At 64.5% G+C, this 56119-nt stretch carries 56 protein-coding genes and 1 pseudogene (1 of these 57 cut by a window edge); 37 read left to right on the forward strand and 20 right to left on the reverse strand.

What is annotated here, in order from left to right; genetic code table 11:
* Nucleotides 1-184 precede the first annotated feature (184 nt).
* The 6 genes from ACCO56_RS28575 to ACCO56_RS28600 form a co-directional block, all read right to left on the reverse strand.
* Entirely contained in the window at nt 185-1648 is a 1464-nt protein-coding gene (locus tag ACCO56_RS28575; RefSeq protein ID WP_433644330.1) for an MATE family efflux transporter, read from the reverse strand.
* A 119-nt stretch (nt 1649-1767) separates the two neighbouring features.
* Complete coding sequence (locus ACCO56_RS28580) at nt 1768-2493, reverse strand: ABC transporter ATP-binding protein (protein ID WP_433644331.1); 726 nt, start codon at nt 2491-2493, stop codon at nt 1768-1770.
* On the reverse strand, nt 2486-3244 hold the full coding sequence (locus ACCO56_RS28585) for an ABC transporter ATP-binding protein (RefSeq protein WP_433644332.1): 759 nt from the start codon (nt 3242-3244) through the stop codon (nt 2486-2488). The genes ACCO56_RS28580 and ACCO56_RS28585 overlap by 8 nt, the downstream gene beginning before the upstream one ends.
* Entirely contained in the window at nt 3244-4230 is a 987-nt protein-coding gene (locus ACCO56_RS28590) for a branched-chain amino acid ABC transporter permease (protein WP_433644333.1), read from the reverse strand. The genes ACCO56_RS28585 and ACCO56_RS28590 overlap by 1 nt, the downstream gene beginning before the upstream one ends.
* A 2-nt stretch (nt 4231-4232) precedes the next feature.
* The gene (locus ACCO56_RS28595) at nt 4233-5096 is read right to left on the reverse strand and encodes a branched-chain amino acid ABC transporter permease (protein WP_433644334.1); all 864 of its coding nucleotides are present in this window, start codon (nt 5094-5096) and stop codon (nt 4233-4235) included.
* A 28-nt stretch (nt 5097-5124) separates the two neighbouring features.
* Nucleotides 5125-6303 (reverse strand): ABC transporter substrate-binding protein, encoded by a 1179-nt coding sequence (locus tag ACCO56_RS28600; RefSeq protein ID WP_433644335.1) that lies wholly within the window; start codon nt 6301-6303, stop codon nt 5125-5127.
* A gap of 436 nt (nt 6304-6739) precedes the next feature.
* Between ACCO56_RS28600 and ACCO56_RS28605 the strand changes: the two genes are divergently transcribed.
* The 7 genes from ACCO56_RS28605 (at nt 6740) to ACCO56_RS28635 (ending at nt 13648) form a co-directional block, all read left to right on the forward strand.
* Nucleotides 6740-7492, forward strand: coding sequence for a GntR family transcriptional regulator (locus ACCO56_RS28605; RefSeq protein WP_433644336.1), 753 nt, complete (start codon nt 6740-6742; stop codon nt 7490-7492).
* Nucleotides 7493-7609: 117 nt separating this feature from the next.
* Nucleotides 7610-9016 (forward strand): vanillate/3-O-methylgallate O-demethylase, encoded by a 1407-nt coding sequence (ligM, locus tag ACCO56_RS28610; RefSeq protein WP_433644337.1) that lies wholly within the window; start codon nt 7610-7612, stop codon nt 9014-9016.
* A gap of 289 nt (nt 9017-9305) precedes the next feature.
* Nucleotides 9306-10259 carry a catechol 2,3-dioxygenase gene (locus ACCO56_RS28615; protein WP_433644338.1) on the forward strand — a complete coding sequence of 318 codons (954 nt, stop codon included), beginning with the start codon at nt 9306-9308 and terminating at the stop codon, nt 10257-10259.
* Nucleotides 10260-10272: 13 nt separating this feature from the next.
* Nucleotides 10273-11004, forward strand: coding sequence for a PIG-L deacetylase family protein (locus tag ACCO56_RS28620; RefSeq protein ID WP_433644339.1), 732 nt, complete (start codon nt 10273-10275; stop codon nt 11002-11004).
* Nucleotides 11004-11675, forward strand: coding sequence for a 4-carboxy-4-hydroxy-2-oxoadipate aldolase/oxaloacetate decarboxylase (locus tag ACCO56_RS28625; RefSeq protein ID WP_433644340.1), 672 nt, complete (start codon nt 11004-11006; stop codon nt 11673-11675). Before ACCO56_RS28620 ends, ACCO56_RS28625 begins: the two co-directional genes overlap by 1 nt.
* Nucleotides 11668-12723: a 4-oxalomesaconate tautomerase gene (locus ACCO56_RS28630; protein WP_433644341.1), complete on the forward strand. Its 1056-nt coding sequence runs from the start codon at nt 11668-11670 to the stop codon at nt 12721-12723. Before ACCO56_RS28625 ends, ACCO56_RS28630 begins: the two co-directional genes overlap by 8 nt.
* A 52-nt stretch (nt 12724-12775) precedes the next feature.
* Nucleotides 12776-13648, forward strand: a complete 873-nt coding sequence (locus ACCO56_RS28635) for a DUF1932 domain-containing protein (RefSeq protein ID WP_433644342.1) — start codon at nt 12776-12778, stop codon at nt 13646-13648.
* Between the two features lie 42 nt (nt 13649-13690).
* Here ACCO56_RS28635 and tyrS read toward each other — a convergent pair whose 3' ends face one another.
* Nucleotides 13691-14965, reverse strand: coding sequence for a tyrosine--tRNA ligase (gene tyrS, locus ACCO56_RS28640; RefSeq protein ID WP_433644343.1), 1275 nt, complete (start codon nt 14963-14965; stop codon nt 13691-13693).
* 468 nt (nt 14966-15433) lie between these two features.
* Between tyrS and cysP the strand changes: the two genes are divergently transcribed.
* Genes cysP through ACCO56_RS28660 form a run of 4 tightly spaced genes read left to right on the forward strand, consistent with a single transcriptional unit; the run spans nt 15434 to nt 19245 of the window.
* Complete coding sequence (gene cysP / locus ACCO56_RS28645; protein WP_433644344.1) at nt 15434-16420, forward strand: thiosulfate ABC transporter substrate-binding protein CysP; 987 nt, start codon at nt 15434-15436, stop codon at nt 16418-16420.
* 22 nt (nt 16421-16442) lie between these two features.
* Nucleotides 16443-17318: a sulfate ABC transporter permease subunit CysT gene (gene cysT, locus ACCO56_RS28650; protein WP_433644345.1), complete on the forward strand. Its 876-nt coding sequence runs from the start codon at nt 16443-16445 to the stop codon at nt 17316-17318.
* A 2-nt stretch (nt 17319-17320) separates the two neighbouring features.
* Nucleotides 17321-18229 carry a sulfate ABC transporter permease subunit CysW gene (cysW, locus tag ACCO56_RS28655; RefSeq protein ID WP_433644346.1) on the forward strand — a complete coding sequence of 303 codons (909 nt, stop codon included), beginning with the start codon at nt 17321-17323 and terminating at the stop codon, nt 18227-18229.
* Entirely contained in the window at nt 18226-19245 is a 1020-nt protein-coding gene (locus ACCO56_RS28660; RefSeq protein WP_433644347.1) for a sulfate/molybdate ABC transporter ATP-binding protein, read from the forward strand. The genes cysW and ACCO56_RS28660 overlap by 4 nt, the downstream gene beginning before the upstream one ends.
* A gap of 88 nt (nt 19246-19333) precedes the next feature.
* On the opposite strand, the gene ACCO56_RS28665 is transcribed toward ACCO56_RS28660, so the two are convergent.
* The 8 genes from ACCO56_RS28665 to ACCO56_RS28700 form a co-directional block, all read right to left on the reverse strand.
* Nucleotides 19334-19654, reverse strand: coding sequence for a 2Fe-2S iron-sulfur cluster-binding protein (locus ACCO56_RS28665; protein ID WP_433644348.1), 321 nt, complete (start codon nt 19652-19654; stop codon nt 19334-19336).
* Entirely contained in the window at nt 19647-20306 is a 660-nt protein-coding gene (locus tag ACCO56_RS28670; protein WP_433644349.1) for a TetR family transcriptional regulator C-terminal domain-containing protein, read from the reverse strand. The genes ACCO56_RS28665 and ACCO56_RS28670 overlap by 8 nt, the downstream gene beginning before the upstream one ends.
* A 121-nt stretch (nt 20307-20427) precedes the next feature.
* Nucleotides 20428-21441, reverse strand: a complete 1014-nt coding sequence (locus tag ACCO56_RS28675) for an ABC transporter substrate-binding protein (protein WP_433644350.1) — start codon at nt 21439-21441, stop codon at nt 20428-20430.
* A 31-nt stretch (nt 21442-21472) separates the two neighbouring features.
* On the reverse strand, nt 21473-22843 hold the full coding sequence (locus tag ACCO56_RS28680; protein WP_433644351.1) for an FAD-binding oxidoreductase: 1371 nt from the start codon (nt 22841-22843) through the stop codon (nt 21473-21475).
* Nucleotides 22840-24039 (reverse strand): amidohydrolase family protein, encoded by a 1200-nt coding sequence (locus tag ACCO56_RS28685; RefSeq protein WP_433644473.1) that lies wholly within the window; start codon nt 24037-24039, stop codon nt 22840-22842. Before ACCO56_RS28685 ends, ACCO56_RS28680 begins: the two co-directional genes overlap by 4 nt.
* Complete coding sequence (locus ACCO56_RS28690; protein ID WP_433644352.1) at nt 24039-24902, reverse strand: ABC transporter permease; 864 nt, start codon at nt 24900-24902, stop codon at nt 24039-24041. Before ACCO56_RS28690 ends, ACCO56_RS28685 begins: the two co-directional genes overlap by 1 nt.
* On the reverse strand, nt 24883-25665 hold the full coding sequence (locus ACCO56_RS28695) for an ABC transporter ATP-binding protein (protein ID WP_433644353.1): 783 nt from the start codon (nt 25663-25665) through the stop codon (nt 24883-24885). Before ACCO56_RS28695 ends, ACCO56_RS28690 begins: the two co-directional genes overlap by 20 nt.
* 3 nt (nt 25666-25668) lie before the next feature.
* Nucleotides 25669-26466, reverse strand: coding sequence for a creatininase family protein (locus tag ACCO56_RS28700; protein ID WP_433644474.1), 798 nt, complete (start codon nt 26464-26466; stop codon nt 25669-25671).
* A 348-nt stretch (nt 26467-26814) separates the two neighbouring features.
* Between ACCO56_RS28700 and ACCO56_RS28705 the strand changes: the two genes are divergently transcribed.
* From ACCO56_RS28705 to ACCO56_RS28745, 9 genes and pseudogenes are all read left to right on the forward strand, one after another.
* Nucleotides 26815-28059 (forward strand): NAD(P)/FAD-dependent oxidoreductase, encoded by a 1245-nt coding sequence (locus tag ACCO56_RS28705; RefSeq protein WP_433644354.1) that lies wholly within the window; start codon nt 26815-26817, stop codon nt 28057-28059.
* Nucleotides 28060-28099: 40 nt separating this feature from the next.
* Entirely contained in the window at nt 28100-29086 is a 987-nt protein-coding gene (gene denD, locus ACCO56_RS28710; RefSeq protein ID WP_433644356.1) for a D-erythronate dehydrogenase, read from the forward strand.
* A gap of 1 nt (nt 29087) precedes the next feature.
* Nucleotides 29088-30347, forward strand: a complete 1260-nt coding sequence (gene otnK, locus ACCO56_RS28715) for a 3-oxo-tetronate kinase (RefSeq protein ID WP_433644357.1) — start codon at nt 29088-29090, stop codon at nt 30345-30347.
* Nucleotides 30344-30994, forward strand: coding sequence for an aldolase (locus ACCO56_RS28720; protein WP_433644358.1), 651 nt, complete (start codon nt 30344-30346; stop codon nt 30992-30994). Before otnK ends, ACCO56_RS28720 begins: the two co-directional genes overlap by 4 nt.
* Before the next feature lies 1 nt (nt 30995).
* Nucleotides 30996-31802: a hydroxypyruvate isomerase family protein gene (locus ACCO56_RS28725; protein ID WP_433644359.1), complete on the forward strand. Its 807-nt coding sequence runs from the start codon at nt 30996-30998 to the stop codon at nt 31800-31802.
* Complete coding sequence (locus ACCO56_RS28730; protein WP_433644360.1) at nt 31799-32203, forward strand: RidA family protein; 405 nt, start codon at nt 31799-31801, stop codon at nt 32201-32203. The genes ACCO56_RS28725 and ACCO56_RS28730 overlap by 4 nt, the downstream gene beginning before the upstream one ends.
* 316 nt (nt 32204-32519) lie before the next feature.
* Entirely contained in the window at nt 32520-33836 is a 1317-nt protein-coding gene (locus ACCO56_RS28735) for an MFS transporter (RefSeq protein ID WP_433644361.1), read from the forward strand.
* A 58-nt stretch (nt 33837-33894) separates the two neighbouring features.
* Nucleotides 33895-35246, forward strand: a pseudogene (locus ACCO56_RS28740) (MFS transporter).
* Between the two features lie 197 nt (nt 35247-35443).
* Nucleotides 35444-36142 (forward strand): DUF899 family protein, encoded by a 699-nt coding sequence (locus tag ACCO56_RS28745; RefSeq protein WP_433644362.1) that lies wholly within the window; start codon nt 35444-35446, stop codon nt 36140-36142.
* Nucleotides 36143-36366: 224 nt separating this feature from the next.
* Here the strand turns inward: ACCO56_RS28745 and ACCO56_RS28750 are convergent, their stop codons facing one another.
* Nucleotides 36367-36759 (reverse strand): GFA family protein, encoded by a 393-nt coding sequence (locus tag ACCO56_RS28750; RefSeq protein WP_433644363.1) that lies wholly within the window; start codon nt 36757-36759, stop codon nt 36367-36369.
* A 531-nt stretch (nt 36760-37290) separates the two neighbouring features.
* On the opposite strand from ACCO56_RS28750, the gene ACCO56_RS28755 reads away from it, so the two are divergent.
* Nucleotides 37291-38487: a hypothetical protein gene (locus ACCO56_RS28755; RefSeq protein ID WP_433644364.1), complete on the forward strand. Its 1197-nt coding sequence runs from the start codon at nt 37291-37293 to the stop codon at nt 38485-38487.
* A 44-nt stretch (nt 38488-38531) separates the two neighbouring features.
* Here ACCO56_RS28755 and ACCO56_RS28760 read toward each other — a convergent pair whose 3' ends face one another.
* On the reverse strand, nt 38532-38957 hold the full coding sequence (locus tag ACCO56_RS28760; RefSeq protein ID WP_433644365.1) for a hypothetical protein: 426 nt from the start codon (nt 38955-38957) through the stop codon (nt 38532-38534).
* Nucleotides 38958-39172: 215 nt separating this feature from the next.
* Here ACCO56_RS28760 and ACCO56_RS28765 point away from each other — a divergent pair, with 215 nt between their 5' ends.
* On the forward strand, nt 39173-39967 hold the full coding sequence (locus tag ACCO56_RS28765; RefSeq protein ID WP_433644366.1) for a DUF930 domain-containing protein: 795 nt from the start codon (nt 39173-39175) through the stop codon (nt 39965-39967).
* A 78-nt stretch (nt 39968-40045) separates the two neighbouring features.
* Here ACCO56_RS28765 and ACCO56_RS28770 read toward each other — a convergent pair whose 3' ends face one another.
* Together ACCO56_RS28770 and ACCO56_RS28775 are read right to left on the reverse strand one after the other, a co-directional pair.
* Complete coding sequence (locus ACCO56_RS28770; protein WP_433644367.1) at nt 40046-41869, reverse strand: sensor histidine kinase; 1824 nt, start codon at nt 41867-41869, stop codon at nt 40046-40048.
* On the reverse strand, nt 41866-42552 hold the full coding sequence (locus ACCO56_RS28775; RefSeq protein WP_433644368.1) for a response regulator: 687 nt from the start codon (nt 42550-42552) through the stop codon (nt 41866-41868). The genes ACCO56_RS28770 and ACCO56_RS28775 overlap by 4 nt, the downstream gene beginning before the upstream one ends.
* Before the next feature lie 361 nt (nt 42553-42913).
* Between ACCO56_RS28775 and ACCO56_RS28780 the strand changes: the two genes are divergently transcribed.
* The 15 genes from ACCO56_RS28780 to ACCO56_RS28850 all read left to right on the forward strand — a co-directional run bounded on the left by ACCO56_RS28780 (nt 42914) and on the right by ACCO56_RS28850 (nt 55485).
* Nucleotides 42914-44887: a phytoene desaturase family protein gene (locus ACCO56_RS28780; RefSeq protein ID WP_433644369.1), complete on the forward strand. Its 1974-nt coding sequence runs from the start codon at nt 42914-42916 to the stop codon at nt 44885-44887.
* Nucleotides 44877-45311: an abscisic acid-deficient protein Aba4 family protein gene (locus ACCO56_RS28785; RefSeq protein WP_433644371.1), complete on the forward strand. Its 435-nt coding sequence runs from the start codon at nt 44877-44879 to the stop codon at nt 45309-45311. The genes ACCO56_RS28780 and ACCO56_RS28785 overlap by 11 nt, the downstream gene beginning before the upstream one ends.
* Nucleotides 45308-46105: a hypothetical protein gene (locus ACCO56_RS28790; RefSeq protein ID WP_433644372.1), complete on the forward strand. Its 798-nt coding sequence runs from the start codon at nt 45308-45310 to the stop codon at nt 46103-46105. Before ACCO56_RS28785 ends, ACCO56_RS28790 begins: the two co-directional genes overlap by 4 nt.
* Nucleotides 46106-46282: 177 nt before the next feature.
* On the forward strand, nt 46283-46699 hold the full coding sequence (locus ACCO56_RS28795; protein ID WP_433644373.1) for a hypothetical protein: 417 nt from the start codon (nt 46283-46285) through the stop codon (nt 46697-46699).
* The gene (locus ACCO56_RS28800; protein WP_433644374.1) at nt 46699-47130 is read left to right on the forward strand and encodes a 3-hydroxyacyl-ACP dehydratase FabZ family protein; all 432 of its coding nucleotides are present in this window, start codon (nt 46699-46701) and stop codon (nt 47128-47130) included. The genes ACCO56_RS28795 and ACCO56_RS28800 overlap by 1 nt, the downstream gene beginning before the upstream one ends.
* A gap of 13 nt (nt 47131-47143) precedes the next feature.
* Nucleotides 47144-47434: an acyl carrier protein gene (locus ACCO56_RS28805; RefSeq protein ID WP_433644375.1), complete on the forward strand. Its 291-nt coding sequence runs from the start codon at nt 47144-47146 to the stop codon at nt 47432-47434.
* Nucleotides 47431-48519, forward strand: a complete 1089-nt coding sequence (locus ACCO56_RS28810; protein WP_433644376.1) for a 3-oxoacyl-ACP synthase III family protein — start codon at nt 47431-47433, stop codon at nt 48517-48519. The genes ACCO56_RS28805 and ACCO56_RS28810 overlap by 4 nt, the downstream gene beginning before the upstream one ends.
* Before the next feature lie 8 nt (nt 48520-48527).
* On the forward strand, nt 48528-49229 hold the full coding sequence (locus ACCO56_RS28815; protein WP_433644377.1) for a hypothetical protein: 702 nt from the start codon (nt 48528-48530) through the stop codon (nt 49227-49229).
* A 1-nt stretch (nt 49230) separates the two neighbouring features.
* A complete protein-coding gene (locus ACCO56_RS28820) occupies nt 49231-49983 on the forward strand; it encodes an SDR family NAD(P)-dependent oxidoreductase (protein ID WP_433644378.1) in 753 nt (250 codons plus the stop codon).
* Nucleotides 49980-52271, forward strand: coding sequence for a beta-ketoacyl-[acyl-carrier-protein] synthase family protein (locus tag ACCO56_RS28825; RefSeq protein WP_433644379.1), 2292 nt, complete (start codon nt 49980-49982; stop codon nt 52269-52271). The genes ACCO56_RS28820 and ACCO56_RS28825 overlap by 4 nt, the downstream gene beginning before the upstream one ends.
* A 20-nt stretch (nt 52272-52291) precedes the next feature.
* Nucleotides 52292-52813 (forward strand): hypothetical protein, encoded by a 522-nt coding sequence (locus tag ACCO56_RS28830; protein ID WP_433644380.1) that lies wholly within the window; start codon nt 52292-52294, stop codon nt 52811-52813.
* Nucleotides 52803-53285 (forward strand): thioesterase family protein, encoded by a 483-nt coding sequence (locus tag ACCO56_RS28835; protein WP_433644381.1) that lies wholly within the window; start codon nt 52803-52805, stop codon nt 53283-53285. Before ACCO56_RS28830 ends, ACCO56_RS28835 begins: the two co-directional genes overlap by 11 nt.
* A gap of 68 nt (nt 53286-53353) precedes the next feature.
* The gene (locus tag ACCO56_RS28840) at nt 53354-53824 is read left to right on the forward strand and encodes a hypothetical protein (RefSeq protein WP_433644382.1); all 471 of its coding nucleotides are present in this window, start codon (nt 53354-53356) and stop codon (nt 53822-53824) included.
* Nucleotides 53825-54046: 222 nt separating this feature from the next.
* Nucleotides 54047-54310: a hypothetical protein gene (locus tag ACCO56_RS28845; protein ID WP_433644383.1), complete on the forward strand. Its 264-nt coding sequence runs from the start codon at nt 54047-54049 to the stop codon at nt 54308-54310.
* A gap of 35 nt (nt 54311-54345) precedes the next feature.
* On the forward strand, nt 54346-55485 hold the full coding sequence (locus ACCO56_RS28850; RefSeq protein WP_433644384.1) for a M14 family metallopeptidase: 1140 nt from the start codon (nt 54346-54348) through the stop codon (nt 55483-55485).
* A gap of 167 nt (nt 55486-55652) precedes the next feature.
* Here the strand turns inward: ACCO56_RS28850 and ACCO56_RS28855 are convergent, their stop codons facing one another.
* On the reverse strand, nt 55653-56119 hold the 3' portion of the coding sequence (locus ACCO56_RS28855) for a VOC family protein (RefSeq protein WP_433644475.1). The gene runs 7 nt beyond the window's last position; the window shows 467 of its 474 coding nt (coding positions 8-474); its start codon lies off the right edge, out of view — the gene reads right to left on this strand; its stop codon occupies nt 55653-55655.

The following is a 56119-nucleotide window of genomic DNA, read 5'->3' on the forward strand; positions in this document are numbered from 1 at the left end:
CTGCGGGGAGAAGACCGCTGCCATCTCTGCTTTCGCCAATCGGCTGCTATTGGAGACTGGCGAAACCCGCTCAACTGCCCTCTCTCCCCGCTTGCGGACCGCTTGCGGGGAGAGATGTCCGGCAGGACAGTGAGGGGCCGACGCGAACGGTCAATTACTGACGCCGTCGGCATGAGCGCGCGAATCATTCCTTTCGTGCCACGAAGGCACGCTGGCGCGGCACGCCGAGGCCGGTATCCGGCGGCTCGCCGGCAGCCGGCCTGTTCTCGATCATGCGCAAGCTGCGCCAGCCGCCGAAGCGATAATAGGCCACGGACAACAGCAGCGACATGATGGAGCCCGCGGGGAAGCTCCACCACAGCGCCTCCATGCCGAAGGCGTCCTTGAAAGCGTAGGCAAAGCCAGTCCGCACAAAAAGGACGGAGATCACCAGAATGATCAAAGGCGGCATGACCGCACCGGTGGCCCGGACGGTTGCGAAGAGCACGATGGTGACGCCGAAGAGAATGAAGGACCATGACACGACATCGTTGATGTGAACGGCGATGTCGATCGCCGCACTGTCCTGGCTGAGGAACAGGCCGAGCACCGGCCTGTCGAAGAGGTAGAGCAGAGCCACCAGTACGCCGGTCAGAATCAGATTGAAGAGGATACCGGCGAGGGCGATCCTGTCGATGCGGTCCCATCGTCCGGCGCCGACATTCTGGGCTGCCATGGACGAGACCGCCGCGCCGATGGCGAGCGCCGGCATCTGGATGTAGGTCCAGAGCTGGGCGGCAATTCCGTAGGCGGCAGCGACCTGCGATCCGTAGGCGTTGACGAAGCCCATCAGGACCAGCGCCGCCGCCGAGATGACGATCATCTGAAGGCCCATCGGCACGCCCTTGACGACGACGAGGCGCAGAAGCTGCGGATCGGGCCGCAGCAGAGCGAGGTCGGCCCCCGCCAGCCGTAGCGGATGCCGGCGCGCATAAAGCAGAACCAGGATGGCGACCACGCTCACGATCTGGCCGATCAACGTCGCCATGGCGGAGCCGGCGATCCCGAAGGCCGGGACCGGCCCTGCTCCGAGGATGAGCAGCGGGTTCAAGGCGATGTCGAGAAGCACGGCGAGTGCCATGAAAAGGAAGGGCGTGCGCGAATCGCCGGCGCCGCGCAGCACGGTCATCACGAAGCTCAAGAGATTCATGGTGGGCACCGCCACGAAGATGATGCGCAGGTATGAGCGAGCGAGCGGCAGCGCGTCGGACGGTGTGCCGAGCAATTGCAGGATGGCGTCGGTCCAGATCCAGCCGCAGACCGCCAGGATGGCCGATATGATGAAGAAGAACGTCGCGCTCGTGCCGACGATGCGCCTTGCCTCCGCGAGATCACGAGCGCCGACCGACTGGCCGACCAGGATCGTCGCCGCCATGCCGATGCCGAAGACCGTTCCGAGCAGCAGGAACAGCACGAGATTGGCATTGGACGTCGCCGTGAGGGCCGCCTCGCCCAGGAAGCGCCCCACCCAGACTGCGTTGACCGAACCGTTGAGCGACTGAAGCACGTTGGAGCCGAGAACGGGAAGCGCAAAGACGAGCAGCGTCCTGGGAATCGGACCGCTGGTAAGGTCAGCGGCCTTCCTACGCGCGGGCTTTTCTTCGTCCATGGCAAAAAACGCGGCGCGCTCCCAATCGGTCGGTGATGGTAATGGTACCGAAGGCCCGACGGATATGCATCCCTGCGCACGGCCATAGGCCCTGCGGCTGGAAACCACCATGCCAGCCGTCAGGATGCCGCCATGTCCCCTAGCTTCAGGCCGAGATAACGATCGAGCATGTCGCGGTCGTGCAGAAGCGCGTCCGAGCTGGCGCGATGGGCTATCCTGCCGCGCTCCAGGATCACGGCCTCGCCCGTCAGCCGCAAGGCCACTTCCGCGTGCTGCTCGACCAGGATGAGCGCGATCCCTTCCTCGGCCGACATCAGGCGGATAGCCGCGGTGAGTTCCTCGACGATGATCGGGGCCAAGCCCTCCAGCGGCTCGTCGAGGAGCAGGACGGCGGGATTGGTCGTCAATGTGCGCGCAATCGTGAGCATCTGCTGCTCGCCGCCCGACAGGTGATTGCCCATATTTGCGCGTCGTTCCTTGAGCCGGGGAAACAGGCGGTAGATTGCCTGGAGATCCCAGCGGCCGGGCCGTGCGGCGACAGTGAGGTTTTCCTCCACGGTGAGCGACGGGAAGATATCGCGCTCCTGTGGCACCCAACCCAGCCCGAGGCGCGCGCGTCGGTGCGGCGCCTCGTGCGAGACATCCCGGCCATCGAAGCGGATCGTCCCGCGCCGAAGGCCGACAAAACCCATTGCCGTCAGGAGCAATGTCGTTTTACCCATGCCGTTGCGCCCGAGCAGAGCCAGGCTGCCGTTGGCGGGGAGCGTCAGCGACACGCCGTCGAGCACGACGGCGTCGCCGTAACCCGACCGCACGTCACGGAATTCCAGCAGCGGTTCAGACATGGGACTGGCCAAGATAGACCTCGCGCACGCGCGGATCGCTTCGGACGACCGCCGGCTCGGCCTCGAGCAGCACGCCGCCTGCGACAAGCACGATGATACGCGAAGCGAAGCTGAAGACGATATCCATGTCGTGCTCGATAAAAAGGACTGAAATGTCCTCGGGAAGTGCCGCGATGACGCTGAACAGTGCCGCGCTCTCCTCCTTGGGTACTCCGGCTGCGGGTTCGTCCAGCAGCAGCACCTTGGGCCGCGTCGCAAGCGCCAGCGCGATCTCCAGCAGCCTTTGTTGCCCGTAAGGCAAGGTGCGTGTCGACCGTGTGGCGACGTCGCCCAGACGCAATTGGCGCAGGATCGCGAAGGCCTCGTCAAGCACCGGCCCATGCGCGGCGAGGCTCCGCCAGAACTGTCCGGCCACGCGATCGCGCTCGCAGATCGCCAGGCCGACAGCCTCGATGGGGGTGAGATCGGGAAACAGCGTGTTGATCTGGAAGGTGCGCGTCAGCCCCTCCCGGACCCTTGTCGCGGGTGGTGCCGCCGTCACGTCCCTGCCGTCGAGCACGATCCGTCCCGAATCCGGCCGCAACCGCCCGGTGATCAGGTTGATCAGGGTCGTCTTCCCGGCTCCGTTGGGGCCGATCAGCGCATAACGCGCGCCGCGTGGCAATTCGAGCGAGACGTTGCGGGCCACGTGAAGCGAGCCGAAACTCTTCTGGAGCGCCTCCGTCCGCAGCACGATCTCCTGTCCTTCCATCAGTCGCGCCGTCCGACCAGGCGGGCAAGTCCGCCCAGGATGCCCTTCGGCATGAACAGGACGACGAGCATCAAAAGAATGCCGATCCAGAAATACCAGTATTGCGGATTCATGCCGGAAAGCTGATCGCGCGCTACAAGAAAAATGATTGCGCCGACAATGCCTCCGTAAAGCCGCCCGGTTCCGCCGAGGATGAGCATGACCACCACATCGGCTGACCGCTGGAAGCTCAGCGTGTCGAGGGAAACCGTCTCGGTGGTCTGTGTCAGCAGAGCACCGGCCACGCCGGCCATCGCCGCGGAGATCGTGTAGATCTTCTGCAGATGGCCGCGATAGTCGGAACCGATCGCCGGCATGCGCTTGACATTCTCGCGGATGCCGCGCAGCGACAGGCCGAAGGCCGAGTTGACGATCCGTCTCGCGACGACAACGCCGAGGAACAGGACCGCCAGCGCGTAACCATAGGCGGTGTAACCCCACAGGTCGAACTCGAAGATACCGAAGATCGGCCAGATATCGACGCCCTGAAGGCCGTCCGTGCCGCCCGTCAGCCAGCTCATGGCGTTAGCGAGTTCGTAGGTGAGGAAGCCCAGCCCCAGCGTAATCATCAGGAGCGCGAGGTGCTGGACGCGCACGATCATGAAGCTGGTGATATATCCGATCAGTCCGGCGAAGGCCCCGGCCAGAAGAAGGCCGGTCAACGGTTCGCCCCAGCCGGCCTTGCTGATCAGCCCGGCCCAATAGGCGCCGAGACCGAAGAACATGGCATGGCCAAGGGTGATGATGCCGGCATAACCGAGAACCAGGTCGACCGACAGGGCGAAGAGCGCGGCGATCGCAATCTGGCTGGCGAGCGTCAGGTAGGTCGGCAGGAAAAAGAAAGGCAAAAGGGCAGCGAGCCAGAAGGCGATCTCGAAGACGGACCAGCGGCTTTTCCTCGTCAGCCAGGCATGCGGATCAAGGGCGCTGTCGGTCGTGTCGGACATGGTCACCTCTTGCCGAAAAGGCCGAGAGGCCGCACGAAAAGGATGGCGACCAGCAGCAGGTAGATAAGGAAGGAACCGATCTCGGGTACGAAATATTTGCCGGCAACATCGCAGATGCCGAGCAGTGCGGCGCCGAAGAAAGAGCCGGCAATCGATCCGAGGCCGCCGACCGAGACGATGATCAGGACGTAGACGAGATAGTGGAAACCGAAGGACGGATCGAGGCCGACGATTTCGATCGCCAGCGCGCCACCCAGTCCTGCCAGGCCGCTGCCGAGCGCGAAGGTGATGGCGAAAATCCGCTCGACGTCGAGCCCGAGACCTTGCGCGGCGCGCTGGTTGTCGACCGAGGCGCGGATCTGCGCCCCGAAACGCGTGCGCTCCAGCCCGAAGAAGAGCAGTGCGGTGACGACGAGCGCGATCACGATCAGGAAGAGCCGGTACGCGCCGAAACGCATGCCGGCGAACTCCACCGAGCCTCTGAGATAGGAGGGAAGCTGGATCGGCTGCTGGGACGTGCCGAAGAAATAGGCCGCCCCTGCCGCGGCAACGAAAACGAGACCGATGGTGAACAGCACCTGGTTGAGCTCGCCGGCGCGATAGAGCCGGCGAAAGAGGGTGCGCTCGAAGACGATGCTGACGGCGGCCGCCCCGAGGAAGGCGGCCGGAAGCGCCAAGAGGAAAGGCAGGCCGAGATGACGCATGACCGTGACGGCGATGTAGCCGCCCAGCATGCCGAAGGCGCCATGCGCGAGATTGATGAAGTTCATCAGGCCAAGCGTGACCGACAAGCCCACCGCCAGGACGAACAGGAGCATCCCGAAGGCAAACCCGTCGAACACGACGATGGCGAGTTGAGCGGCCATGTAAGCTTACGCTATGCGGCCGGCGTCGTTATTTGGCCGCCCCGTGCAACGGGTCCTTCACGTCCTTTATTTCCTCGACGATCACGTTCTGCAGCTTGTCGCCGACCTTCTGCACCTCGCGGATATAGATGGTCTGCACGACATCGCGCGTCTCCGGATCGATCGACATCGGCCCACGCGGGCTCGTCCACGACATGCCCTTGGCGGCTTCGACCAGCGCTTCGCCCTCGGTATCGCCATTGGTCTTCTTCAGCGCTTCGTAGATGAGATGCATGCCGTCATAACCGCCGATCGAGAAGAGATCGGGGCTGCGGCCCTTGTTGGCGTCGCGATAGGCCTTCACATATTCGTTGTTCAGCGGATCGTCGCGCTCGAGCGTGTAGTGGAATCCGGTGATGATGCCGTTGGCCGTCTCGCCCATGCTCTCCAGCGCCTCGGGATGGGTGAGCTCGCCCTGACCGAGGACCTTCGTGTTCGGCGGCGTCAGGCCACGCTCAGAGAGCGCCTTGCCGATCGCCGCCGGTTGAGCCCCGCCGGGAACAAAGATGTAGACGGCTTCCGGATTGGCGTCCTTCACCCGCTGGACGAAGGCCGAGAAGTCCGGATTGGCGACCGGCGTCCGGTCCGAGCCGACGATCTTGCCGCCCGCCGCGGTGAAGGCGGTCTCGAAAGCCTTGGCAGCATCGTGGCCCGGCCCGTAGTCCGCGACCAGCGTATAGGCCTGCTTGATTCCGTGCTCGGCAGCCCATTTGCCGAGCGCATCATTGACTTGCGGCGTCGTCACCGAGGTGCGCACGATGTAGGGCGATTTCTCCGTGACCACCGATGTGGCGGCATTCATCACGACCATCAGCTTTTTGGCTTCGGTCGCCACATCGGCTGCACCCAGGGCCTCGGGCGTCAGGGCGAAGCCGGCCAGGATATCGACATTGTCCCGCACGACGAGTTCCTGGGCGAGCCGCTTGGCGACATCGGGGGCGGGACCTCCGGTATCCTTACGCACAATCTCGATCTTCTTACCGGCGACCTCGTCGCCATGCTGCTGCATATAAAGCTTGATGCCCGCGTCGAGCTGGGCCCCCGCATCGGCGAACGGCCCGGAATAAGGCAGGATGACGCCGATCTTCACGGTTTCCTGCGCGAACGCTCCAGTCGACCACGCCAGGCCGAGACCGAACGCCGCTATGGCTGCTTTCCTTACCAACATCCAACGATCCTCCCTTTGCCCTTTTCGGCTTGAGCCCTCTCTCCCAAGGCTCTCTTTGCAGATCGATTGTATACAGGTGTTGAAGCGGTCGCCAAGAGGCCCCCGAGGAGGATTCGGCGTAATGCTGTATACCGCAGCCCCCCGATCGGCCGGCACATTGCCGAGCGGAAGGTACAATCTGCTTGAGCGTAACCGGCACTTTCCGGCGCAGAGGATTTGCCGGCTACGCCTACTTTCAACGGCATAGCAATGACGGCGGCGCGCGTGACCGTCCCATGGCTGGCGGACCGAACAGGCAGAAGTCCCGGCACCTTTTGTCCCTCCCTTGACACCGCCCTAAAAGCTCTATCAGATTGTATACAGCCTGCACACAGGATAGCTTGCTCTCCGCAGGCCAAGGGGAGATCGATCCGGCGTGGAAAAGCTGGCCCAAATAATGGCGTTCACGACCGACACCGAGACGGACAAAAGCCAGTCGCAGACCGTCAGGGCGCTGCTCGCCATACGCGAACTCATCCTCGAGGGCCTGCTGGCGCCGGGCAAACGCATTTCGGAATTGTCGGTGGCCGAGCGCACGGGCATATCGCGCACGCCGATCCGCGCTGCGCTGCAGCGCCTCGAAACGGAAGGTCTTGTCGAGACGATCCCGTCGGGCGGCTTCGCGGTCAAATCCTTTTCACAGCAGGACGTTTTCGACGCGATCGAGATAAGAGGGGCGCTGGAAGGGCTTGCTGCCCGCCTCGCCGCCGAGCGCGGCTCGGCGGCGAGGCTCGGCCCCCTCCAGGCCTGCCTCGAGGAGCTCGACGTGGTGGTGGAGCAAGCGACCACCGAAGAGGGCTTCTCGGCCTATGTCGCGGCCAATGCCCGCTTCCACGCGCTGATCCTCGACCTCGCCGAAAGCCCGACACTGAAAAGGCAGATGGAAAAGGCAGTCGCCCTGCCTTTCGCCTCGCCCAGCGGCTTCGTCATGGCCCAGGCGGTCCTGCCGGAATCGCACAGGATCCTGCTGGTCGCCCAGGATCAGCATCGCTGCGTCGTGGAAGCGATCGCCAATCGCGAGGGCGCGCGCGCCCAGTCCATCATGCAGGAACACGCCCGGCTCGCCGGCCGCAACCTGCGCGTCGCCCTCCGTCACGAGAAGGCGCTCGAGCGCGTGCCGGGCGGCACGCTCATACGCACGGTCAAATGATTCTCTTCGCCATGCGCTCGGAGGATGCCTGTTTCGAAAGGTCCGCAGACCCGCGGAAATGATACGCGCCCGCACGGCGGGCCAACACATCGAGCCAACATCAGGGAGGAAACGGCGATGGCTGGTAAAAATCTCGAACAGCTCCTCAGGGAGAGCGACAACACGGTAGACATGCTGCGCAATTCGCAGATCGGCGCCTATGTCTATCCCGTCGTGCCCAACGAGTTCACCAACTGGCGCGACGAACAGCAAGCCTGGCGCGAGACATGCGTGCTCTTCGACCAGTCCCACCACATGGCCGAACTGATGATCGAGGGCCCCGACGCCTTCAAGATGCTCTCGCATCTGGCCATCAACAGCTTCGGTAATTTCACCGTCAACAAGGCCAAGCAGTTCGTCCCATGCAGCCATGACGGCCATGTCATCGGCGATGTGATCCTCTTCTATCTCGCCGAGAAGCAGTTCCTCATCGTGGGCCGCGTTCCCACCATCAACTGGGTGCAGTTTCATGGCGAGACCGGCGGCTACGACGTCAGGCTCGAACGCGACGACCGCTCCCCGTCCCGGCCGGGCGGCAAGCCGGTGATACGCAAGCGCTACCGCTATCAGATTCAGGGGCCGAACGCGCCGAAGCTGCTGGAGAAGCTGAATGGCGGGCCGCTGCCCGACGTCAAGTTCTTCAACATGGATGCCATCAACATCGGCGGACGCCGGGTTCGCGCGCTTCGCCACGGCATGTCGGGCGTGCCGGGCCTCGAGGTCTGGGGACCGTACGAAGAAGGCGAAGCGATCCGCGACATCATCCACGAGGCCGGAAAGGAATTCGGCCTGAGGCTTGTCGGCGCCCGCGCCTACGCGACCAATACGCTGGAATCCGGCTGGATCCCTTCGCCGCTGCCGGGCGTCTACACGGGCGAGAAGATGAAATCGTATCGGGAGTGGCTGCCGGCCGACGGTTACGAAGGCGGCGGTTCGATCGGCGGCAGCTTCAATTCCAAGAACATCGAAGACTATTACATGACGCCCTACGAGCTCGGCTACGGGCCGTTCGTGAAGTTCGACCACGACTTCATCGGCCGCGAGGCTCTGGAGAAGATCGCCGGCAAGCCGCACCGCAAGAAGGTAACCTTCGCCTGGAATGCCGACGACGTCGCCAGGGTGTTCCGCTCCTTCTTCGAGCCGGGCATCGAGAACTATAAATATATCGACGTGCCCAACGCCAACTACGCCTCGTCCAACTACGACATGGTCACGAGAAATGGACAGACCGTCGGCCTCTCCATGTTCACGGGCTACAGCTTCAACGAACGCTCCTATCTGTCGCTGGGCGTCGTCGATCCCGACATTCAGGTCGGCGACGTGCTGACCCTGGTGTGGGGCGAGGAGAATGGCGGCACGCGCAAGACCACGGTCGAGCGGCACAAACAGACCGAAATCCGCGTCAAGGTCTCGCCAGTACCTTATTCACGCGATGCTCGCGAAAATTACGCGGAGGGCTGGCGGACGAGGCAGCCAGCGGAGTGACGGGAGCCTGGGAGTGAGGTTGTGCTCTCCCCGCGCGAGGCGACGCGGAGGGGCCTGACCGACATCAGCGCAGCGATGCGGACGGTCTATCCTGGACCCCGACTGCGTTTTGATTGGGATTGCTATGCGCCACCGTGCTGACGGTGGCCATCTGATGGTGAAGTCCGGCGAGGCCTCCGAGCGTTGACAGTCGTTCCGGCCGGGCGCCAGACTGGCTTTTGAACGGGCGCCCAGTGGCCGTTGGCTGGGAAAAGACCCGCGGAGGACGCGGCGCGTATGGAGGACGCAAATGGCTGACGAGCCTTGCTTCGACGTAGCTCATCTCGGCCATGTCGAGCTGTTGACGAACAGACCCGAGGAAAGTCTCGACTTCTTCGTCGAGGTCTACGGGCTGACCGAGAGCGGCCGCGACGGGCAATCGGTCTATCTGCGCGGCTGGGACGACTACGAATTCCATACGCTGAAACTCACGCAGTCCGACACCACCGGGATGGCGCATGTCGGCTATCGGACCACGTCGCAGGCCGCGCTCGAGCGCCGTGTCGCCGCGATCGAGGCCATGGGCTGCGGCATCGGCTGGACCGAAGGCGATCTCGGCCATGGTCGCGCCTATCGCTTCCGAAGCCCTGACGGCCACATCTTCGAACTCTACTATGACACGCGCAAATACGAGGCGCCGGATATCGAGCGCCCGGCGCTGAAGAACATGGCCCAGCGCTACCATGGCCGGGGCGCGGCGGTCCGGCGTATCGATCATTTCAACCTGCTCGCAACTGACGTTTCCGAGATGCGCGACTTCATGATCGGCGCACTGGGGAGCCGGGTGACGGAGCAGATCCGGCTCGACAACGGCCGGCTCGGTGGTTGCTGGTTCACGGTCAACAACAAGAGCTACGACATGGCCGTCACCGAGGACCACTCGGGCGCACGCAGCCGTTTCCACCACATCACCTATGCCGTCGACCAGCGCGACGATGTCCTGCGGGCGGCCGACATCTTCCTGGAGAACGGCGTCTTCATCGAGACCGGCCCACACAAGCATGCCATTCAGGGTACGTTCTTCCTCTATGTCTACGAGCCGGCGGGCAACCGGGTGGAGGTGGCGAATGCCGGCGCCAGGCTGATCCTGCAGCCCGATTGGGAGCCGATCACCTGGACGGAGACGGAGCGTAGGAAAGGACAGGCCTGGGGGCTGAAGACGATCGCGAGCTTCCATACGCACGGTACACCGCCGGTGGAATAAGAGGAGGAGACGCATGGCACAGAGGACGGCGCTGGTCGTCAGCGCGCATTCGGCGGATTTCGTCTGGCGCTGCGGCGGCGCCATCGCGCTTCATCAGGAAAAGGGGACGGACGTGACCATCGTCTGCCTTTCCTATGGCGAACGCGGCGAGAGCGCGAAACTGTGGAAGCAAGCCGGCGCGACGCTCGAAGGCGTCAAGGCGGCGCGACGCAAGGAGGCCGAGAATGCGGCCGCCGCGCTCGGCGCGCACGACATCCAGTTCTTCGATCTCGGCGATTATCCGCTCGAAATGGATCGTGCCGCCAAGGACCGCCTTGTCGACATGATCCGCAAGGTGCAGCCCGATTTCATGCTGACGCATTCGCTAGAAGACCCCTACAACACCGACCACCCCTATGCCGCACGCATGACGCTGGAATGCCGCATGATCGCCCAGGCCTGGGGCCATAAGCCGGGCGAGAAGATCCTCGGAGCGCCGCAGCTCTATCTGTTCGAGCCGCATCAGGCCGAGCAATGCGCCTGGAAGCCCGACACGATCCTCGACATCTCGCCGGTCTGGGAAAAGAAAAAGGCTGCCATCCAATGCATGGAAGGCCAGCAGCATCTCTGGGACTACTACACCAATGTCGCGGAGAACCGGGCCAACCAGTTCCGCCGCAATTCCGGCGGCCAGTCCGGCGGGCGTGAGGCGAGATATGCCGAAGCGTTCCAGTCCGTCTTTCCCCGAACCGTGGATGAGCTGTGATGGGCATCGTCATCCAGAACATCGAGCGCCCCGCGGCCGAAATCGTTGCCGGCCTGGGGCAATGCGGCGTGGCGACCGTGCATGAAGCGCAGGGACGGTCAGGCCTCATGCGCCCCTTCATGCGGCCGATCTACGCCGGGGTCCGCATCGCCGGACCGGCCGTGACCGTGTCGGTCGCGCCCGGCGACAATTGGATGATCCACGTCGCCGTGGAGCAGTGCCGGGAAGGCGACATTGTGGTCGTTGCGCCGACCAGCCCTTGCGAGGACGGTTATTTCGGCGAGCTACTGGCGCGCTCCCTTCAAGCCCGCGGCGTCGGAGGGCTTGTCATCGAGGCCGGCGTGCGGGACGTCCGCGATCTCGCCGAGATCGGCTTTCCCGTCTGGTCGAAGGCGATTTTCGCTCAGGGCACGGTGAAGGAGACGATCGGCTCGGTGAATGTTCCGATCGTCTGCGCCGGTGCAAGCGTCAATCCCGGCGACGTGATCGTGGCGGACGATGACGGGGTGTGTGTCGTTCCGCACGGCAAAGCCGAGGAGGCTCTGAAAAATTCCCGCGCCCGCGAGGCCCGGGAAGCGGAAGTCCGCAAGCGTCTCCTTGCGGGCGAACTCGGCCTCGACATCTACGACATGCGCGGGAAGCTTGCGGCCAAGGGCCTGAAATATGTCTGAACGCGGGGTGCCCTGCATGTGGATGCGCGGCGGCACCTCCAAGGGAGGCTACTTTCTCGCCGAGGATCTTCCCGCGGACAGTTCCGAACGGGAGGCATTCCTGCTGCGGCTGATGGGTTCGCCCGATGCCCGGCAGATCGACGGGCTGGGCGGCGCTAATCCGCTCACCTCCAAGGTCGCGGTTGTAACGCGTTCCACCCGGCCGGGCGTCGACATCGATTATCTTTTCCTTCAGGTCTTCGTCGACCGTCCGATCGTCAGCGACGCCCAGAACTGCGGCAACATCCTCGCCGGAGTCGGCCCCTTCGCGATCGAGCGCGGCCTTGTCGGAGCGAAGGACGGCAGGACAGACGTGCGTATCTTCATGGAAAACACCGGTCAGGTGGCGACTGCCACCGTATTCACGCCGGGCGGCCAGGTTACCTATGCAGGAGATACCGCGATCGACGGCGTGCCGGGAACGTCGGCCGCTGTCCCGATCGCTTTCGAGGACGTCGCAGGCTCGTCCTGCGGCGCCCTGCTGCCCACCGGCAATCCCTGGGATTTGATCGAGGGCGTCTCGGTGACCCTGATCGACAACGGCATGCCCTGCGTCGTCCTGCGCGCGGCGGACCTCGGCGTTTCAGGAGACGAGCCGCCGGCGACGCTTGAGGCCGACGCCGATTTGCGCAAGCGCCTGGAAGCCATCCGCCTCAAGGCCGGTCCGCTCATGAATCTCGGCGACGTGCCGGAGAAAACCGTTCCCAAGATGACCATGGTCTCTCCCGCCAGAAAGAGTGGCGCGATCTCGACGCGCACCTTCATTCCGCATCGTTGCCACAGCTCCATCGGCGTGTTCGGAGCAGTCAGTGTCGCGACCGCCTGCCTTCTGCCCGCCGGACCGGCCGCGGAGCTCGCGAAAATTCCGTCGGGGGCGGAAAAGACGCTCTCCATTGAACATCCGACGGGCCAAATGTCGGTCGTCGCGACGATGGAAGACGAGCAGATCAAACGTGTCGCGGTACTGCGGACTGCGCGCAAGCTGTTCGACGGTTTGGTGTTCGCCTGAGCATTTGCGGCCAGGTGAAGTCACCTGGCCTCGCACAAAGGGACAGGGAGCAATGATGCAGATCGCCTTCATCGGATTCGGCGAAGCGGCACGGGCCCTCCGTGAGAGCCTTTCGGCGCAAGAGCCGGCTCTCGGTTTTGCGGCCTACGATATCCTGCTCGACAGGGAAGGCGTCGAGGGGCCGTGCGGCGCGGCCATGCGTGCCCATGGCGTCGAGATCGCCACATCGGCCGGGCAGGCCGTTTCCCGAGCGGGCTGGATCGTCAGCGCGGTGACTGCCGACCAGAGCCTTCAAGCCGTCAAATCCGCGTTGCCTCATTTGAAGCGCGGACAGGCCTTCATCGACATCAATTCCGTTTCACCGCAGCGAAAGCGCGATAGCGCCGCCTTGCTGGAACCGTCCGGCGCGATCTATGTCGACATGGCCGTTATGGCGCCGGTCCATCCACGGGGCCACCGTACGCCGGTCCTGCTCGCCGGGCAGGTGGACGAGCTTCGCCAAAGCTTTGCCCGACTGGGCTTCAACTTCGAAATCGTCGGGCCGGAAGCCGGCGCTGCCACCGCGATCAAGATGGTACGCAGCCTGTTTGTCAAAGGCCTCGAAGCGATCACGGTCGAGACCCTGCTGGCAGCCGAAGCAACGGGATGCCTGGACTACATATTGAAATCGCTGTCCGGCTCCTATGCCGGCCTCGGTTTCCCCGATTTCGCCAGCTACCAGTTCGAGCGCACCGTCAGGCACGGCAAACGCCGCGCCGCCGAAATGCGCGAGAGCGCCGCCACGCTTGACGATCTCCGTCTTCACGGTCGGCTCGCCGAGGCGATCGCGGAGGTTCAGGACCGGATGGGCAGATTGAGCGGCACGCCGGAGGCCGGGTTGCGGGAGACCGTCGCCAGGCTGCTTGCCGAGCGACGACTTTCTTGACGCATCCTGCCGGAGCGTGACACGGCTCCGGCGCGACTGAGATCAACCGGCGCGGATCAGCACGTGGCGCTTGCGGCCGGCGGAGAGTTTGAGCACACCCTTGCCCAGCTCCCCTTCAGCCAGGTATGCCGCTTCGTCCGTGATCGCCGCATCGTTGAGTCGGGCGCCGCCGCCGCGGATCAGGCGCCTCGCCTCGCTTTTCGATCCTGCCAAACCGGCAGTCACCAGCAGATCGGCGAGCGGCATGCCTTGCCGGAGGCTGGCGCCATCCACGACGACCGTGGGGAGTCCGGCTGCGGCTTCACCTTCCTCGAAGGTTCGGCGCGCGGTCTCATTGGCGGTCAGCGCGGCATCGCGTCCATGACAGAGCGCCGTCACGGCATCGGCCAGAATCTTCTTCGCCTCATTGATCTCGCTGCCGCGAAGAGCCTCCAGCCGGGCGATCTCGTCGATCGGCAGTTCGGTGAAAAGCCGCAGGAACCGACCCACATCGGCGTCCTCGGTGTTCCGCCAGAACTGCCAGAAATCATAGGGCGAGAGCCGCTCGGCATTGAGCCAGACCGCGCCGGAAGCGGTCTTGCCCATCTTGGCGCCCGAGGACGTCGTCAGCAGCGGCGCGGTCAGCCCGAACAATTCCCTGCCATCGACGCGACGAGCGAGTTCGACGCCGTTGACGATGTTGCCCCACTGGTCGGACCCGCCGAATTGCAGGATGCATTGGCGGCTGCGGGCCAACTCCAGGAAGTCGTAGGCCTGGATCACCATGTAGTTGAATTCGAGCAGCGACAGGGATTGCTCGCGCTCGAGCCGCTGGCGAACGGAATCGAAGCTCAGCATTCGGCCAACCGAGAAATGACGGCCGAAGTCGCGCAGAAAATCGATGTAACCGAGGCCGTCCAGCCAGTCCGCATTGTTGAGCATAATTGCGTCGGTCGGCCCTTCCCCGAAGGTAAGGTACTTCTCGAACACCTGCCGGATGCCGGCCAGATTGGCGGCGATTTGCGTGTCGTCGAGGAGCGGCCGCGTCGTGTCGCGAAAGCTGGGATCTCCGATCCGTGTCGTGCCCCCGCCCATCAGCACGATCGGCTTGTGGCCGGTGCGCTGGAACCAGCGCAGCATCATGATCGGCACGAGGTGCCCGACATGCAGGCTGTCAGCGGTAAGATCGAGGCCGTTATAGGCCACAACCGGTCCTCCGCTGAGCCGTTCGTCGAGACGCTCGAGATCGGTGCATTGATGGAGGAAGCCGCGCTCCGCAAGGGTTCGCAGGAATTCCGACCTCAGGGAAGTCGCCGGCTCGGTTTGCAGTATCGTCATCAGGGGTCTCCGTTTTGGCCACAAGGCCGGAGACCTCTCATGAACACGCCGCCGACCCTTGCGGCGTCGTGGGTGTCAAGACATGACCTATCGCGCCGCCCTATGAGGACAGCGGGTAATAAACGCTCGACAGATGCGCGGCACGGGTCATGCAGCGTATCTATACATCGCCCGCCGTCTCGGCAAGGGAGACGTGAGACGAGATGATCAGGATGCGAACCACCGAAACGGCGGAGCGATCGCGGAGATGTAACGGCCGCCCTACAGTGGCCAGAAAGCTGCCTCACCACAGATTTGTTTTTTGCTCGATTGCCCCACTGGCCGAAACCCAGGGCATGTAATTTTGAGTTTTTGGCAGTCCGGAGAAAATATTTCCACCCGTCCGGCCGTGCAGCGATACCGATGCCTCGTTCCGGCCGGTGCCGCATGGTTATTTCGCCGCAACGCTCAGACAACAAGGTTGCTTTCATGAAACGCTTGCTTTTGATCGGCGCCGCGGCAGCCGCGCTGCTATCGGCCTCGCTGCCGGCCTGGTCGGCCGACAAGATCCTGAACGCCTCCTACGACATCGCGCGCGAGCTCTTCGTTGCGGTGAACGAGGCTTTTATCGCCAAGAACCCCGGCATCACCGTCGACCAGTCGCATGCCGGCTCCTCCAAACAAGCCCGCGCCGTATTGGAGGGGCTGGAGGCCGACGTGGTGACCTTCAATCAGGTGACCGACATCGACGCGCTGGTGAAAGGCGGCTTCGTCTCGGAAGACTGGAAGAGCGAATTCGCCAACAATGCTTCGCCTTTCTATTCGCTGCCCGCCTTTCTGGTGCGGGAGGGCAATCCCAAGGGCGTGAAGGACTGGAACGACCTCGTTCGCGACGACGTGAAGGTCATCTTCCCCAACCCCAAGACCTCCGGAAACGCGCGCTACACTTATCTCGCCGCCACCGCCTACGCCAAGGAGGCCTTCGGCAACGACGAGGAGAAGGTGCACGCCTTCATCAGCAAGCTGTTCGACAACGTTCCGGTGTTCGACACGGGCGGACGTGCCGCGACGACGACCTTCGTCGAGCGTGAAATCGGCGACGTTCTGATCACCTTCGAGGCCGAGACGCGCGGCATCGCCAAGGAATTCGGCGAGGACAAGTTCGACATCGTCGTTCCTTCCGTCAGCCTGCTCGCCGAATTCCCCGTGGCGATCGTCGACACGGTTGCCGACAAGCGCGGCTCGCGCGATCTCGCCAAGACCTATCTCGATTTCCTCTACACGCCGGAAGGCCAGAAAATCCTGGCCGAGAACGGCAACCGCCCGAACGACCCGGCGGTCGCGGCCGAATTCAAGGACCAATTCCCTGAGGTCCGTCTGGTCAAGGTCGAGGACGTGTTCGGCGGCTGGGACAAGATCCAGGAAGAACATTTCAAATCGGGCGGCACGCTCGACCGGCTCTACGGCGAGCGTTGACCGCTCGCGTCTCTTTTTGGTCATGGCCGCGGGGCCGGCATGCCGGCCCCGCGAATTCATCTGGAAGGCTCCATCCTTGAAACGCCGCGTCCTGCCAGGCTTTCCCCTGGCCCTGGGGGTCACGCTCTTCTATGTCGCCATCATCGTCGTGCTGCCGCTCGGCGCCTTGATCTTCAAGGCGGCTGGGCTCGGCCCGGCGGAATATTGGCGCATCGTGTCGTCGCCACGCGCCGTCGCCAGCTATCGAGTCACCGCACTCTCGGCACTCGCAGCCACCGCCTTCAACCTCCTCTTCGGTCTGGCGCTGGCCTGGGTGCTGGTGCGCTACCGGTTCCCAGGCCGCCGTCTCGTCGATGCGCTGGTCGACCTGCCTTTCGCGCTGCCCACTGCTGTCGCCGGCATCGCGCTCACCACGCTCTTCGCCAGCAATGGCTGGTTCGGCGGTGTCCTGGCAGAGATGGGAATCAAGGTCGCCTATACGCCCCTCGGCATCATGATCGCCATGTGCTTCACCAGCCTGCCCTTCATCGTGCGCACGGTGCAGCCGGTCCTGGAAGACCTCGATCCGGCGCTCGAGGAAGCAGCCCAGACGCTCGGCGGCAGCGACAGGGCGATCTTCCTTCGTGTACTCCTGCCGCTGCTCGCCCCGGCGCTGCTCGCCGGCGTATCGCTTTCTTTTGCCCGCAGCCTCGGCGAATTCGGCGCCATCATCTTCATTGCCGGCAACCAGCCGTTCCAGACCGAGATCACGGCGCTGCTCGCCTTCATCCGACTTGAGGAATACGACTACCAGGCAGCGGCCGCCATCGCCTCGGTGCTGCTCATCACGGCCTTCGTCATGCTCGCCGCGACCAACCTCCTCCAGGCTCGTGCCCTGCGCTACACGAGGAGGAGCTGATCATGGAAATCCGTAGCAAGGGACGCCCGCCGCGTGTCGGCGATGCCCCGGCTGTCCGCCGCACGCTGATCGGCCTCGTCCTCGTCCTTACGGCAATCGTCATCGTGGCGCCGCTGGTGGTGATCGTGGCGCAGGCCTTCTCCCAGGGCTTCGACACATTCGCAGCGGCCATCCTTCACCCCGACACGCGTCACGCCATCATGCTCACCGTGGTGACGGCGCTGATCGCCGTCCCGATCAACACGGCCTTCGGCATCGCCGCCGCCTGGGCGATCACCAAGTTCGATTTTCCCGGCAGGCGCTTTCTCCTCGTCGTCATCGAGATACCGTTCTCGATCTCGCCCATCGTGGCCGGCGTCGCCTATCTCTTCGTTTACGGCCTGCAGGGCCTGTTCGGCCCCGCGCTCCAGGCCGCCGACATCAAGATCCTGTTCGCGCTTCCCGGCATCGTGCTTGCCTCGATGTTCGTCACCGCGCCCTTCGTGGCGCGCGAGTTGATCCCGCTGATGCAGGCGCAGGGCCGCGATCTCGAAGAAGCCGCCACGTCGCTCGGCGCGTCGGGCTGGCGGACCTTCTTCTCCGTTACTTTGCCCAACATCCGCTGGGCGCTGCTCTACGGCGTGGTGCTGTGCAATGCCCGCGTGATGGGCGAGTTCGGCGCTGTCTCGGTGGTGTCGGGCAACATACGCGGCCAGACAAACACGCTGCCGCTCCATGTCGAGCTGCTCTACCACGACTACCAAACGGCCGGCGCCTTCGCGGCAGCCTCGATCCTGACGCTGCTCGCCGTGCTGACCTTGTTCGCCAAGGTTCTGCTCGAACGCCAGGGTGCGGGCCGCGCCGGGCGACCGGCCCTCGCAGCGCCGAAAACGACCGCGATGGCACAAACACCTGCGAGGGAACCGACGTGAAAATCCGCCTCCACAATGTCGTCAAGACCTTCGACACGTTCCGCGCCGTCCATGGCGTGTCGCTCGACATCGGGAGCGGCGAGCTCGTCGCTCTGCTCGGCCCCTCCGGCTCGGGCAAGACCACGATCCTGCGCATGGTCGCCGGCCTCGAATATGCGGACGCCGGCCATATCTATTTCGGCGATCTCGACGCGACCGACATTCCGGTGAGAGATCGCGGCGTGGGTTTCGTGTTCCAGCATTATGCGCTGTTCCCTCACATGACCGTCGCCGAGAACATCGCCTTCGGCATGAAGGTCTCCAAGATCAGGCGCAGCGCCGCCGAAATCGAGAGGCGCGTGTTCGAGCTGCTCGGGCTCGTCAGGCTCGACGGGCTCGGCAACCGTTTCCCCGGCCAGATCTCCGGCGGCCAGCGCCAGAGAGTGGCTCTGGCCCGCGCGCTCGCCGTCGATCCGAAGGTGCTCTTGCTCGACGAACCGTTCGGCGCGCTCGACACCAATGTGCGCCGAGACCTCAGGCGCTGGCTGCGCTCCATCCACGAGGAGCTCGGCATCACCACGCTTTTCGTCACCCACGACAAGGAAGAGGCGATGGATCTCGCCGATCGCCTCGTCATCCTGAACGAAGGACGGATCGTGCAGCAGGGCACTACGGAAGACATCTGCCGCGCGCCGAATTCGGCCTTCGTCATGAACTTCCTGGGTGACGCCAACCGGCTCCCGGTGACCGTTTCCGCCGACACCGTCGATTTCGACGGGGTGAGAATCCCGGCGGATGGTGTGCCCGACGGGCGAGCGGAGCTTTTCCTCTTGCCCGGCGACCTTGCCTGGCAGCCTTCCGGTCCCGGCGTGCCGGCCAGCATCGTGCGGGTCATCGACCATATTCACGCGCGCCGGGTGGTAGCGCTGTCACAAGGCGGACAGCTGCTGGAGTTCGACACTCCGCCCGAGACGGTCATACGCGCGGGCGACCGTGGCCATGTCGAGATCCGCAAGGCAAAGGTGTTTGCGAGCTAGGCACCTTGCGTGCCTCGCCTGCAGCCGCAACCGGCGCCCGAGCAGGCCAACAGACCGGAATCCGAGAGTGCCTCCTGGTCGGCCGCTGCTACACCTGGCGGACAGGCAGCCTGACCAGAAGTCCGTTCAGCGCCTCGCTCACCGTGATCTGGCAGGAGAGACGCGAATTCTCGCCGACGTCGTAGGCCATCTCAAGCATGTCGGCCTCCATGGACTCCGCGCGCCCGACAGAGTCGATCCACGCCTCGTCGACATAGACATGGCAGGTGGCGCATGAGCAGGCGCCGCCGCATTCGGCTTCGATGCCCGGCACGCCATTCGCGACGGCGGTCTCCATGAGGCTCGCTCCGGATTTTCCGGTGACTTCGATGGCGCGGCTGTCGGCGGTGAAGAAGGTGATCTTAGTCATGTTGTCCTGTCTTGGCCGGGATTCCGCAGGCGCGCAGGAAGAGCGTGCTCACTTCCTCGACGATATGCTCCCTGTCGAGTTCCGCCTGCTCGTCGCCACCCACCATCACGCGCACCTGTTGACCGAAGTCGGCATAATGCTGAGTTACGGCCCACATATGAACCTGGAACAGCAGCGGATCGACCGGCAGGATCAGCTTGCGGTCGATCCACGATTGGAAGATCGAGGCGGCATCATGCGCGGCGTGCAAGGATTGCAGCCAGTGCTTCCTGAGGAACGGCGCGCCGGCCGCCACCTCGTTGGAGAAGACGCGTGAGGCATTCGGCTGCTTCCAGCCGAACTCCAGCTTCTTGCGGATATATTCGCGGATGACTTTCTCGGGCTCGCCCTCGCTGGACGAGATGAAGAAGATGTCACGCCACTCGTCCATGATCTCCAGCAGGATCTTCTCGTAAAGTTCCTCCTTGCTGGAGATGTAATAGTGGAGCTGCGCCTTGGTCAGCCCGGCACGCGTGGCAATGGCCTGGGTCGAAGTACCGGAAAAACCGTTGGCGGCGAATTCGTCGATCGCCGCTTGGCGGATCGCCTCATGCACCTTGCGGCGGCGGTCCAGGACCTTCTCCCGCCCGGTCTTTTCCTCGGTTTCGGCCATATCGATCTCTTGCTTCCCCGGGTGCGGAGCTGTCGTTGTTGCGGGCGTCGGTCCGTTCCGAAGCGGCTTCGGAAGCCGACGCCCATCCTGATCCAGCTATACCGGCATAGGGGATCGCGCTCTACTGCCCGGTCAACTTCTGCTTGATGTCCAGCCCGACGCCCTTGTTGGTGAACTGGTCGGTAGCCGCCTTGGTGATGTCGACCGAGTCCCTCTCGACGATGCCGCTCTTCACGGCGAGTTCGTAGAAGGATTTCACCGTCGCCATATCGAGCGAGCCGATGCCCTTCTCGAGCGCGGCGCCGGAATCCATCAATCCGAGCTTCTTCACCTGCTCTATCTCCTTGTCGAGTTTTTCGGCGGTAAGTTCCGGGTTGTCCCTGAGGATCGCTTCGTAACCTTTGCTGTGGTCGCCGTAGAGGAAGTTGTACCAGCCTTCGATCGAGGCGCTGACGAAGCGCTGAACGAGATCAGGGTTGTTCTCGACCAGATCCGTGCGGGTCTGAATGACGTTGGAATAGGTGTTGTAGCCGTAGTCGGCGAAGAGGAAGGTCTCGACTTCCGCGCCTTCCGCCGCCGCGTAAATCGGCTCGGCCGTCGCATAAGCCTGCTGGACGACCTGCTTGTCGCTCAGGAATTGGGCGAGGCTGAAATTATACGGGCGCACCTGCTCGTCGCGGAAGCCGTATTCGTTGACCAGCCAGCGCCAGAAGCTGAACTGACCATCCTTGGACAGGAGCACGGTCGGCGCCTTGGCGGCATCGGCGAGATCCTTGTAGACGCCCTTGTGCGCGATCAACGATTCCGGGTTCTTCTGGTAGAAGGCCGCGACCGCGATGGTCGGTACGCCGTTCCGGACATCGTCGAAGGGCATGAGCAGGCTGCCCGCCAGGAGGAAATCGAGGCGGCCGGCGCTCAGCATCGGCCGGTTGTTGACCTGCGGCCCGCCCATCTTGATCTCGACCTCGAGACCGTATTTCTCGTAGGTGCCGTCGGCCAGCGCCTGGTAGAAGCCGCCATGCCCGCCCTGGGCGAGCCAGTTGGTACCGAGGGTGACCTTGTCGAGCGCGAGGGCCAGGCTGCCGGTCGCTCCCATCACGACGGCCGCCAGGGCCGCGACGATCAATCGCTTCATTCTTCCTCAACTCCCATTGCAGTTTGAACGGTTACGCCCGGACCGCCATGTCCGGCGTCCAGCCCCGGGTCTTGCCGGGGTTCATCAGGCCGTAGGGGTCGGCCCTTTTCTTGAAATCGATCTGGGCGGTGTCGATCTCCTTCATGCCGCCGTCCTCGATCGTATAAGCATGCGGATCGTAGATGTCGCAGCCGTCGAGTTCCTGGAACTCGCGGATCATCTCGTACATGGCATCGCGGCCGCGATACCTGACCAGGGGCAGGGCGAAGATCTGGATCTCGCCTTCCAGCCGCGCCATTTCGTGATGCATGTAGAGATCATCGCCGTACCGCTCCATTTGCCGGATGACGAGCTCGGGATCGAAGGGCCGGGGGTAGGCGACCTGCAGATAGGTCCAGCTCTTGTCGACCTTGAGCGCCTGCAGGGTCGTGTGGTTCCAACCACATTCATAAGCCGGCTGAAGACCAGCCGAATGCAGCTCCTCTTTCGACATTGCAAAGGACACCGCGCCGCCGAATTCCTTGGCAAGCTTCTCGAAGCGTCCCATTTCCGCCGGCGCCACCATGGCGAAGACAGCGTCGCGATCGGCCGGGAAGCGCTCTCCGAATTTCTGGTAAAAAGTGGCGAAGCGACGCTCGACCGGCGTCAGCAGATAGCAGTCGAGGCCGGTTTCCTGGGCCGTCAGCGCAAAGCAAAGAGCGGTCAGATAGCTGTCGAAGAGGGCCGCCGTGTGCACCCAGTCGGTAAACCGCGTCAGCCCGACCTCCAGCTCCAGAATGATGCCGTTGGTTCCGTAGGCATGCTGGACCTTCTGGATGTCGGGACCGTGGAGCTCGATGATCTGGGGCTCGGGCTCCAACGTCATGACCTTTACATAGCCGACATTGCCGTCGTCGCGCAGCATGCCGTGGCGAAGCGAGCCGACGCCGCCGGAGCCGCCCGACAGGAAACCGCCGATCGTGGCGATGCGGCGCGTCGAGGGATACATCAGCAGCTCCTGCCCGACCGCATGGGCCGCATCGTCGAGCCTGGCGATTCTCGCACCGGCCTCGACGCGTGCCTTGCCCGGCTCGATGGCGATGATGCGGTCGAGCCGCGTAATGTCGAGAATGATGCCGCCTTCCAGCGGAACGCACTGCCCGTAGTTACCGGTGCCGCCGCCCCGGACCGTGACGGGAATGCGGTGTTTGGCGGCCGCGGCCGCCACCCGGCGCACCTCGTCCTGGTCCTGCGGGATGACGACGATGTCGCCGACACGCCCATCGAGTTCCTCGCTCAGGATCGGGCTATACCAATAGTAGTCGCGCGACCGCAGCTCGACCTGCTTGGGATCGCCGTAGACACGAATGCCGTCGATGTCCCCGCGGAAAGCCTCCAGCTCATAGGCGCTTCTGTCAGTCATGAAGGTCTCCGTGAAGGCTGGTCGATCGGCCGGCCGGCGCGGAAGACGGTGCGCGCCGCGTCCGGCCGGCTGACGAGGTCTGAAAGATCAGAAGCATCGAACCAGATGAAGTCGGCCATCTCGCCGACCGCGATGGCTCTTGCCGGAACGCCGCAGAAGCCAGCGGGGAGGCCGGTGATGGCGTCGAGCCATTCGGCGGGTTCGACATGCGCGGCGATCGCGGCGAGGCGAAGCACCGCCAGCGGATCGAAGTCGCCATAGGGATAGAAGGCGTCCCGGCAATTGTCGACGCCCAGCATGACCGTCATGCCGGCGGCGCGCGCCTCCTTCATGGGAGCGATGCCGCGCCGGCGCGGTGAGCGGCCACCGACGCGATCCTGCAGATAAAGGTTGGTGGTCGGCAGCGCCGTGAGCGCCACGCCAGCCTCGGCGGCGGCAACAAGCGTGCGTTCAAGCGTGTCGTCGTCGCGCAGCGAAAGCGAGCAGGCATGGCCGCACACCACCTTGCCGGCCATGTCGTGTCGCAGCGCTGCCGCCACGATCTCGGAGAATCCGTCGGCCTCGACGTCCAGCCCTTCATCGACATGGAAATCCAGCGACAGTCCGTTCTCGACCGCAGCGCGGAAGGCGAGATCGACCTTCGCCGCGAGATCGGCGTTGCGATAGAAGAAAGCGCCAAAGACGCCGCCATCGTCGCGAACGCGCGCGGCGATGGTCTTTGCGGCTTCGGGCAGGAGATCGGCGGGGCAAAGCGAGGAGAGCTGAAGCTCGACGCGGCCGCGCCACTCCTCCCTGAGTTCGTTGAGTACAGGCCAGGCCACTGGAATCACGGGCTCGTTCCAGTCGACATGGCTGCGCATCGCACGGACGCCGTTGCGGTAGGCAGCCTCCAGCGCCCGGCTCGCGCGAGTGCGTATATCCTCGGGCGTCCAGTTCCGTTTGTCCCGCGCCATCAGCTCGATCGCGTCGAACAGGCCGCTCACAGGACCGTTGGTCCGCTCGATCGTATAGGCTTTGTCGAGATGGACGTGAATATCGGACATAAGCGGGAGGACCACGCCTTCGGACCTGCCAGCCGCCGGGTCGATCGATGCGATCCGCCCGCCGGCCACCGCGATATCGACAGGCTGCGCCTGGCCGGGAAGCCACACGCCCTCCAGCCGAAACTCCTCATGCGTGCCGATTGCGTCGACCATCACGCCTCGCGCCTGATCTCGCTCTCGTGCCATTTGCCCAGCACCGCGCGCGAGAGCCAGCTCGTCGCCAGGAAAATGGCGATGCCGAGCAGGGAGACCAAGGTGAGCGCGGCGAACATGCGCGGTATCTCGTTGCGGAAGCTTGCTTCCAGGATGCGCGAGGCGAGGCCTGTGTTCTGGCCGGCGGTGCCGGCGACGAACTCGGCCACGACGGCGCCGATGAGCGAAAGGCCGCCGGCGATCTTCAGCGCAGCCATGAAATAAGGCAAGGCGCTCGGCGCGAGAAGGAAGCGCAGGCGCTGCCAGGGCGTCGCCTTGTAAAGCTTGAAAAGATCCCTGAGATTGTGATCGGCGCTGCGCAGGCCGATCACCGTGGAAGACAGGATCGGGAAGAATGCGACGATCCAGGCGCAGATCAGGAGTGCGGCGAAAGTATCGGGCACGTAGATCAGGATCAGCGGCGCGATCGCCACGACCGGGGTGACCTGCAGGATGACCGCGAAGGGAAAGAAGCTCATCTCCACCGTGCGCGACAGGGCGAAAAGCGCTCCGAGGAGCACACCCCCCACGATGGCGCAAAAGAGCGCCAGCAATGTCAGCTTCACCGTGAACCACATCGAGGTCAGCAGCGACCCGCCATCCGTCACCAGCGTCTGCGCGATGCGGCTGGGCGCCGGGATCAGATAGGCAGGGACTTCGTAATAGGCGACCAGCGCTTCCCAAACGAGCAGTGCCAGGATCAGAGCCGCCGTCGGCATGATGTATTTCATCCGTTGCTCGCGGCGCAGCGCGCGCTGGAGATCGGCATTGAGCACGGGCAAGGCGTCATCGCCACCCAGCGTCTCAGTGGTCGATATCGACATGGTCAAGCGTCCCCCTCAGGGCCTTGGAAGCGGCCTGGCAGCTTTCGGCATAGGCTTCCGTGGCGCGGAAATCCTCGGCGCGCGGATAGGAGCCCTCGATCGGCAGGTCGGCGACGACGCGGCCCGGCCGGGCCGCCATGACCACCACGCGGTTCGACATGTAGACGGACTCGTAGACGCTGTGCGTCACGAAGATGATCGTCAGGCCCTGCTCCTGCCACAGCCGCAGCACGTCGTTGTTGAGCTTGAAGCGCGTCATCTCGTCGAGCGCCGCGAAGGGCTCGTCCATCAAAAGCAGGCGCGGGCGGGTGACGATGGCACGGGCGATCGAGGCGCGCATCTTCATGCCGCCGGACAGCTCGCGCGGATAGGATTGCGCGAAGCGCGACAGGCCCACTTGCAAAAGCGCTTCCTCGATGCGCGGCCTGGCCTCGGCATGCGAGATGCCGGTGAGCCTGAGCGGCAGGTAGACATTCTCGAAGACCGTCGCCCAGGGCATCAGCGTCGGCTCCTGGAAGACGAAGCCGATGTCGGCGGCGCTGTTGCTCTCGCCTGGTGCGTGGCCGTTGACGGTGATCGTGCCGGCCGAAACGGAGGCAAGGCCGGCGATCATGCGCAGCGCCGTGCTCTTGCCGCAGCCCGAGGGGCCGAGGAAGCTCACGAACTGGCCTTTCTCCACCGTCAGAGACATGTCGCGTATGGCGACCGTACCGTTGCCGTACTGCTTGAAGACATTCTTCAATTCGATGAGGGAAGCAGCCATCACTCACCAGCCCGGCTTGTTGTCTAGCCAGGAGAGCGGCGCCCGCTCGACCTCGGCGAGCAGTTCCACCAGCCGCTCGGCGGCGAAGTCGATCGTGAGGCGGCCCTTTTCTGCCGTCGCCGAGGAAGCGTCGCCGCAGGCGCCCTCCGGATTCAGGTCCTGCGATTGCCAGCCCGGCCTCGCGCGCGCCAGCGAGATGTAGCGGTAATCCTTCTCGAAAATCTCGGTGAGCGAGCCGAAATTCCGCGCTCTCTCCATCCGCACCAAGTCCGGATGCAGCGACAGCATCACCGACGTCTCCATGTCGCCTGCGTGGATGCCGTGTTTTTGCTCATGATCGGAATAGAGGCCCTCCGGCATGCCGAGACCGAACCAGTTGACGGAGAAGACGAGCATGTCGTGGCGGATGCGCAGCTCGCGGGCCACGACGTCCATGATGCTGATCTGGCCGCCATGGCTGTTGAGGAGCACCAGCTTGCGCACCCCGCTCGCAGCCACGCAGGCTCCGATCTCCGTCCAGACGCGAATGAGCGTTTCGCCCGAAAGGGTGAGCGTGCCGGGAAACCGGCGATGCTCGTCACTTTTGCCGACAGGCAAGGTGGGCAGGAACAGGACGTTGCTGTCGTCCGGCAGTTTTTTCGCCACCGCCGCGACCACGCCGTCGACGATCGCGGCATCGACCGACAAGGGCAGATGCGGACCGTGCTGCTCGGTGGCACCCACCGGCAGGACGGCGACGACGCGGCTACGGTCGAGCGCAGCGAATTCCTCACTGGAGTAGTCGGACCAGAAACGCTTCACCTGCTGGACCTCGCGCCGAAAATAGCGGACATGGCCGGCCTCCCATATCGAGCCACCGCGTGCGGCAGCCGAGCAAATTGCATTGGAGAAGCGGTAGAGAAAATCGTGAGTCAGGCAGGAGACCGGTCGATCATCGCCAGTTACATCAGATTTTCCGAATCCTCCTCCGCGACATGATCGGCTCAGTTCCCGCGGCGCACTTTCCGCGCCTTCCTCTCGGGTCCTCCACCGTCCTCGAAAATCATCTAACAGATCAGAGCAATCGGTCAAACTAATTGTTTTGACTTCTCGTAAAAACGTGTAACTCATGCCGGGAAAGAGAACGCGCGCATCATCGGAGGAGATGACATGCGGGAGCAGTGCGTCATCGTCGGCGCCGGCCATGCCGGCTCGCAGGCCGCCGCCAGCCTGCGCCAGGAAGGCTATGCCGGGCGTATCGTGCTCGTCAGCGACGAGCACGACCTGCCTTATCACAAGCCGCCTTTGTCGAAGGCCTTCCTCAAGTCGCCGGAAAATCCGGCGCTGGTCCTGCGCAATGCCGACTTTTATCGAGACAACGAGATCGAGATCGTCCATGGCGCGACCGTGGACGAGATCGACCGGCCGGCCATGGCCGTGCGGCTGGGCGATGGGACAAACCTATCCTACACCCATCTCGTGCTCGCCACCGGCTCGCGGCCGCGCGTCCCGGCACTCGACGGAGCGACCCTCGAAGGCGTCGTCTCGCTGCGCACACTTTCCGATGCCAAGCGCCTGAACGAGCTTCTTCAGGGCGCGGCTGACGTCGTGATCGTCGGCGGCGGCTTTATCGGCATGGAACTCGCCCACACCCTGACCGTGCTGGGGCGCAAGGTAACCGTGCTGGAAGCCGCTCCCCGCGTGCTCGCCCGTTCCGTCGCGCCGGAGGTCTCCCGGCACGTCCATGCCCGCTCGCTGGCGGCAGGGATCGACATCATCGCGCAGGGCAAGGTCGCGGCGATCGGAGACGACAATGGCAAGCTCTCCCACGTTCGCCTCGAGGGCGGGCGCGTGCTTCCCGCCGATCTCGTAATCCTCGGTGTCGGCGCAGTGCCCAATATCGAGCTGGCCGTGACCGCTGGTCTTGCCGCCGAAAATGGCGTGGTAGTGGACGACCACATGCGTACATCGGACCCGGCGATCCTCGCAGTCGGCGATTGCGCCTCCTTCACACATTGGCAGGCCGGACGGCAGCTTCGGCTGGAATCCGTCCAAAACGCCACTGATCAGGCGAAGAACGCGGCAAAAACGATCGCCGGCCGGCCGGCCCCCTACCGTGACGTCGCATGGTTCTGGTCGGACCAAGGCGACATGAAGCTTCAGACGGCGGGGCTCGCCTTCGACGCCGACCACCGGATCATCACCGGTTCGCCGGAAGCCAACGCCTTCGCGGTCTATCATTTCCGGGGAGCCGAACTGGTGGCAGTCGATTCCGTCAATCGTCCGGCCGACCATATGATCGCCCGAAAACTGCTCGCCGCCGGTATCAGCCCGAGCGAGGCCGATGTGCTGGCCGGGCCGCAGAGGCTGAAGGAACTGCTCTCCCAGACACCCGCCGTGCTGGAAAACAGCTGACTCACCGGCACTGATTTTTCCACCGCAGGAATACCAACGCATGACCCATTGTCTGATCATCGGCGCGGCAGGAATGCTGGGCGCCGGGCTCGCTGAGGCACTCCTCGCCAAGAGTGCGATCGCAGGCAAGAGCATCGCGAAGCTGACGCTCTTCGACCTCTTCGAAGCCAAGACACGAGACACGGCAGTCGCCCTCGACATCCGCGCCGGCGATCTGAGCGCGCCCGGCACGGCGGAAGCGCTGATCGAGAGCCGGCCGGATGTGATCTATCATCTCGCGGCGATCGTCTCGGGCGAGGCCGAACGCGATTTCGAGAAGGGCTATCGCATCAATCTCGACGGCACGCGCCACCTGCTTGAAGCCATCCGGCGGGCGCAGGCTTCTGCGCCCGGTTACCGTCCGCGCTTCGTCTTCGCCTCCTCCCTCGCCGTCTTCGGCTCGCCACTGCCCGACATCATCGCGGACGATCACATCCTGACGCCGCGGTCGAGCTACGGCACGCAGAAGGCGATCGGCGAGTTGCTGCTGGCCGACTACAGCCGGCGCGGCTTCGTCGATGGCATCGGCATCCGCTTGCCGACCATCTGCATCCGCCCGGGCAAGCCGAACGCCGCCGCTTCCGGTTTCTTCTCCGGCATCCTGCGCGAGCCGCTGGCCGGCAAGCCGGCACTATTGCCGGTCGCGACCTCGGTGCGCCACTGGTTCGCCAGCCCGCGCTCGGCCATTGGATATCTTGTCCACGCAGCGGAAGTTGATGCAGCTCAGCTCGCCGAGAACCGCAACCTCACCATGCCCGGCGTCTCGGCGACTGTGGCCGACGAGATCGAGGCACTGCGAAAAAAAGCCGGGGATGAGGCGGTTGCGCTGATCAAGCACGAGGCCGATCCGGCCATCGAGGCCATCATCTCGACCTGGCCGAAGGCCTTCGATACAAAAAGAGCCTTGTCGCTCGGCTTCGTGCCCGACGCCTCCTTCGAGGCGATCGTCGAAGCCTATCTCGAGGACCACGCGAGCGAGGCGCGCTGACATGCTGCTGGGTTGCATTGGCGATGACTTCACGGGTTCTTCGGATCTCGCCAACACGCTGGTGAAGGGCGGCATGGCGACGACGCAATATTGCGGAGTGCCGAACGAGCCGGCAGCCGCGGGGGTCGAAGCCGGCGTGGTGGCGCTGAAGACGCGCAGCGCCCCGGCCACCGAGGCGGTGGCGCAATCGCTCGCCGCTCTCGATTGGTTGAAGGCGCAGGGATGCCGGCAATTCCTGTTCAAATATTGCTCGACCTTCGATTCCACGCCCGATGGCAATATCGGCCCGGTCGCGGACGCATTGACCGAGGCGCTGGGCGCCAGCAAGGTGATCGTCTGCCCGGCCTTCCCCGCCACCGGTCGCACGCTCTACCAGGGACATCTTTTCGTCGGCGACAGGCTGCTCAGCGAATCCGGCATGGAACATCACCCGCTTACGCCCATGACCGACCCGGACATCCGCCGCTGGTTGAGGCTGCAATCGAAGAACGGCGTCGGCCATGTTGGCCACGCCCATGTACGGTCCGGCCCGGACGCCATCCGCGCGGTTCTGGCCGATGTCGACGCCACGGGTTCCAAGCTGATCGTCGTGGACGCGATCACCGAAGCCGATCTCCAGGCGATCGGAAGCGCTGCTGCGGATCTGCCTCTCATCACCGGCGGATCCGGCATCGCGCTCGGCCTGCCCGGGAACTTCCGCAAGGCCGGGCTGATCTCCGGCCGCGTGTCGGGGTGGGGGGGCGGGGCGGGCCCCGCCGCGATCCTCTCGGGCTCCTGTTCGCGTGCCACGCGCCAGCAGGTGGAGCGCCATCGACGCGACCACCCCTCGCACGCAATTTCGGCCGACGCGCTGATGGCGGGCGAGGTGGACGTCGAAGCCACGGTAGCATGGGTAATGGAGCGCGCCGGAGAGATGCCGCTCGTCTACTCTTCGGCCGATCCGGAAACGGTGAAGGCGGCGCAAGAGAAATACGGCGCGGCCAAACTGGCCGGGCGGATCGAGGATTTCTTCGCCCGCACGGCTCGCGCGCTGGTCGGAGCCGGCATCGGCCGGCTCGTCAGCGCCGGCGGCGAAACATCGGGCGCCGTCGTCGGCGGTCTCGGCTGCTCGGCCCTGGAAGTCGGGCCGGAGATCGATCCGGGCGTGCCGATGCTGCGCGTGACCGGCAGTGATCTCGTCCTTGCGCTGAAATCCGGAAATTTCGGCGGCGAGGACTTCTTCGAGAAGGCGATCGACATAATGGCGGAGACGGCGAGATGACCCCCGAGACGGAACTGCGCGAGCAGATCTGCCGCATCGCCAAGTCGCTTTTCGATCGCGGCCTGACCAGCGGCGCCTCGGGCAACATCTCGGCGCGATTGCCCGACGGTGGCCTGCTGGTGACGCCCACCGGCGTCTCGCTCGGCATGCTCGATCCCGGCAGGCTGACGCGGCTCGATGCGGGAGGGCGCTATGTCGATGGCGACAAGCCGACCAAGGAACTGCCGCTCCATGCGGCTTTCTACGAGACACGGCAGGCCAAAGCCGGCGCGGTGGTCCATCTCCACTCCACCCATTCGGTGGCGCTGTCGATGCTGCCCGAAACCGATCCGGACAATGTGCTGCCGCCGCTCACGCCCTATTCGATCATGCGGCTCGGCAAAGTGAAGCTCCTTCCCTTTTTCCGCCCGGGCGACGCGGCCATGGGCGAGGCGATCCGGGGGCTCGCGGGCAAGCGCAGCGCGGTGCTGCTGGCCAATCACGGGCCGGTTGTCGCGGCGAAGGACCTGGAGGCGGCGGCCTTCGCGATGGAAGAGCTCGAGGAAACGGCACGGCTCGCCTTGCTGACGCGCGGGATGAAACCGAACATGCTGACCGAAGCCCAGATCCGCCAAGTGGTCGAGCATTTCAACGTGGAATGGGATTGATATGATCAGGCTCTCGGCCAATCTCGGTTTCCTCTGGACCGAGCGCTCCTTGCCCGAGGCGATCCATGCCGCAGCCCGGGCTGGTTTCGCCGCGGTCGAGCTCCATTGGCCCTACGATGTCGACCCGGCGCTGGTTCGCCGAGCGCTCGACGAGACCGGGCTGCCGGTGCTCGGCCTCAACACGGTGCGCGGCGACGTGGCTGCCGGCGAGTTCGGGCTTTGCGCACTTGCCGGCCGCGAGGGCGACGCCCATCGCGCCATCGACCAGGCCTTCGACTATGCCGCGGCGATCGGAGCGGCGAATGTGCATGTCATGGCCGGCAAGGCTTCGGGTGACGGGGCTCGCCGAATCTTCGTGGAGAACCTGCGCCATGCCTCGCGGGTCGGGAAGGAGAAGGGCGTGTCGGTGCTCATCGAGCCGCTCAACACCCGCGACGTGCCCGGCTACTTCCTGACCGATGCCGAGACGGCGCGGGCAATCATCGACGAGACGGGATGCGACAACATCCGTATCATGTATGACTGCTATCACATGGCGATCATGGGCGCCGACCTCGTTTCAGGCATCCAGCGCCACTTGCCGGCCATCGGCCATGTCCAGTTCGCCGCGGTGCCCGACCGCGGCGAGCCGGACCGGGGCGAGGTCGACTATGCCCGCCTGCTGCCGGCCATCGTCGAGCAGGGCTACGCCGGCTTTCTGGGCGCCGAATACAAGCCGCGGGACGGAAGCACGGATGCCGGGCTCGGCTGGCTCGCCGATTTCCGCCGGCGCTGGCGTTCGGAGGACGGCACGGAAGCAGCATCATGACAAAAAGGACGTTGCGACCCCTCGCCCCGGCTTCGATCCGACCGCCCTTCGCCGCCTATAGCCACGGCGTCTTCGTGCCGGCGGGCAGCGACATGGTGTTCTGTTCCGGCCAGCTCGGCATCAGTGCCGACGAGACGGTGCCGAACGATGTCGCCGAACAGGCCGAGCTTTGCTTCCGCAACATCGAGGCGATCCTCGCCGAAGGCGGCATGACGCTGGCCGATGTTGTGCGTATCAACGCCTATGTCACCGACCGCGCCCATATGCGGGGTTACATGAGCGTGCGCGACCGGCTTTTTCCCATCGCGCCGCCGGCCTCCACGCTGATGATCGTCTCCGGCTTCACCCGCGAGGAATTCAAGGTGGAAGTGGAAGTCGTCGCGGCGCGGCGAGCCGGATAGGCTTACGGCGGCCGGCCGTCGGCGAGGACTGTTCCAGCTCCGTGAAGGAAACCGGGTTGGCCCGCAAAGCGGCGCTTGCCGCGAAGCTCATCGTCGAGAGAGCCGCCATTGTCGGACCAGAACTGGAAGCCGAATCGCTGCCAGGAATGTGAATCGCCTTCGACTATGGAATTAGATTGCATACAAATAATTTGAATTGCAATTCATTTCATGTACCATTATTTGCGCTGCAGCATCAGAATTAGGAATACCGCTTCCGACACCCCGCGCCGAACGACGTCGGGAAGTCCAACCGTCGATCAAGAACGGAGCAATAATGGACAATCTTGCCGGCATACGGGAGACGCTGGCCGCAGCTCCCGACAAGAACACACGCCTGAAGTCGATCATCGGGGGCTCTGCCGGCAACCTGGTGGAATGGTATGACTGGTACGTCTATTCCGCCTTCACGCTCTATTTCGCGCCGATCTTCTTTCCCTCCGGCGATCAGACCGCCGAACTGCTCAGCGCGGCCGCCGTCTTCGCGGTCGGATTCCTCATGCGGCCGATCGGCGCCTGGTTCATGGGCATCTATTCCGACCGGCGCGGCCGCAAGGCCGGGCTGACGCTGTCGGTCACGCTGATGTGCCTCGGCTCCCTGCTGATCGCCGTCACGCCCGGGCATGACAGCATCGGCGTTCTGGCGCCGGCCGTTCTGGTCTTCGCGCGGCTGCTCCAGGGCTTGAGCGTGGGCGGCGAGTACGGCGCCAGCGCCACCTATCTCAGCGAGATGGCGGGCAAGGACCGTCGCGGCTTCTTTTCCAGCTTCCAGTATGTCACCCTGATTTCGGGCCAGTTGCTGGCGCTGGCAGTGCTGATCGTGCTGCAGCGGGTGCTGACGCCTGAGCAGCTGTCCGCCTGGGGATGGCGCATCCCCTTTGCCATCGGCGGCGTTCTGGCCGTTGTGGTCTTCTACATCCGCCGAGGACTGGTCGAGACGCAGTCCTTCAAGAACGCCCAAGGTGAAAGCAAGCCGAAGTCCAGCGGCTGGGCGCTGTTCGCCCATTATCCGAGGGAGGCCTTCCTTGTGCTGGGACTGACCGCCGGCGGCACACTGGCCTTCTATGCCTATACCACCTACATGCAGAAGTTCCTGGTCAACACGTCGGGATTCAGCAAGGAGGCGGCGACCGAGATCACTACGCTCGCCCTTCTCGTCTTCATGCTCTGCCAGCCCCTGGCCGGCGCTCTGTCGGACCGCATCGGCCGCAAGCCGATCATGGTGGGCTTCGGTATTCTCGGCGTGCTGTTCACCTATCCGCTCTTCTCGGCGATCGCCGCTACCAACGATCCTTACGCGGCTTTCGGCCTCGCGCTTGCCGGGCTGCTGATCGTCACCGGCTACACCTCGATCAACGCCGTGGTGAAGGCCGAACTCTTCCCCGCCCATATTCGCGCGCTCGGCGTCGCGCTTCCCTATGCGCTCGCCAACACGATCTTCGGCGGCACCGCCGAATGGGTAGCGCTCAAGTTCAAGCAGGTCGGCTACGAAAGCGGCTTCTTCTGGTACGTGACGATCATGATCGGCCTGTCGCTGATCATCTATCTCAGAATGCGCGACACCAAGCACCACAGCCATATCCGCGAGGATTGAGCTTCTTCCGGCCGCCATGATGACGGCCGGTCACGTCCTCCGCAAGGAGCAATCTCGAATGTCAGTAACAGCTCAGGCCCTGCCGTCCGAAGCGGCACCGGCGAACCCGCGATCCCGCATCATCCTCGCCAGCCTCATCGGCACCACGATCGAGTTCTACGACTTCTACGTCTATGCGACCGCGGCCGTGCTCGTCTTCCCGCATCTCTTCTTCCCCGCGGGCAACGAGACGACCGCGCTGCTCGCCTCCTTCGCGGTGTTCGGCGCGGCCATGGTCGCGCGCCCTCTCGGCGCCATCTTCTTCGGCCATCTCGGCGACAAGCGCGGCCGCAAGATCACCCTGGTCGGCGCGCTGCTCACCATGGGCATCGCCACCTTCCTCATCGGGCTCCTGCCCACCTTTGCGACCGCCGGCTGGCTGGCGCCGGCCCTGCTGGTGGTGCTGCGCCTGGCGCAGGGCTTCGCGCTGGGCGGCGAGTGGAGCGGCGCCGCTCTGGTGGCGACGGAGAACGCGCCGGCCGGCAAACGCGCAGTCTTCGGCACCTTCCCGCAGCTCGGGGCGCCGATCGGCTTCATCCTCGCCAACAGCCTGTTCCTGATCATTGCCGCGATGCTGCCGTCGGATGACCCTTCCCGGCCCTCGACGGCCTTCCTCGATTGGGGCTGGCGCATTCCGTTCCTGTTCTCGATCGTCATGGTCGCCGTCGGCCTCTGGGTCCGGCTGAACCTCGTCGAGAGCTCGGCCTTCGAAAAGACAGTGCGCGCCGGCAAGGTCCAGAAGCTGCCTCTGGCCGCCGCCATCACCGGACACTGGAAAGAGATCGTGCTCGGCACGCTCTACATGCTCGCGACCTATGTGCTTTTCTACCTGATGACGACCTTTTCGCTGAGCTACGGCCGCGCCTCGCCCACCGGGCCCGTACCCGGGCTCGGCTACGACTATGCGCCTTCGTGCTGATGATGATCGTCGGCGTGGTGTTCTTCGGCATCTTCACCATGGTCTCGGGGCCTTGGGCCGATCGCTGGGGCCGCCGCAAGACGCTGATCTGGGTGACGCTCGGCATCGCCGCGTTCGGCCTCGCCTGGGTGCCGATGCTTTCCGCCGGCTTCACGGGCGTCATGGCCTGGCTCGTCCTCGGCTTCAGCCTGATGGGCATGACCTTCGGCCCGATGGGGGCCCTGCTGCCGGAGCTCTTCCCTGCCAATGTGCGCTATACAGGCTCGGGTATCGCCTACAACGTCTCCTCGATCCTCGGCGCCGCGGTGGCCCCATTCATCGCCGTGGCCCTCTGGAGCGCCGGCGCTGGCAGCCCATTCTGGGTCGGCGTCTATCTCACCGTCATGGCGGCGATCACCCTTGTCGCGCTGCTGATCGGGAGGGAAACCAGCGACGTCGACATCGAAAAATAAAACTCGATCCTGCGGGGGACGGTCTCTGCCGTCGTCGTCTCCTGTTTCGGGAGATGACGACGGCAGGCGGAGGACGGGCTGCCTTGAAAACAGGGCGAGGCAGAACATTTTCCTTGCCGAGGTGTCGATTTCGCGCCCTGCCATTCGTCCATGGGAAAGGAACGGCGAAACGCCGCCTTCGACGAAAGGGAGAGACCATGACCCAGCAGCAAACGCTCCGCCCGGCAGCGGAACTCGCCGCGCTGAACCGCGCCCGCTTTCCCAATGAGAGCGCGGAATACCGGAAGGCACGCAACGCTCTGCTGAGGGAGGAGATCGAGCTTCGCCGCCATCTCGAGCGCGTGGCCCAAATGCGCCGGCAACTTCCGCCCGGCGGCGCGGTGACGAAGGACTATCGTTTCGAGGGTGAGAACGGCCCCGTCGACTTCGCCGACCTCTTCGGCGACAAGCAGACGCTGGTGATCTACAGCTACATGTACGGCCCGCTGCGGCAGCGCCCCTGCCCCATGTGCACCTCGCAGATGAGTGCCTGGGAGGGCGAGGTCCCCGACATCGAGCAGCGCGTCGCCTTCGCCATGGTTGCGCGCTCGCCCATCGAGCGGCTGGTCGCCTTCAAGAAGGAGCGTGGCTGGCGGAACCTGAAGCTCTATTCCGACACGAACGGCGACTACACACGCGATTATGTGAGCGCGGAGGATGCCGACATTCCGGGCTTCAACGTCTTCACCCGTCGCGACGGCACGATCCGCCATTTCTGGGCGGGCGAGATGAGCTTCGACATGGCCGATCCCGGCCAGGACCCGCGCGACGCGCCGGACCACATGCCGCTCTGGCTTATCCTCGACACGACGCCGGAAGGAAGAGGGACGGACTGGTACCCGAAGCTGGAATATTGAAGACGGCCGTACAAGGCGCTCGGCGGTCTCGGCTCATGGCCGTTTAGCCCCTCATCTGCCTGGCGGCATCTTCTCCCCGTATTACGGGGAGAAGGACGCTGTCGTCTCCACTTTCGCCAACCGTCGGCGTTTGCGACTGGCGAAACCCAAGCGGCCGGTGTTTCTCTCCCCGCAATTTTGCGGGGAGAGATTCCAGCAGGACAGTGAGGGGCCGGCGCCGGGGATCAATCACCGGAACTGCCGGTATCGTGCCGATCCCCCGAATGTTGCGGCACCGGCAAAGGATGAAGCCAGGTCTCGCGCCTGACGATCCAGATTTCGTATTCCGGCTTCAGATCGTTCGGCGCGTCGTCCAGCGAACCGACCCGGATCTCGGTCTCCTTCTCGCCGGGATTGAACAGCCGCGATCCGCAGGACGGACAGAAACCCCGCCCATGAAACAGTTTGAGCTCGCCGCTGCTGGAGAAGGCCTCGGTCAGCCATACCGCGAATGTGACAAAAGACGAGCCGCTCTCCTTGCGGCAGTCGGCACAATGGCAGAGACCCACCCGCGCGGGTTCACCGCGAACCGCGTAGCGCACCTTGCCGCACAGGCATCCGCCGGTTCTCGTGACCATTCAACACTCCCCGCAACGACAGACTTCAACCTGATTTAGGGCGTCGACCGGTTCGCACGAGGCCATTCGGATCGGCCACGGAGATGTAGTAAGATCCCGACGACAGCAGAATTCACCCGCGACTTCCCCGCCAGCGTTCATTGTTCATTGCCAGACTGTTCACAGAAGGCGAACATTACGAGAGGCTGCCCTTCTACTATGATGTTGTCCATCCATGTCAGGGGTAAAGGGCAAAAGACGTGGATCTGATATGGCCCGGAGGAAAGAGGCGGGGCTCCGGGCCAGTTCCCCCAGCGTCGTTTGGCCATCGCAAGCGAAGTCCCGTTCGCCGTGCCGGCGCTCCCCAGGACGAGGGTCAGGACTCCATTCAATCCGGCAACTCGGATATTTCGAAGCATCCATTATGATGAAGAAACGATCCCCGTACAAATATTGCTGATCATTTTTCGGCATACTTCGACAATCAACCGAATTGATCGGCAAATCGTTTGCAAACAATCTGTCGGCATCCAGTTCCTAGAGGATTTCGCGATGCCGACGGGTAGCCAGAAGTTTGCCATTCTTCTCTGCAAATTCAGCGATACTGACGACACCGAGCCGGAGCCCGTCAATTTCTTCGAAGACCTGTTCATCAACCGGGGAACCGGCGGCCTCAACGACTACTGGACCGATGCCTCGCTGGGCGCGATCAACCTGGACGGCTCCAAGGTGTTCGGCTGGCATACGCTCGAGCAGACGCGGGACGACTATGTGAAAGCAAGGCCGGACCGGTGGAGTAAGATCAAGGGCGCGATCGACGCGTTCGACCTCCAGTTGACGGACTATGCCGGCTTCGTCGCTCTCTTCAATGTCGGCGTGGGCGATAGCAGCGCGGCGGGAAAAGGGGTCCTCGGGGGGCCGCCCGAATACAATGTGACCTTTCTAGCGCATGAGACCGGTCACGTGATCGGGCTCGATCACTCTTACGACCAGTCGACCCGCAAGACCGACACCTGGTCGGCGCCCGGCGAGTACTGGGACCAGTACGACATCATGAGCGCGATGAACGTCTTTTCCCACACGCATACGAGGTTCGGGCGGAGAGGACCGCTGCTCTGCGCTCCGAACCTGAACCGGATGGGCTGGCTTCCGCGCGACAGGGTCTGGACGAGACCCTACGGCGGCAGCTTCTCGGAGTGCCTCGAACTCGTTCCCCTGGGGCATCCGGAAATCCCCGGCTATCTCGCCGCCGAGATTGGCTCCTACACAATCGAAATGCGTGTCCCCGACCGCTGGGACGCAGGCCTGTCGCGACCCTGCATCCTCATTCATCGCATGTCCGGCGAGAACGCCATGGTGCTGGCGTCGGACAAGGAGAATTGGGTCAACGAGTGGGTGGCCGGCCAGACCTTCGGGCCGAACCAGGTCGAGATGACGATCGCCGGAGGAACCCGTATCCAGATCTCCGATATCGACCGCGCCAGCATGAAAGCGCGGGTCTGCGTGACCCACCAGGTCGGCCGCGACGACAAGGAGGGCGTCCTGATCCTCGGCTCCGTCGTCGTCGGCGACGGATGGGTGCTGCTCAAGGACGTGCTCTATCGCATTCCGCCAAAAGGCGACCCGTTGCGGGACATGTTGGGTTCCCTTGCCCATGCCGGCCTCCAGAGGCGCGACATCGGAATGCCCCAGCTCAGCGCTTCCGATATCGAGGTCATCGCGAAACTGAAGGCTGTCACCAGGGAATAGGCTAAAATCGCCGCACACTTTTAGGCGACATGCCATAAGGTCCATCACCTTGTCCTTTGGCACCTGTGAAAAGCCTGAGACGCGGGCGCGATCCAGGCGAACCCCATCAGCTTCAGACGGATCGCATTTTCGCCTTGGCGGCTCAGCTCGACCTGGCCCTTGGTCTCGGGGCTTCCGCCCTTGAAGCAGACCGCGTCGAACGTCATCGACCCATGGCGACCTTTCCGTGGATCGGTCAATTTCTCGCATCCGATCTCGTAGAAGCCGAGACGGGTCTCCTCGACGGTCAGCAGGTCGGCTTCGCCATTCTCTTGCTCGCAGCGCGCTGGGTGAGACGACCAATCGCCCCGGAATTCTTCAGGCACCTGTGCGAAGGCCGGCCCACCCCAGAGTTGGAGAAGGCTGGCCATTGCCACGACGGCCACGCGAGAGCGACGAGCGACGCCTGCCCGTCCAGCTGCTGGAGACATGTCGCTGTCCTCCTGTTTCACGCCAACCCTACAACGCATGTCTTTTTCCCGAAACCGCCGCACACTTTCGGGAGACCCGCTTTTGTCATTCCGTTTGGCGGGAAGGATGCTTGATGTCGCCGATGTTTCATTCCACATCGGTCATCATGAGGGATGTCATTCGGAATCAGCGCCGGGTGTTCGGGTGGGCCTTGCCCGCCTCCCTTGTCCTGCATTTGGTCATCGTCGCGCTTCTGATATTCGGGTTGCCGGTCTCGCTGCCGCACCCCCAGAAGGAGCAAGCGGTGACCGTGGATCTGGTGCCGCCGCCCGAACGATCCGAGAACGCCGAAAACGAGCACCCGCCTGCCGCAGAAGAGCCCGAGCCCGAACGATCGCAGGACGCGGATCGTGACATGCCCTCCGCGGGCGATCAGTCCGCGCGGCAGGAGCCCTCGCCTGCGATCAGGCCCGTCTTCCAATTCGGTGAAGAGGATGCCGGCCCTCGAGAGTCTCCCGACGGCAGCAGCTCAGAGGACGGTTCGCCGGCGGCGCCGCGCGATCCGGATGAACGGGAGACGGCGGAACAACCGACCCAAGCCGAGGGCGAGGCGACGGATCAGGCTCCGCCGCAGGAGCCGCCCGCCGCCGACGCTCAGCCTCCCCTGGAGCTTCGGGAAGCCAAGACGTTGTTCTCGCAAGCGTCCACCGGTCGTCCGGCGGCGACAACGGCGATGGCTGGCGTGCCGCGCCCTGTACGGGCCGGCCGACTCTGCCTCACCGAATTGCGCGCGCAGTTGCTCAACGGCTCACCTCCTTTTTTTCCGGACCTCCTGCCTTCCGAGTGGAAGAACGACGGCACGACCGTCGACATCCCCGCCACAGCCTTCCGCGCGAGCGGCCAGTGGTACAATCTGGGCTATCGTTGCAGCGTCGACGAGGACGCGACGAAAGTCGTGTCCTTTGCCTTCCGAGTGGGAGAAGCGATCCCGCGCAGTGAATGGAAGCGCCGCGGACTGCCCTCGCAATAGGCTGAGCATGGGGTTCTGCATCGCGGGAGCCGGGGACTGGGGCGTCCGGCCGGATATCGGCAACCCTCCGGAAATGCGTCAACAGTCCGCCAGGTGGGTCGGGAGGACGACGGTCAACAATGCATCTCCGCCCATGATCGTGAAGCTGATGCTGCCGCCTAGTGCCTCGGCCCGCCGTTTCATGTTGCCGACACCGTGACCTTTGCCCATCGCGGGCTGGTCTCTGGCGCCATTCCGGATCGACAGTACCGCTTGACCGGCGCCTGCCCCGGAGCCTTCGACGGCGATTCGACGGGATGCGCCGTGTTTGAGCGCATTGGTGATACCCTCCTGCAAGATGCGCAGGATCGACAGGGCATTGCCCGGCGTAACGCCGCTGACTGGCGGAAGGTTTTCCATGGACCAGTCGAGCTCGAAACCGAGCCGGCGAAGCTGCGGCTCGAGTCTTTCTCGCAGGCCCGCGAGCGCCGGAAGAAGATCGCCATCGTCGAGATCGAGGGAATTGACGACGAGGCGGAGGTCGTCGAGCGCGGCGCGGGCGGCCCGCTCAATGGCTTGGGGGTTGCCGGTATCGGATTCCGAAAGCGCTATGATCGACACCAGATGGCCGCTCAGCCCATCATGGAGGTCGCGCATCAGACGCTCGCGTTCGTCCTCGCGGGCGGCCTGAGCGGTGTGCGCCCGCTCTTTTGCATGAAGAGCCGACAATTCCGCCTCCCGCGCCGCCAGTTTGTGCCGGAGCGTTTCGTTGCCGCGGTCCAATTCTCCCAGGCTGTGCGCCAGCCGCCGCATCAGCAGAACCAGCACGGCGGCGGTGATCAGAGGTCGCGTCTTGGAGCCAAGAAGCAGGGCGCCGTCGACCGCGCCAACGATGATCCCGACGTCTCTCAGACCGTACCAGCCGACCAACAGAAACGGTGCGGCCAGCAATGCCTGGTCCCATTCCCGCGTGCGCAGTGAGTTGCGGGCGAGCATAACCCCTCCAGCCAAGTTTCCGCCTATTGCGACGAAGGCACCGATCGTCGCTAGGGTAAGCGGGGCCAGAACGCCAAGCGCGAAGCCGGCGATCAGGGCCGCCGGTAACGCGATGATACTTGTTTTGAGCCACATGGGCCTCGCCATTCCCACGATCGACATGGCGAGGCCGAGCACCATGGGGCCAAAGCTGGAGAGCGCGAAAACGATGTAGGGCTGGCCTCCGGCCGGAACGAAGGTTGGGAGCGACGATCCCGCCAGCGTGTAGGCAAGGCTGGCTCCGCTGACGAGAAACAGCCAGGCGAAAATCGGGTCATGCCGCCGTGCAAGCCACACGGTTGCGATCCCGAGCACCATGAGGACCTGAAGGCCGATCATGGTGGCGCGGCTGGGGCCGCTCGCCAGCGTCCAGAGCCAGCGAGCATCCTCGAACGCCGTCTCCTCGGCCAGATATAGCTGCGACAGATAACCTGGAATGCCACCGCTTTCGCGATAGAGAGTGACCTCCAACACGCCTGACTCGGCGCCCGTAAGCGGCAACCGGAGCATGTAGGTCGAACCGACGGCCGGTTCGCTCCAAGGTTGACTCTCACCGCCATAGAGGCGACGGCCATCGAACCGGACGGTGATGGCATGCTGAGCGGCAGGAATCAGGAGGTATAAAGGTTTTGCCGATGGCAGGTCGACGTTGATGCGATAGGTGCCGCGGGCCGGACCGAAGCCCACGGTATCCGGCCATCTGTGCGGCAAGGTCACGGGCTGTTCGCTCCTTCCGTCGAGACTGAAGGTTGCGTGAACCAGGGCCGGCGTATCGACCGGTGCCGGCAGGCGAAACCATTGCGGTGCGGCGGCAAGCGCCAGCGTGAGAACAAGGATCGCGAGGAACGGGGCGAAGGTGAGAAGCGGGCGACCGCCTTGGTCGCTCATAGCCTGATCAGTCCGAGCCTCGTGGCCTCGAACACAGCCTCCGAGCGGTTCGACGCTTCAAGCTTGCGGTAGATGTTGCGGATATGGACCGGTACTGTCTGCCGCGAAATTCCAAGCCGCTCCGCCAGTTCCGCATTGGTGAAGCCCTTGGCGATACCCCACAAAATGTCCATCTCGCGGGCAGTGAGAATGCTCTTGCCGGACCGTGCCAGCTGACCGTTCGGCGTCTGCAGGCCAAGGCGGCGCACCAGCACGCGCGCGATCCGCGACGAGATCGGCGACTGTCCGCGCATCAGATCGGTGATCGCCTGGATGAGGTCGATCGAATCGGCGTCCTTGAGCAGGTAGCCGGTGGCCCCGGCCTCGATCGCCTGGAGCACGGTGGTCTCGTCGGCGAGCACGGAGATCACCATAGCCTCGGCGTCCGGCTGTTTCGCGCGGAGGGCGCGGATGCCCTCGATGCCATTGCCGTCGGGCAATTTGAGGTCCGTGATCAGCAGGTCGATAGGATGAGCCTCGATGGCGGCGATGCTTTCGGATAGGCTCGCGCACTCGGCAACCAGGTTGCTGCCGGCCCAGCCGCGCAGCAGCGAGGACAGGCGGTTGCGAACGGGCTCGTCATCCTCGGTGAGGACGATCCGGTAGGTCCGCTCGACTGAATGGCCGTTTCCAGTCACGTCCACCGTATTTCCCGCCTCCTCTGCTCGCACACCGCGCCGAGCCTGCCAGTACGACGCCGTGTCGCCGCGATGAATACCCTTTTGTTGGTATCGCGCAGCCGATCGCGTGCGCCAGGCAAATGCATTCAGCCGCTGGCCCACCATTCAAGCATACCCATTTCAGGGTATCCACAACGTCGCGCCTGCTGACCTATTCCTTCCACACTCGAAACGGGGATTGGGGCGACGGGAATGGCTGCACCAAAGCGCGGGCGCGATTCCGCCCTGCCGCCCGAGCCACGCGCACTCGATGCTCGAACGCTGCCGCTGATTGGATCGACGCTTCTCCGTTCATCGGCCGCCATGCAGTCATCGGGAAAGCGCTATGACACTTGCCTTCATCGACACTCTCATATCCCTCATCCTGCTTGCCGTGGCATGCGCCATGGCAGCCAGCGTCATGGTGCGGAAACCGTGGACGGCGCCCTTCGCCGCTCTCGTCTACCGACAGGTCTCCGGCACTCCGCTCTTCCAGACCATCAACATGGCGATATCGGCCCTATGGGCGGTTCTCATGCTGTGGCTTGCCTTTGCCTGGTTCGCGCAGCTTCCGGTGGCCGTGCGCTTCCTGCCGCTCGCTGCCGGCGGCGTCGTTTCCATGGGCCTGCCGCCGCTGTGGATCTGGACCGACCTGAAATGGCGCGCCACCGGCGACAAGCGAAACAACTGGCCGTCGCCGAATTTCTCGCGTCGCGATGCCGAAGCCTACGACGTGGCCGTGATCGGCTCCGGCATCGGCGGCCTGACGGCCGCTGCGCTGCTCGCCGACAAGGGCCTCAGGGTGATCGTTTTCGAGCAGCACGACCGGCCTGGCGGGTTCTGCCATCACTGGATCCGGCGCGCGCGCGATCAGGAGACGCGTGAGCGGCTGCTGTTCCGTTTCGATTCCGGCGTGCACGACTTCTCCGGCTGGTGGCCGGACGGCACACTGGACGTTCTTCTCAGGCGTCTCGGCAAGGCCGACGCCGTGTCGTGGCGGAGGCTCGACCATCGCTTCGACTATGACGGCTTCCGTCTCGACGTGCCGCGCGAATGGCGCGGCCTGATCGATCTGCTCGGCAGGAGGTTCCCGCACGATGCGGCGGGCATCGCCAGGCTGTTCGACGAGATCCACGAGATCTACGGGGCGATGTACGCCACCGCACGGTACCACAACGGCTTTCCAGGCGCGCCGCAGACGCCTAAGGACGCGATGGCGTTCGCCAGTGAATTCCCACTGGCCGCCGCCTGGGTGGATCGGCCGTGGCGGACGTTCATCGGCCGCTATGTGACGGACGAGGCAGCGCGCGCCCTCATAGAAGGTATCGCTGCATACCGGACCCACGACCCGGCGCTGATCAGCGTCGGCGCCATGGTGCCGCTCTACGCCTATTTCTTTATCGGCGGGGCCTACCCCGAGGGCGGGTCTGGCCATTTCGCCCAGGTGCTCGCCGACGCGATCAAGGAACGTGGCGGCGAGGTGCGGCTGCGCACCGGCGTGACGCGGGTGTTGCAGGAAGACGGCGCCGCGACCGGTGTTGTCGCGCGCGACTACAGAGGCAACGAGACCACCGTGCGCGCCACTGCGGTCGTCTGCAACGCCGATCCGGGCACGCTGGCGCGCGACCTGCTCGAGGAAAGCTCGCAACGGAGGCTGATGCTGCACCAGTTCGGCGAGATCGTGCCGTCCTGCTCGGCGGTCGGCATGCATGTCGGCCTGCGCGGCACCGTCGACGTGCCGCCGATCGTTCATGTGAAGGACGGCGACGTGCACACCGAGGTGATCTTCACCAAGGTCGTCGATTCCTCCTGCGCGCCGGATGGCTATTCGACGATCGACCTCTTTCAACTGACGCCGCCAGACGAATCGGCAACGTGGTTCCCACCTGCCGCCACAGACAAGGACCTGAAGCCTTTCCGCCGCTCGCAGCCCTATCTCGACCGCAAGGCCGCGATATCGGCGAAAATGCTCGACGTGGCGCGGCGCATCGTGCCGGACCTCGATGGCCGCATCATCTATCAGAGCGACGCTAGCCCGGTGACCTTCCACCGCTACGGCTGGACCCGTGATGGTGCGATCTATGGCTTGAGGAACCCCGGCGGAGGGCTGCCGGTCCGCACGCCGGTGCGCAACCTCGTCCTAGCCGGCGCGATGACGCTGGGCGGCGGCATCGAGCCGACGGCGCTCGCCGGCGCATTCGCCGCCAAGGCGCTGGTACCCGATGTGCTGGTGCCGAAGGACAGGCCGCGCGAGCAGGCGGCCTCACACGACAGCGCAATCGAAGCAGGCGTTGAGCCCGGAGGTGCCTATGCGGCTTGACCTGGACGCGCTTTACGGCCTCACCGGCATGCTCATCATCGTGTGCTGGGGCCTGCTGATCCTCCATCCGGACCGCTCATCGCGCTGGATCACGGTTCCCAAATTCGCGGTGCCGACACTGTTCGGGCTGATCTACGCCGGCATCATGATGGCCAAATTCTTCGACAGCGGCGGCGGCTACGGCTCGATCGCGGCGGTGCGCGCGCTCTTCGCGCATGACGACATCCTGCTCGCAGGCTGGCTGCATTATCTTGCTTACGACTTCTTCATCGGCGTCTGGATCGCGGAGCAAGCCGACCGCATCGGCCTGTCGCGTCAGATCCAGGCTCTGATCCTCGTCACCGCCTTCATGTTTCCGCCCATGGGACTGGTGCTGTTCCTCGCGACAAGGGCAACAATCCGGCGCGCCTGGAGGCTCGCATGAACCAGACGCTGACGCTTGAGCACGACGAGACGACGCGCGCCTGGCTCGGTCTTGCTTGCTTCATGATTGCGATCATGGTCGTTCTTACGCCGGCCGCGATCTACGACCCGCGCATGCTCGACGGCGTCGGCGTGTGGGAAAAACCGCTGAAATTCGCGCTGGCGCTCGCCGTTCATTTCACGACGCTGGCCATTCTCGTGCAACTCCTGCCGCCGGAGATCCGGACAGGGCCGCGGATGGCGCGGATGGTCCGCTTCTCGGTCGCGGCGGCCGTCTTCGAAATCGGCTACATCACCTTCCAGGCGGCGCGAGGGCGCCACTCCCATTTCAACTTCGACACACCGTTCGAGACGGGCATGTACGCGCTCATGGGTGTCGGCGCAGTCTATCTTGCAATCTTCCCGTTCGTCGTCGGGCGCCTGATCCGAGAGCAGGGCGACGATGGGTCGGGATACAGGCTCGGCGCGGTCGTCGGGCTGCTGCTCGCGCCGGTGCTTACGCTGGTCGTGGCCGGCTACATGTCGGGCGTCACCTACAATCGCTGGGTCGGCGTCCCGGCGGGCGCGGAAGGCATTCCGTTCTTCGGCTGGTCGCGCGAGGTTGGAGACTTCCGGCCGGCGCATTTCGTTGGGCTGCACGCCATGCAGATCCTGCCGTTGGTCGGACTCGCAGGCGACCGGTTCGCACCCGCGCTGGCGCGACCCGTGGTCTGGATCGTTGCCGTGGTGGTCGTCCTCGCCACCGCCGCCCTGTTCGTCCAGGCGCTCGCCGGCCTGCCGGTCTGGGCACACTGAGGGTGGCCGGTCGCATACTCTTTTCTTGGTATTTCGACGATCCGGCACGGAGGCTAGACCCATCACGCAACGTTCAATCGGTCCTGGGGGCGGGACGCCGTGGCAATTCAGGCGCTCATATCAGCAGAATCATGCGAGCATGTCGCGGCCGGTCGCGGCTCGCATGAGGGCACCGTGATGACCGACATCATGACCAGCATCCGCGGCACGCGCTGGGCGCCGCCCTTCGTCTTCATCGACCGCATCATCCACATCGATCGGGAGAACGCCGTCGCGCTCACCGTCTTTGGCGGCGAAGAGGACCGCTTCACGTACGGCAGCCATGCTAGCCCGTCGCTGCTCGTGGAGTGCATGGCGCAGCTGTCGCTGGCGCTGATCCGCCACTCAGACCCGGCGGTCGAGATCGGCATCATTCCTTCGCTACGCGATATCGCCATGTCGCCGCTGCCGGAGGGAAGCTTCCAGGCCGTCATCCGCGTTTGCTGGTCAGCCGGCGCGTTTCCCCGCTACGAATTCACCGGCACGGCCTTCGTCATGAACCGCGTCGCCTGCGAGGCGAAACTCGACATCCTGGCAAGACGGGAAGGCGGGTAATGGCAGGCTTGGACCTCAACCGCCTGGCAAACGTCTTCGGCGCGGATGTCGTCCATGACGAGGCGAAGGCGTCGGTGACCCTGACGCACCAGTTCGGTGGCGAGGATTTCCTGCGCGGGCATTTTCCGGGCTTTCCGGTCGTGCCTGGCGTGATCCTGCTCGACGGCATGACACTCGCCGCCGCCCAGCTATTCGGGGGGCTGACCGGACGCGCCTGCAACGAAGTCGACCGGATCACGATCGACATCGCGGCCTTCTACCGCCCCGTGCTGCCAGGCATGGCGGCGAGCTTCACCGCGCGGGCGGACATGCCACGACAGGCCGGGCACGGCTTCGCGGCCAAGTGCTCGGTGATGATCGGGGGAACGCGTCATGCAAGGGCCAGCATGAGCTTTCGCATCCATGGCGACCAGGCATCACCATCAAACTGACAGAGGGGCATCCATGACCACCACCGAACTCGCCAGCATCCAGAACGTCATCATCGACGACATCCTGCTCGACGGCCTCGACCTGGCCGACCTCGGTTACGAGAAGGACCAGATCAGCGGCGCGACGCCGTTGTTCGACGAGACGAACGGCCTCGGGCTCGATTCGCTCGCCGCGCTCGAGGTGGCCGTCGCCGTCCAGCAGAAGTTCGGCTTCAAGATCGAGACGCTCGACCGCGCCTTCTTCGAGACGAATTGCGTGACGGTCGATACGCTGGCCCGCTACGTCGCTGGCCGCCTGTCGTGAATACCCACGTTTCCATCCGGCCGGGGCCGAACGACGACACCGTCTTCGTCGTCGGCCTCGGTTCCTATCTTCCCGGCAAGCCGGTGGCCAATGAGGCCATCGCCCAGCGTCTGCCGAAGGTGCCGGTGCTCGACCTGATGCGCTATTTCGGCGTCGAGCAGCGCCACTTCGTCGTCGACGCCGAAACCGGAGCGCAGATCGAGGAAGGGCTCGGGACCTGCGAGATGGCTTGCCGGGCGGCGAGCGCCGCGCTCGCGGACGCCGGTCTCACAGCGGGCGACATCGACCTGATCGTCACCACCACTGCGACGCCCGATGTCATCATGCCGCCGTTGGCTCGCCAGGTGCAGCGCCGGCTGGGCATCGAGCGGGCCCAGCTTTTCGACCTTCGCGGAGGTTGTGCCGCCGCGATCCAGGGTCTGATCCTCGCCCGGACGATGATCCGCTCCGGCCTCGCGCGCGCAGCGCTGATCTGCGGCGCGGAATGCATGTCGCCCTACTACTACGCCGAGCGCCTGCTCGTGAACGCCTCTCCGGATGCGTCCGACATGATCAACGGGCTAATCTTCGCTGACGGCGCCTCGGCCATGGTCGTCGTCGGTAGCGACCTGGCGCAGGGCCGCACCTGCGCCCTGGAGATCGGCTACTGCAGGGCCGTCGCCACCCATCCGCACGAGAAGGAAGGGCTGCTCATCGGGCCGGACGAGCGGAAACGGATGCCGGTCCACACGACCCACAACCATAAGCTCATCAGCCGTCTGCTGCCGCGGATCGTCGGCGACGCCGTTGCCGAGCTTGTCGCCGGCGGCGGGCGGCGGGCGGAGGATTACGGCACGATCGTCGTGCCGCAGGCCAACCGCTCGCTGATGTCGATGATCATGCCCGACATGGTAATGGGCCTCGACGGGCTGATGTTCTACGTCGGCGACAGGACCGCAAACATCCCGGGCGCGGCGATGGTGATGGCGCTCGACTTTGCGGTGCGTTCGGGCCGAGTGACTGCCGGCGGTCAACCAGTCGGCGTCGTCGCGGCGGAGACGGCGTCATGGACTTACGCCGTCGTCGACCTCGTGGCGGTTCATTGAGGCGCGGCATGGACACACCCTCCGGACCAATCCTGATCGTCGATGCCGGGCATGGTGTCGGCCCGCATCTTGCGTCGCTGCTGGGAGAGCGCGGCTTCGACGTCGTCGCCTGGGTAACGGGTGAGTGTGTCGGCCTCCGCGAACAAGCGGCGTCCGTGCAATGGCTGCATGATGCATCGATCGATACCCTCGACACCGACCTCCTGACCTCGGCGACCGCCGTGATCTTCAACGTATCGGCCGTGGACGAAGCGGCGCTGATAACCCGAGGCGGACTGGCCGATGCGATCGCGGCCGACGGCGCCTTCTTCATGCAGACCCTGCAGGCGGTTTCGCGCGTGATGATCGGGCGCGGCCGCGGGCAGATCTGGGTTCTCGCGGCCGACGACAGCTTCGCCTACTACCTGCCGTTGCCGGCCGCGCCGATCATCCACCACACCCGCATCGGGGCCGTGCGCGCCATCGCCAAGGAACTCGCCCGGTTCGGGGTTTCGGCCAACGCGGCGGTGCTGCAGCCCGCACCCGAAACGACCCAGGCCGGCGATTGGCAGCAGGCGCGGACCGGCGTCGGTTCCTACGCCCAGAAGTTCAAGCCGGTCCCGCTCGCCCTCGCCGCCGACACGCTGGCCTTCTGGATCAGCCGCGAGACACTGCCGATGAACGGCTCGGTCGTGCATTTCGGCAATGGCATCTACGATGGGAACGTCTGACATGAGCGACCGTGGACAGCAGAACAGGGTGGTCCTTGTCACCGGCGGCAGTCGCGGCATCGGTCGGGCGGTCGTGCTCAGGCTGGCGCAAACAGGCGCGCACATCGCCTTTACCTACGCCACCCGCACTGACGCCGCCCGCGATACGGCGGCGCAGGCGCGCCAGGCGGGTGCGGCCGACGTGACGTTCTTTCCGTGCGACATGGCGGACACAAAGGCGATCGCCGATTTGCCGAGCCTCGTCGACGGACGCTGGGGACGTCTGGATGTGCTCGTCAACAATGCAGGGCTGACCCGCGACGGTCCCTTTGCGCTCCTGCCGGCCGAACAGTGGCGGGAAGTGCTGACCGTCAACCTGGTCAACACGATCCGGCTCACCGAAGCCGCGCTGCCCATGCTCGAACAGACACGTGGCGTCGTCGTCAGCGTTTCGAGCCTAGCCGGACGCGCCGGCAAGGAAGGGCAGGTGCCCTATTCGGCGACGAAGTCGGGGCTGATCGGCATGACGCGCCTGGTTGCCCGTACATGCAGACAAAGGGGCATCCGCGCCGTGGCAGTAATGCCGGGTTTCATCCGCACGGACATGATCGAGGGGCTCGGTGCAAAGGCAATGGAGCCGACCCTCGCTGGCAGCGTGCAGCCCCGGCCGGGCGAGGCGGAAGAAGTCGCGAATGTCTGCGCCTTCCTCGCCAGCAATGAAGCCAGCTATCTCGACGGCTCGGCGGTGCCGGTCGACGGAGGGTTCCGGATATGACAGCGCGCGCCGTCATCACCGGCATGGGCGTCCGCGTGCCGATGGCGGCTTCCATCGACGAGCTGAAGGCCGAGGTGCTCGCAGGCAACAAGGCGATGATCGAGGTCGACCGCTTCGATGCTTCGCGCTTCAAGGGACGAAACGCCTCGGTCTTCCCGGTCGCTTGTCCCGACCTTGCGCCTGCCGTCCTGCGCCCCTGGGCGGAGCGGACGGCCGGCTACGCGCTCGCCGCGCTCGCCGAGGCGAAGGCGCAGAGCGGCATCGACTGGAAGCACTATGCGCCGGAGTGCATTGCGGTCGTCCTCGGCACGTCCAACAGCGGCATCGAGCGGCTGGAGGAGATCGCCAAGGCCCCGTCGATCGCCGATATCGATCCGCGCAAACTCGCCGCCACCTCTATCGCGCATGCAACCAACGTGGTGGCGGCCCGGGTCGGCGCGAAAGGGCCGCGAGTCACCTTCTCTTCGGCCTGCGCGTCCAGCACGGCCGCCGTCGGCCATGCCATGGACCTCATCCGCGACGGCTGCGCCGACCTGGTGATCGTGGTCGGCGCGGATGACGTCTCGCACGGCATCATGGCCGGCTTCAACAGCCTCGGCGCCCTATCGTCCACCTGCACCGCGCCGTTCAGCGAACCGATCGGCATCACGCTGGGCGAAGGCGCGGGTGTCTTCATCATGGAGAATGCAAGGCTGGCCGCGCGGCGCGGCGCGAAAGCCATCGCCGAAGTGACAGGCTACGCGCTCTCCGGCGACGCCTACCACGCCACCTCGCCTGACCGCGAAGGCCGAGGCATCGAGGCGGCCATGCGCATGGCCTTGGCCGACGCCCGGCTCGACCCGCACGACATCGACTTCGTTTCCGCACACGGCACCGGCACCGAGGCCAACGACTCGGCCGAGTCACAGGCTATGGAGCGACTGTTCGGCCGCTCGGTGCCTATCAGTTCCTCGAAATCCTTCCTCGGCCATACGCTGGGCGCCAGCGGCATCATCGAAATGATCGCGACGCTCGCCCTGGCGCGTGACGGCATGATCCCGCCGACGTTGAACTTCGGCGGCCTGCGCCCCGGCTGCGCCGATCTCGACTACGTGCCGAACGAACCACGTCGGCATGCGGTGCGCCGCTTCGCCTGCAACAACTACGCCTTCGGCGGCAACAACGCCTCGACGATCATCGACCTGGAGATCGGCCGCTCGCCGCTCCCCGAGGTCGCGTCGCGGCCAGTCGCCATCACCGGCCTCGGAGCGGTCAGTGCGATGGGCACCGGTTATGCAAGCTTCGCCGAGGGCTTTGCGGCCGGCACGGTCTTCGATATTCAGGACGAGGACGCTGGCCTGGCGGTAGCCCGTGTCGGGAACTTCGCCTTTTCCGATCCGCGCCTGAAGGCCTTCATCCGCGCCTCGCCCATGGTCCGCTTTGCCATCGAGGCGGCGCGGGAGGCGACCGCCATGCTCGACAATGGCGAGCGCGAAGAAAGCGGCTTGATCATGGGCATCGTCAACGCCGCCCAGCGCAATATGGAGCGATTTCTCGAAAGCGTAGGCGGCGATACGCCCGAGCTTGCCAGCCCGCAGCATTTCTCGATGACGACCATGAACGCCATCGGCGGGCAGGTTTCGATTGCCCATGGACTCAAGGGTTACAACACCTCGCTCGCCGGCTCGTGGTCCGCGGCCGCCTACGGTTTCACGCTGGTGAACCGAGCCAGGCAGGACCGTGTCGTTGTCGCAGCTTGCGACGAGATCACTCCGAAGCTCACCGAATTCTATGGCGCGATGAAGGGCATCTTGCGTGCCTCGCGCGCCGAGGCATTCGATGGCAAGGACGGCATCAATCTTGGTGAGGGCGCGGCAGCCTTGATGTTCGAGGCACTCCACACGGCCCGGGCGCGAGGGGCCGACGTGCTGGCGGTGATTTCCGCGTCAGCCGAGACACAGGACCCCAAGCTTAACGGCTGCCGGCGCGACGGTGACGGTCTGGCGCGGGCAGTTCGCATGTGTCTGGAACGCATCGGCCTCCGGCCGGCCGACATCGGCGCTGTCATTGCCGGCGGCTCGTGGACGCGGATCGCCCAGCAGGCTGAGATGTCGGCCGTGCGCGAGGTCTTCGGCAATGCCGGTCCGCAGCTCCACAGCACGATCGAGCAGACTGGGTTCCTGCCTGCCGCCGGCGCGCTCTTCGGCCTGGCCGGCGGCGTGCGCCTCCTTACCGAGGTTGAGCATGTGCTTGTCATGGGCAGCGACGTGACCGGACCGCATGCCGCCATGATCATCTCGCGCCCTTGAGCGCCTGCAGGAGGACAACCGTGAGCGAAACGACTTGGATGAAAACCGAGGCATCTCCCGTCGCGGCGACCGCGATACGCTTTCCCTGGCGGCTCTACACTGCGACCTTCCTGATCGCGAGCATGTGGATTCACGCCTCCGAGAATTTCCGCTACCTGCTGTTCGTGCGGCCGATGCTGCAGGAATCGCTGTCGATGGTTCCGGACGTCGCGCCGATGAACCTCGCCGTGTTCGTGAGCTGGGGTATCTGGGACACGGTCCTCTCGGCGATGACCGTGCTGACCTATTGGCTTTACGCGCAGGTCTTCGGCCCGAGCGTTCGATCGGCGGTAGTTGCCGGCACGATCAGCTGGCTCTCGTCCTTTGTCTTCTTCTGGCACGCCTTCGCCAACCTCAACCTCGCCACGGTCGCCGATCTGATTGTCGAACCATCGCTGTCCTGGGTGGAGCTCGTCGTCGCCAGCCTTATCGCACGCTGGTGTTTCGGATCGTCGGTGCTCGCGCGTCTCGTCGGGGAGCGTCGTGCGCACCGTGGCGTCTGAAGCGGGCGGCGGTGCGGGGCGGAGCGTCGGGCCGCTGCTTTACGAGGTAGCCTATGCCGACACCGACGCCGGCGGTATTGTCTATCACGCGACCTATCTGGCGATGGCGGAGCGCAGCCGCAACCATGTTCTGAGAGCAGTCGGCCTTCCAGTCGCCGAGATGAAGGCCTGTTTCGGAGTGCTCTTCATCGTGCGCGAGATACGGACGATCTTTTACCGGCCGGCACTCGTCGGCGACGTGCTGGCGCTGTCGAGCGGCATTGTCTCCGTGACGCCGGTGCGGGCACTGTGGGGCACGACAGTCACTCGCGGCGCCGAACTGATTTCCAGGGTGGAGGCCGAGATCGCTGCCTTCGACCCGGCCGCCGGCGGCCCGTGCCTAGTCCCTTCCGACCTGATGAACCTGCTTGCCCACGCTCCAGGCCTAGCGCCCATGCGCCACGCGCCGCGCATGAAGACGGGGTTCAGGTGAAGCACGTTCGTGAGGCGTTCGATGCAGCGCGTGCCGATAGCAGGGCGATCGATCAGGCCATCGCCACGGTGGAAAGCTACCTCGCCGAGCACCCGGATCACCTCGTCGCGACAGCCTATCTCGGAAGTCTTCACGCCATGTATGCCGGTGCTTCGCATTTTCCCTGGATCAAGCTGAAGCACGCCACCACCGCCTCTGCCATGCTCGACGGCGCCCATGAGCGATGGCTCGAAGGAGCGAACCCGGAATCCAGCGAGGAAATGTATCCAGGTGAGTTGGAGATCCTCCTGCTGCGCGGTGTGGCTTACGCAAACTTTCCTGCATTTCTCGGTAAGACCGGGATTGCGCGGAACTGCCTGGAAAAAGCCGAGAAGCATCCGGCATTCGCCGCGATTCCAGCCCCCTACCAAGCCCTCGCATTTGCTCACCTGGCGGTCATGTGCAACCGCGCCGGCGAGGGAAGTCTTGCCCACAGCTATTTAGAACATGGCATGGTGGCAGATGAAGAGACCACGAGCACGATCTGGAGAGGGCGTTAGCCACTACCCCTTGCAGGCTGTCCACCATTGGCAGAGGAATGGCAGCTCGCAGCCAGAGGCATCATCGCCTATCATCGATGACCGAGCAGCCTGGCGGCGAGGCGGAGGCAAGCTTCGCCACGCTGCCATAGGACGGGCCTGTCAGTTCGGGCAGCGTTGCAGCTTAGTTCGGGAGGGGCTAAAGTCTCGGCAGGCTGGTAAGTATGCCGAGGAGCACCTGATATGTCGGGACGCGCGGCGGCCCGCTGGCTGGTTCGCCTCACTCCGGTCACCGGTCGCACAGTCGACGATCTCCTGAACGTTCCATTGAGCCTTGATGTCTGGGAGCGGCAAGCTGACGCCGTGGTGGCGGCTGTCTCGGAGCAGACGATTTCCGAGCTCGAGCGCCGACGAATAGCTGGCGTCGAGCGTCTCCGGACGATCGCCGACCTGGAAAGTGGCGGACCCGGCTCCGATCGCCTCGACCGGCAATCGGAGGTGCCCTGATCAGGCTGGCCTTTGTCGAACGAAGGAATGGTCTCATGAACATCATCGCCAGGGTTACATCTTCGGGACCGCAGAAGCCGCTTGGGGACGTTCTTCGGGCGCCGCTGGGCATCGACGTTTGGGAGGTCAAGCCGGATCACCTGATCATTCGCGGAACCGAGGCTCAGCTGGACCGCCTGGCCAGCATGGGCTACCGCATCGAGCAACTCGAGGACGTGGAACGGCACCTGTCCACCTTCGACAGAGCCGAGGCGACAGAGCAGTATCACTCCGCAGCCAGCCTGGAAGAAGAACTGCGGCAGCTCGCGGAAGCGAGGCCGGACATCGCCGAGATGATCGAGATCGGCCGAAGCATCGAGGGCCGGCCCATCGTGGCTTTGCGCATCGGGGACCGCCGCGGAGGCGTTCCCAAGATCCTCTTCATGGGCTGCCACCACGCGCGCGAGTGGATCGCCGTAGAGGTGCCTTTCCTGCTGGCCAAGGAACTCGTCGAGCGGGCCGACGAGGCGCCGGTCGCCGGCTGGTTGACGAGCGGCGAAGTCTGGGTCGCCCCGATGGTCAACCCGGACGGCCATGAACACAGCCGGACGCAAGAGAGGCTTTGGCGCAAGAACCGTCGGCGGAACCACGACGGCTCGTTCGGCGTCGATCCGAACCGCAACTATGGCTACATGTGGGGCATTCTTGACGTGCCCACGTCCAGCCACGTGCCGAGCGACGAGACCTATGTCGGCCCGCGCGCTTTCTCCGAGCCGGAGACGCAGGCGATCCGCGACCTGGTCGGGTGCGAACGCTTCGCCGGCGTGATCACCTATCACAGCTACTCTCAGCTCATCCTCTATCCCTGGGGCTACACGGAGAAGCCCGTCCCCGACGCACTGCATCGCGGGCAGATGATCGAAATGGCCGGACAGATGCAGAGCCTGATCCAGGGGGTGCATGGCAAGGTCTATGTTCCGCAGCAGTCCTCCGAGCTCTATCCGACCGCGGGCGACACGACCGACTGGACCTATGGAACCTACGGCATCCCGTCCTTCACCATCGAGCTGAGGCCCCGCACCTTCCAGGAAGGCGGTTTCATCCTGCCGCCAGACCAGATCCTGCCGACCTGGGAAGAGAACCGTCCGGCTGCGTTCCAGTTCATTGAGCAGCTTTTGGCGGCGCCCGTGGCATAGGGGCCGCAGCAAGCGGAGAACAACCGTCCGGTGCGGAGCGATGCCTGGTTTCTCCTAACCCGGGTAACCCGGGCATTCGCCGCTTGGCAGCGACCTTCCGCCTGCACGCATTTATTACGCTGGCCGGCGATCAAGGAAGGGTCAGCTTGCGCATGCGCTCCAGGTCATCAGCCGCGCCGAGCCGCCTCGATCGCGGCAACGTCGATTTTCCGCATATCCATCATCGCATCAAAAGCGCGTTTTGCTTCAGCACCACCGACAGCCAGCGCCTCGGTCAGCACGCGCGGCGTGATTTGCCAGGAGACGCCCCATTTGTCCTTGCACCAGCCGCATGCGCTTTCCTGGCCGCCATTGCCGACGATGGCATTCCAGTAGCGGTCAGTCTCTTCCTGATCCTCGGTGGCGATCTGGAACGAAAAAGCTTCGTTATGCTTGAACATGGGTCCACCATTGAGGCCCAGGCAGGGGATGCCGGCGACCGTGAATTCGACCGTCAGAACGTCGCCCACCTTGCCCGACGGATAGTCGCTGGGAGCATGGTGGACGGCATTCACCGAACTGTCGGGAAAAGTCTCGGCGTAGAAGCGGGCTGCAGCCTCGGCGTCCTTGTCGTACCACAGGCAAATCGTGTTCT

Source organism: Mesorhizobium sp. 1B3, assembly GCF_050958605.1.
Classification (GTDB): Bacteria; Pseudomonadota; Alphaproteobacteria; order Rhizobiales; family Rhizobiaceae.

Coding starts and splice junctions, on each gene's coding strand:
- ACCO56_RS28580 (WP_433644331.1), bottom strand. CDS start 2,493: ATGTCTGAACCGCTGCTGGAATTCCGTGACGTGCGGTCGGGTTACGGC.
- ACCO56_RS28675 (WP_433644350.1), bottom strand. CDS start 21,441: ATGAAGCGATTGATCGTCGCGGCCCTGGCGGCCGTCGTGATGGGAGCG.
- ACCO56_RS28825 (WP_433644379.1), top strand. CDS start 49,980: ATGACAGCGCGCGCCGTCATCACCGGCATGGGCGTCCGCGTGCCGATG.
- ACCO56_RS28585 (WP_433644332.1), bottom strand. CDS start 3,244: ATGGAAGGACAGGAGATCGTGCTGCGGACGGAGGCGCTCCAGAAGAGT.
- cysT (WP_433644345.1), top strand. CDS start 16,443: ATGGCCGCGGGGCCGGCATGCCGGCCCCGCGAATTCATCTGGAAGGCT.
- ACCO56_RS28725 (WP_433644359.1), top strand. CDS start 30,996: ATGATCAGGCTCTCGGCCAATCTCGGTTTCCTCTGGACCGAGCGCTCC.
- ACCO56_RS28815 (WP_433644377.1), top strand. CDS start 48,528: ATGGACACACCCTCCGGACCAATCCTGATCGTCGATGCCGGGCATGGT.
- ACCO56_RS28795 (WP_433644373.1), top strand. CDS start 46,283: ATGACCGACATCATGACCAGCATCCGCGGCACGCGCTGGGCGCCGCCC.
- ACCO56_RS28780 (WP_433644369.1), top strand. CDS start 42,914: ATGACACTTGCCTTCATCGACACTCTCATATCCCTCATCCTGCTTGCC.
- ACCO56_RS28735 (WP_433644361.1), top strand. CDS start 32,520: ATGGACAATCTTGCCGGCATACGGGAGACGCTGGCCGCAGCTCCCGAC.
- ACCO56_RS28760 (WP_433644365.1), bottom strand. CDS start 38,957: ATGTCTCCAGCAGCTGGACGGGCAGGCGTCGCTCGTCGCTCTCGCGTG.
- ACCO56_RS28575 (WP_433644330.1), bottom strand. CDS start 1,648: ATGGACGAAGAAAAGCCCGCGCGTAGGAAGGCCGCTGACCTTACCAGC.
- ACCO56_RS28595 (WP_433644334.1), bottom strand. CDS start 5,096: ATGGCCGCTCAACTCGCCATCGTCGTGTTCGACGGGTTTGCCTTCGGG.
- ACCO56_RS28600 (WP_433644335.1), bottom strand. CDS start 6,303: ATGTTGGTAAGGAAAGCAGCCATAGCGGCGTTCGGTCTCGGCCTGGCG.
- ACCO56_RS28670 (WP_433644349.1), bottom strand. CDS start 20,306: ATGGCCGAAACCGAGGAAAAGACCGGGCGGGAGAAGGTCCTGGACCGC.
- ACCO56_RS28785 (WP_433644371.1), top strand. CDS start 44,877: ATGCGGCTTGACCTGGACGCGCTTTACGGCCTCACCGGCATGCTCATC.
- ACCO56_RS28665 (WP_433644348.1), bottom strand. CDS start 19,654: ATGACTAAGATCACCTTCTTCACCGCCGACAGCCGCGCCATCGAAGTC.
- ACCO56_RS28845 (WP_433644383.1), top strand. CDS start 54,047: ATGTCGGGACGCGCGGCGGCCCGCTGGCTGGTTCGCCTCACTCCGGTC.
- denD (WP_433644356.1), top strand. CDS start 28,100: ATGACCCATTGTCTGATCATCGGCGCGGCAGGAATGCTGGGCGCCGGG.
- ACCO56_RS28730 (WP_433644360.1), top strand. CDS start 31,799: ATGACAAAAAGGACGTTGCGACCCCTCGCCCCGGCTTCGATCCGACCG.
- ACCO56_RS28770 (WP_433644367.1), bottom strand. CDS start 41,869: ATGAGCGACCAAGGCGGTCGCCCGCTTCTCACCTTCGCCCCGTTCCTC.
- ACCO56_RS28630 (WP_433644341.1), top strand. CDS start 11,668: ATGTCTGAACGCGGGGTGCCCTGCATGTGGATGCGCGGCGGCACCTCC.
- ACCO56_RS28850 (WP_433644384.1), top strand. CDS start 54,346: ATGAACATCATCGCCAGGGTTACATCTTCGGGACCGCAGAAGCCGCTT.
- ACCO56_RS28605 (WP_433644336.1), top strand. CDS start 6,740: ATGGCGTTCACGACCGACACCGAGACGGACAAAAGCCAGTCGCAGACC.
- ACCO56_RS28625 (WP_433644340.1), top strand. CDS start 11,004: ATGGGCATCGTCATCCAGAACATCGAGCGCCCCGCGGCCGAAATCGTT.
- cysP (WP_433644344.1), top strand. CDS start 15,434: ATGAAACGCTTGCTTTTGATCGGCGCCGCGGCAGCCGCGCTGCTATCG.
- ACCO56_RS28685 (WP_433644473.1), bottom strand. CDS start 24,039: ATGGTCGACGCAATCGGCACGCATGAGGAGTTTCGGCTGGAGGGCGTG.
- ACCO56_RS28620 (WP_433644339.1), top strand. CDS start 10,273: ATGGCACAGAGGACGGCGCTGGTCGTCAGCGCGCATTCGGCGGATTTC.
- ACCO56_RS28720 (WP_433644358.1), top strand. CDS start 30,344: ATGACCCCCGAGACGGAACTGCGCGAGCAGATCTGCCGCATCGCCAAG.
- ACCO56_RS28790 (WP_433644372.1), top strand. CDS start 45,308: ATGAACCAGACGCTGACGCTTGAGCACGACGAGACGACGCGCGCCTGG.
- ACCO56_RS28750 (WP_433644363.1), bottom strand. CDS start 36,759: ATGGTCACGAGAACCGGCGGATGCCTGTGCGGCAAGGTGCGCTACGCG.
- tyrS (WP_433644343.1), bottom strand. CDS start 14,965: ATGACGATACTGCAAACCGAGCCGGCGACTTCCCTGAGGTCGGAATTC.
- ACCO56_RS28590 (WP_433644333.1), bottom strand. CDS start 4,230: ATGTCCGACACGACCGACAGCGCCCTTGATCCGCATGCCTGGCTGACG.
- ACCO56_RS28705 (WP_433644354.1), top strand. CDS start 26,815: ATGCGGGAGCAGTGCGTCATCGTCGGCGCCGGCCATGCCGGCTCGCAG.
- ACCO56_RS28800 (WP_433644374.1), top strand. CDS start 46,699: ATGGCAGGCTTGGACCTCAACCGCCTGGCAAACGTCTTCGGCGCGGAT.
- ACCO56_RS28755 (WP_433644364.1), top strand. CDS start 37,291: ATGCCGACGGGTAGCCAGAAGTTTGCCATTCTTCTCTGCAAATTCAGC.
- ACCO56_RS28615 (WP_433644338.1), top strand. CDS start 9,306: ATGGCTGACGAGCCTTGCTTCGACGTAGCTCATCTCGGCCATGTCGAG.
- ACCO56_RS28695 (WP_433644353.1), bottom strand. CDS start 25,665: ATGGCTGCTTCCCTCATCGAATTGAAGAATGTCTTCAAGCAGTACGGC.
- ACCO56_RS28745 (WP_433644362.1), top strand. CDS start 35,444: ATGACCCAGCAGCAAACGCTCCGCCCGGCAGCGGAACTCGCCGCGCTG.
- ACCO56_RS28690 (WP_433644352.1), bottom strand. CDS start 24,902: ATGTCGATATCGACCACTGAGACGCTGGGTGGCGATGACGCCTTGCCC.
- ACCO56_RS28680 (WP_433644351.1), bottom strand. CDS start 22,843: ATGACTGACAGAAGCGCCTATGAGCTGGAGGCTTTCCGCGGGGACATC.
- otnK (WP_433644357.1), top strand. CDS start 29,088: ATGCTGCTGGGTTGCATTGGCGATGACTTCACGGGTTCTTCGGATCTC.
- ACCO56_RS28635 (WP_433644342.1), top strand. CDS start 12,776: ATGATGCAGATCGCCTTCATCGGATTCGGCGAAGCGGCACGGGCCCTC.
- cysW (WP_433644346.1), top strand. CDS start 17,321: ATGGAAATCCGTAGCAAGGGACGCCCGCCGCGTGTCGGCGATGCCCCG.
- ligM (WP_433644337.1), top strand. CDS start 7,610: ATGGCTGGTAAAAATCTCGAACAGCTCCTCAGGGAGAGCGACAACACG.
- ACCO56_RS28820 (WP_433644378.1), top strand. CDS start 49,231: ATGAGCGACCGTGGACAGCAGAACAGGGTGGTCCTTGTCACCGGCGGC.
- ACCO56_RS28805 (WP_433644375.1), top strand. CDS start 47,144: ATGACCACCACCGAACTCGCCAGCATCCAGAACGTCATCATCGACGAC.